The sequence below is a fragment of the Pseudomonas sp. ATCC 13867 genome, from assembly GCF_000349845.1.
In the GTDB taxonomy this organism is placed as follows: Bacteria; Pseudomonadota; Gammaproteobacteria; order Pseudomonadales; family Pseudomonadaceae; genus Pseudomonas.
In genome coordinates this window covers 2,002,581-2,060,251 of record NC_020829.1, presented here as the reverse complement: position 1 = coordinate 2,060,251, position 57,671 = coordinate 2,002,581, and the positions used below count along the sequence as shown (strand labels likewise).

Genomic DNA, 57,671 nt, shown 5'->3' with positions numbered 1-57,671 from the left:
CTCACTCTGCGCAATTTCTACATCAACACCGACAACCGCAACGGCCCCGCCTCGCCCAGCAAGCAGGAAGAATGGGGCCAGGGCTTCATGCTCAACTATGCCTCGGGCTTCACCGAAGGCACCGTGGGCTTCGGCGTCGACGCCCTGGGCCTGTTCGGCGTGCGCCTGGACGGCGGCGGCAAGGCCGGCAAGCCGGGCATCGACCGCCAGCCGGGCACCATCTTTCCGCTGGAGAGCGACGGAAGCGCGGTGGATGAGTTCAGCAGCCTGGGACTCACCGCCAAGGCGAAGATTTCCAAGACCGAGTTTCGCTACGGCACCCTGCAGCCCAAGCTGCCGGTGGTGGTCTACAACGACGCCCGCCTGTTGCCGATGACCTACGAGGGCGGTCAGGTCACCTCCAGCGACATCGACAACCTGACCCTGACCGGCGGCCAACTGACCCACACCAAGGGCCGCAACTCCACCGACTGGCGCAGCATGTCCATCGCCGGTGCCAACGGCAGCAGCGCCTCTTCGCGCGACAGCAACAAGTTCTACTTCGCCGGCGGCGACTACAAGGCCGCCAAGAACCTGACCCTGTCGTACTACTACGGCGAGCTGGACAACTTCTACAAGCAGAACTACTTCGGCCTGGTGCATAACTGGGGTATCGGCCCGGGCACCCTGAAGTCCGACATCCGCGTCTTCATCAGCGATTCCGACGGCAAGAACGGCAGCGCCTCCGGCCGCGCCGACGGCTACGTCAGCAGCGGCTACTACGGCGGCAACAGCACCAAGGGCGAAGTGGACAACAACGTCTACAGCGGCATGTTCACCTACGCCCTGAGCGGCCATAGCATCGGCGCCGGCTACCAGGTCATGACCGGCGACAGCGACTTCCCCTACCTCAACCGCGGCGACGGCGAAGGCACCAGCACCTACCTGATCTCCGACGCCCAGCTGCTGAAGTTCAACCACGCCGGCGAGCGCACCTGGATCGGTCGCTACGCCTACGACTTCGCCAACCTCGGCATGCCCGGCCTGACCTTCAGCGTGCTTTACCTGAACGCCGACAACATCGACACCAAGCAAGGCGACCAGGGCGAGTGGGAACGCGATATCGCGCTCGGCTACGTGGTGCCGGAAGGTACCTTCAAGGGCCTGGGCCTGGCCTGGAAGAACGCCACCATGCGCAGCGGCCTGCCCGCCGCCACGACCGCTGGCTCCGCCAGCCAGCGCAACCAGGACGAGAACCGCCTGATCGTCAGCTACACCATTCCGCTGCTGTAAGGCGTAACCTGAAAGAAAAAAGGGCGGCCTTCGTTGGCCGCCCTTGTTCTTTATCCCCTCTACCGAGCTTCCGGCCCCTGTAAGCGAGCTTGCTCGCGAAGCTGTTCCCGCCGCCCCGCCGCCGCCCCCACATCTGTTCGCGAGCAAGCTCGCTCCTACGAAGAGCAACGGCAGCGATCACTGCCAGACCCAGGGGGTGGCGTGGAACAAAGCGGCACCCATCACAGCGGATAACGCTATGCCTTGTTTCCTGCAACGGGCACGCCCCACAAAAAGCAGGAACATCGCGGACGAAGTCCGCTCATGCGGAAAGCCCACAGCCTCAGGCCAGCAGCGCCACCGACTTGATCTGCGCCCACACCGCCTGCCCGGCGCGCAGGCCAAGCTGGTCGTGGGAATAGCGGGTGATCCGCGCCAGCAGCGGCGTGCCGGCCACATCCAGCTTCACCAGCAAGTGCGCGGGATTGTCCGTCGGCACCATCTCCACCACCGTCGCCGGCAGTACGTTGAGAATACTGCTGTGCGCCGCTGGCTCGAGGCTCAGGCTGACGTCCCGCGCCTGCACCTTGATGCGCAGCGCCCTGCCCTTTTCCATCGGCGCATGGGCCAGGCGAATGCGCTGTTCGCAACGGGGCAGCTCAAGGGTCAGCAACCCGTAGCCGGCGTCGTGGGCCAGCACATGCCCGTCGATCACCACGCCGGCATCCTCCAGGTGCGAGATCGGCAGATCGGTGCGCGCCAGCGTCTCCATCACCGGCCCGCTGGCAATGGCCTTGCCCTGGTCGAGCAGCACCAGGTGATCGGCCAGCCGCGCGACTTCGTCCGGCGAATGGCTGACGTAGAGAATCGGGATATCCAGCTCGTCGTGCAGACGCTCCAGATACGGCAGGATTTCCGCCTTGCGCTTGAGGTCCAGCGCCGCCAGCGGCTCGTCCATCAGCAGCAGGCGCGGGCTGGTCAGCAGCGCGCGGGCCATGCCGACGCGCTGGCGCTCGCCGCCTGACAGGTGCCTCGGCATGCGCTCCAGCAGATGGCCGATGCCCAGCAGTTCGCTGGCCTGCTCCAGCTTCACGCGGTGCTGGTCGCGCGGCACACGCTTCATGCCGTAGGTGAGGTTGCGCCGTACCGACAGGTGCTCGAACAGGTTGGCGTCCTGGAACACATAGCCCAGGGCGCGCTGGTGCGGCGGCAGGAACACACCCGTGGCGCTGTCCTGCCAGAGCTCCCCATTCACCACCAGGCGGCCGAGCGGCGCGCGCGAAAGCCCCGCCACGCAGCGCAGGCAGGTGGTCTTGCCCGAGCCGGAATGGCCGAACAACGCGGTGACGCCGCGCCCCGGCAGTTGCAGGTCCACGTCCAGGCTGAAGCCCGGGTAGGCGATCTGGAAACGCGCCTCGATGGCCCGCATGTCGACGGCTTCGTTCATCCCCACCTCACGCCCAAGCCGAACGGCTGCGGCGGCTCGCGTAGAGCGCCAGCAGGACGATGAAGGAGAACACCAGCATGCCACCGGACAACCAGTGTGCCTGGGCGTACTCCATCGCCTCGACGTGATCGAATATCTGCACCGACACCACGCGGGTCTTGCCCGGAATGTTGCCGCCGATCATCAGCACTACGCCGAACTCACCGACGGTGTGGGCGAAGCCGAGGATGCTGGCGGTGATGAAGCCCGGCCGCGCCAGCGGCAGGACCACCGAGAAGAAGGTATCCAGAGGGCTCGCCCGCAGCGTCGCGGCGGCCTCCAGCGGTTTGTCGCCGATCGCCTCGAAGGCGTTCTGCAACGGCTGCACCACGAAGGGCAGCGAGTAGAACACCGAGCCCACCACCAGCCCGGCGAAGGTAAAGGGCAACCGCCCCAGGCCCAGGCTCTCGGTGAGTTGCCCGATGGCGCCATTGGGGCCCAGGGTGATCAGCAGGTAGAAGCCGATCACCGTCGGCGGCAGCACCAGCGGCAGCGCCACCACCGCCCCCAGCGGGCCTTTGAACCAGGAGCGGGTGCGCGCCAGCCACCAGGCGATGGGCGTACCGATCAACAGGAGAATCGCCGTGCTCAGGGCCGCCAGCTCGATGGTGAGCCAGATGGCCTGGAAATCCTCCTGCGTGAGGGGCATCGCCTGTTCCTTAGAGAGTCAGATTTCGTAGCCGTAGGATTTGATCACCGCGGCGGCTTTCGGGCCCTTCAGGTACTCGACGAGCGCCTTGGCGGCAGCACTGTCCTTGCCCTTGTTGAGGATCACCGCGTCCTGGCGGATCGGCTCATGCAGGTCGCCCGGCACGATCCACGCGGAACCACTCGTCACCTTGCCATCCTTGTAGATCTGCGACAACGCCACGAAGCCCAGTTCCGCGTTGCCGGTGGAAACGAACTGGAACGCCTGGGTGATGTTCTGGCCCTCGACGATCTTGCCGGCGACCTTGTCCGCAAGGCCCATCTTGTCCAGCACCTGGGTGGCGGCCAGCCCGTAGGGCGCGGTTTTCGGGTTGGCGATGGACAGGTGCTTGAATGCGTCCTTCTTCAGCACGTCGCCCTTGGCGTCGACGTAGCCGTCCTTCGCCGACCACAGCGCCAGGGTGCCGACGGCATAGGTGAAACGCGAGCCAGGGACGATTTCCTGCTCTTCCTCGAGCTTCTTCGGCGTGCTGTCGTCAGCGGCGAGGAAGACCTCGAACGGCGCGCCGTTCTTGATCTGGGTGTAGAACTGGCCGGTGGCGCCGTAGGCGGCGACCAGCTTGTGCCCGGTTTCCTTCTCGAAGTCTTTGGCGATCGCCTGGATCGGCGCGGTGAAATTGGCGGCGACGGCGACCTGCACCTCATCGGCCAGCGCCGAGTGCAGGGCGAAACAGGAAGCGACCAGCAGGGAAAGGCGGGCGAAGCGGTGTTTCATCGTGATGCTCCAGTGGGTCGTTGTTATCAAGGCTTCGAGATCGGACGGACATGCCGGCGACAATGGCAATCCATCGCTATAACTAAAATTACATAACGATAGCGGTGAAGCTGCAATACCCCTCATGGGATAAAAAGCGAAAGGGAGAAAGCAGCGCAGACCGGAATGGCCACCGGCCAAGGTCGGTGGCACCGCAGCATTCTGCATTTTCTGACCTAAAGGTCAAACCTTGCGAATGCGCGGCTGAACGTTCACTCGACCTTCGGTGCCTGCCGGCGCGGCCAGACCAGCGTGAAACAGGCCCCGCCCAGGCTCGCGCTGCGCGCGATCGAGGCCCGCCCGCCGTGCCAATGGACGATCCGCCGCACGATCGACAGCCCCAGCCCATGCCCGCCGGTGACCCGCGCGCGGCTGTCGTCGGCCCGGAAGAACGGCTCGAACAGGCGCGGCCATTGCGACTCCGGCACCCCCGGACCATCGTCCTCGACATCCACCTGGCAGCGGTCCACGCTGACCCGGAAGCTGATCCGTACGCGCCCCTCGGCGTAGCGCAGGGCATTGGTCAACAGGTTCTGCAGCGCGCGGTGCAGGTAGCGCGGTTCGGCCTCCACCCAACTGCCCTGGTCGAACGGCACCAGCGAGCCCGGCTCGATGGTGACGCTGATCTCCCGCCGCAGCGGCGCGATTTCCGAAACCACCTGCTGCACCAGAACCGCCAGCTCCAGGTGCTGGTAGGTCAGCGCTGGCGAACCCTGCTCCAGGCGCGCATAGGTGAGCATCTCGTCCACCAGTTGGTCGAGGTCCTGGATATCGCCGTCCATGCCGTCCATGTACTTGCGACGCGCCGCATCGGTTTCCGCCGACTCGATCATTTCCAGCCCGAAACGCAGGCGCGCCACCGGCGTACGCAACTCGTGGGACACCGCGCGCACCAGTTCGCGCTGCACCGTCAGCAACAGCTGCAATTGCTCCGCCATATGGTTGAACGCGCCCGACAGGCGCCCCACCGAGTCGGCGCCGCGCGCCTCCACGCGGGTATCCAGGCTGCCGCGGGCAATGCGCGTGGCGGCCGATTCCAGGCTGCGCAGGCGCTGCTCGAGGCCGCTGATCAGCAGATACAGGGTCAGGCCGATCAGGCTCAGAGCGACGACCACGATGATCGACAGCAACTGCGGCGGATACGGATTCATCTGATAGATCGGGCCTATTTCCAGCACCCAGGGCGTATCGAGGATGCCGGTCAGCACACGGATGGAGTCGCCGCCCTTGCCCAGCGCCATTACCGTGTCGCCCTCCTCCACCCGGCGGCTCTGGTCGTCGTCCAGGTCGACCTCCTTCAGCCGCAGCAGGTGCACATCGTAGCCAAAGCGCTTGTCGCGGACGATGCGCGCCAGGTGATAGGGCTGCTCGCTGGCGGGGTAGCGCTTGAGCTCATCCATCAGCAGGTAGATGGTGGCGCGCGCCAGTTGCTCGCTGACCTGCTCCACCTCGCCGGTGAGGATCAGCCCCTCCGCCGCGCTGACCTGGGTGAGCACCAGCACTCTGTGCGGCTCTACAGCCTGCACCAGCACCTGGTCATTCATCAGTCGCGCCCGGCTGCGCCCGTCCATGCCCAATCCATCCAGCTCGGTCAGCGCCAGCGGAATGCCCAGGAGGCGGCTCCACTGGGTCAGCGCGCGCTTGCGATCCACCTCGGTCATCGGTAGCAGCTCATCGGCCATCAGGCGGAACGTGCCGCGCGCCAACTCCTCGCGGTAACGCTCGCCGCGCACCTCGTTGACCAGGTGCAGGGTCAGCACGCCGAGGACGGCCACCAGTACCAGGGTCAGCAGCATGCCGCCGTAGATGCGCAGGAAGATGGATTTCATCGCGGGGCCCTAGCCTCAGAGCTCCCCGACGAACAGGTAACCCTTGCTGCGCACCGTCTTGATCAGGCGCGGGTGCATCGGGTCGTCGCCGATCTTCGGACGGATGCGGGAAATGCGCACGTCGATGGAACGGTCCTGGCCGTCGTACTCGATGCCGCGCAGCAGGTTGAAGATCTCCTCGCGGGAGAGGATGCGCCCGGCGTTCGACGCCAGCAGCCAGAGCAGATCGAACTCGGCGCTGGTCAGCTCGATGGTCTGCTCGTCCAGCCAGGCCTCGCGCATGGCATTGTCGATCACCAGCTTGCCGAAGGTCAGGCGCTTGCCGCCAACCGCTGGAGCGGCTTCGGCCGGCTCGCTGCGCCGCAGCAGAGCGCGGATGCGCGCCAGCAGCAGGCGCGGGCGCACCGGTTTGCACACATAGTCGTCGGCGCCCATCTCCAGGCCCTGGACCTGGTCCATGTCGTCGGTACGCGCGGTGAGCATCAGGATCGGGCCGTCGTAGTCCGGGCGCAGGCGCTTGCAGATCGACAGGCCGCCCTCGCCGGGCAGCATCAGGTCCAGCACCACCAGATCCGGGCGCTCGGCCAGCACCCGCGCCACCGCCGCCGCGCCGTTGGACTCGATGGAGACCGCCAGCCCATTGCTTTCCAGGTAATCCTGGGTCAGCTCGGCCAATCGCTGGTCGTCCTCGACGATGAGAATGCGCGCTTCTTGTTCCACCTTGCCTCCTGATGCAGAGCGGGCCCTCCTGATGACTGAAGCAGAAGCCCGCGAAAGCGGCCGGCATTGTAGCCAGATTGCTCCACCGGCCGCACGCCGCGGGCATAGGTAGACATTGCCCGAAAAGGTCAAGAGCCGAAGCGGCAAAAACACTACATATTGTGGTAGTGTTCGTTCCCCCGCGATGCCGCCCCGGCGAGTGAAAATTCTGTCACGAGCCACGACGAACGGTGAAAGGCGCTCAGCATGCGGGCTGGCGCGAGTTACCCCGCTTCACCCACATTTCACCCACATTTTATCCACAGCTTTTCCCAAGCCTCTCGCCTTGCAAACCCCCCATTAGCGCATTATCTTGTATCCCCGTTGCGGTACACCCCTACATATTGGGGTTACCACAGTGGACCGGACACTAGAAAAACATCGCAGTCGCGAGCCTGTTCCACGGCTCCTCCGGTTCAACCACAACGTATTCCAGCCGTACTGATGGGCCAGGCGGGCCGTCCCCGCAAGGAGCGATTCATGTCGATGGAAACGCGGTACGGGTGTTGCAACCATACGTTCAACACCACTAGGTATTGTGGTCCCGGCCCGTAAAGCCGGCACCCGACTTGAGCCAGGGAGGCGCTTCGGGTCTCTATCCCCCTGCTCCAGAAAAAATTTCAGCTCGCGGTCCTGCCGCGGGCCACTGCTCTTTTCGCTCTTTATTTTCGGGACGGCACCGCTGGTGCCAGTGACACACCAATTACGAGAACGTGGAGACAACCACCCATGCAAATCGACACCACTCGCGAGAACCCGCAGGCCGCAGCGCCCACGGCCGCCGAATCCGCTCAGGATCTGGCTGCCACCGCGCCCGGCCAGCTGCGCGTGATCAAGCGCAACGGCACCGTAGTTCCCTACACCGATGACAAGATCACCGTAGCCATCACCAAGGCGTTCCTCGCCGTGGAAGGCGGCACCGCCGCCGCCTCGTCGCGCATCCATGAGACCGTGCGCCGCCTGACCGAACAGGTCACCGCGACCTTCAAGCGCCGCATGCCCTCCGGTGGCACCATCCACATCGAAGAGATCCAGGACCAGGTCGAACTGTCCCTGATGCGCGCCGGCGAGCAGAAAGTCGCCCGCGACTACGTGATCTACCGCGAAGCCCGTGCCAACGAGCGCAAGAACGCCGGCACCGCCAGCGACATCGCCCAGCCGCACCCGAGCATCCGCATCACCAAGGCCGACGGCAGCACCCAGCCGCTGGACATGGGCCGCCTGCAGACCATCATCCGCGAAGCCTGCGAAGGCCTGGCCGAAGTCGATGGCGACCTGATCGAACGCGAAACCCTGAAGAACCTGTACGACGGCGTCGCCGAGAAGGACGTCAACACCGCCCTGGTGATGACCGCCCGTACCCTGGTCGAGCGCGAGCCGAACTACTCCTACGTCACCGCCCGCCTGCTGATGGACACCCTGCGCGCAGAAGCCCTGGGCTTCCTGGGCGTGGCCGAGAGCGCCACTCACCACGAGATGGCCGACCTCTACACCAAGGCCCTGGCCGCCTACGTCGAGAAAGGCGCCGAGTTCGAGCTGATCGACAGCAAGCTGAAAGAGTTCGACCTGGCCAAGCTGGGCGCCGCGCTGAACCACGAGCGCGACCAGCAGTTCACCTACCTCGGCCTGCAGACCCTGTACGACCGCTACTTCATCCACAAGGACGGCATCCGTTTCGAACTGCCGCAGGTCTTCTTCATGCGCGTGGCCATGGGCCTGGCCATCGAAGAGAAGGACCGTGAAGCTCGCGCCATCGAGTTCTACAACCTGCTCTCCTCGTTCGACTACATGTCGTCGACCCCGACCCTGTTCAACGCCGGCACCCTGCGTCCGCAGCTCTCCAGCTGCTACCTGACCACCGTTCCGGACGACCTGTCGGGCATCTACAACGCCATTCACGACAACGCCATGCTGTCCAAATTCGCAGGCGGCCTGGGCAACGACTGGACCCCGGTCCGTGCGCTGGGCTCCTACATCAAGGGCACCAACGGCAAGTCCCAGGGCGTGGTTCCGTTCCTCAAAGTGGTGAACGACACCGCCGTCGCCGTGAACCAGGGCGGCAAGCGCAAGGGCGCCGTCTGCGCCTACCTGGAAACCTGGCACCTGGACATCGAGGAATTCCTCGAGCTGCGCAAGAACACCGGTGACGACCGTCGCCGTACCCACGACATGAACACCGCGAACTGGATTCCGGACCTGTTCATGAAGCGCGTCTTCGACGACGGCAAGTGGACCCTGTTCTCCCCGTCCGAAGTACCGGACCTGCACGATCTGACCGGCAAGGCCTTCGAAGAGCGCTACGAGTATTACGAAGCCCTGACCGAGTACAACAAGATCAAGGTGTTCAAGGTCGTCCAGGCCAAAGACCTGTGGCGCAAGATGCTCTCCATGCTCTTCGAGACCGGCCACCCGTGGCTGACCTTCAAGGACCCGTGCAACCTGCGCAGCCCGCAGCAGCACGTGGGCGTGGTCCACAGCTCGAACCTGTGCACCGAGATCACCCTGAACACCAACAAGGACGAGATCGCGGTCTGCAACCTGGGCTCGATCAACCTGGTCAACCACATCGTCGACGGCAAGCTGGACACCGCCAAGCTCGAGAAGACCGTGAAGACCGCCGTTCGCATGCTCGATAACGTTATCGACATCAACTACTACTCGGTCCCGCAGGCTCGCAACTCGAACCTCAAGCACCGTCCGGTCGGCCTCGGCATCATGGGCTTCCAGGACGCGCTGTACCTGCAGCACATCGCCTACGGCTCCGACGCGGCCATCGAGTTCGCCGACAAGTCCATGGAAGCGGTGAGCTACTTCGCCATCCAGGCCTCCTGTGACCTGGCCGACGAGCGCGGCGCCTACGAGACCTTCGACGGCTCCCTGTGGTCCAAAGGCATCCTGCCGCTGGACTCCCAGCAGATCCTCATCGAAGCCCGTGGCCAGAAGTACATCGACGTCGACCTGACCGAGTCCCTGGACTGGGCTCCGGTACGTGCCCGCGTACAGAAAGGCATTCGTAACTCGAACATCATGGCCATCGCGCCGACCGCGACCATCGCCAACATCACCGGCGTATCGCAGTCCATCGAGCCGACCTACCAGAACCTCTACGTGAAGTCGAACCTCTCCGGCGAGTTCACCGTGATCAACCCCTACCTGGTTCGCGACCTGAAAGTGCGCGGCCTGTGGGACCCGGTCATGGTCAACGACCTGAAGTACTACGACGGCTCCGTGCAGCAGATCGAGCGCATCCCGCAAGACCTGAAGGACCTGTACGCCACCGCCTTCGAAGTCGAGACCAAGTGGATCGTCGACGCCGCCAGCCGCCGCCAGAAGTGGATCGATCAGGCCCAGTCCCTGAACCTGTACATCGCCGGCGCCTCGGGCAAGAAGCTGGACGTGACCTACCGCATGGCCTGGTTCCGTGGTCTGAAGACCACCTACTACCTCCGTGCCCTGGCCGCCACCAGCACCGAGAAGTCCACCATCAACACCGGCAAGCTCAACGCCGTGTCGGCCGGTGGCAACGAAGGCCTGCAAGCCGCTCCGGCCGCCGCGCCGCAGCCGGCTCCGGTGCCGAAGGCCTGCAGCATCGACAACCCCGACTGCGAAGCCTGCCAATAAGGTGAGCGCGCCGCCCCGGCGGCGCCAACACCGAAACGGCAGACCGCACGGACTGTCCCCTCTCCCTCTGGGAGAGGGCCAGGGTGAGGGGCTCTTGATAAGCCCCACTCCCAAACCCCGAACACTGCTCCTCCCGTCATCCCCGCGAACGCGAGGAACCAGAAACGGGAAAAGCCAACGCTTCAGCGTGCATCCACACACGCCACCAGACATCAGGCCGCCACAGAACGGCCATCCAGAACAGGAGAGGACCCATGCTGAGCTGGGACGAATTCGACAAAGAAGACGCCACCGAAGCCAAGGCCGCCCCGGCCGTCGCCCAGGCCGCCGCGCAGAACGCTGACAAACTCGACGCCGACGCCGCTGGCTCCGTCGAAGAAGCGCGCGCCGTATCCGCCGACGACTCCGACGCCGTCGCCCGCGCCAAGCAGGCCCTCGACGCCCTGGACATCCAGGAAGGTCTGGACGATCTCGAAGGCTCCGCCGCCCGCGTACAAGTTGGCGACAAGCAGATGATCAACGCCCGCGCCGACCTCAACCAGCTCGTACCCTTCAAGTACGACTGGGCCTGGCAGAAGTATCTGGATGGTTGCGCCAACCACTGGATGCCCCAGGAAGTGAACATGAACGCCGACATTGCCCTGTGGAAGAGCAAGGACGGCCTGTCCGAAGACGAGCGCCGCATCGTCATGCGCAACCTCGGCTTCTTCTCCACCGCCGACTCCCTGGTCGCCAACAACCTGGTGCTGGCCGTCTACCGCCTGATCACCAACCCCGAGTGCCGCCAGTACATCCTGCGCCAGGCCTTCGAGGAAGCGATCCACACCCACGCCTACCAGTACTGCATCGAGTCGCTGGGCATGGACGAGGGCGAAATCTTCAACATGTACCACGAGATCCCGAGCGTCGCGAAGAAAGCGTCCTGGGGCCTGAAGTACACCCGCTCGATCTCCGACCCGCAGTTCCAGACCGGCACCCCGGAGACCGACCGCCAGTTCCTGCGCAACCTGATCGCCTACTACTGCGTCCTGGAAGGCATCTTCTTCTACTGCGGCTTCACCCAGATCCTCTCCATGGGCCGCCGCAACAAGATGACCGGCACCGCCGAGCAGTTCCAGTACATCCTGCGCGACGAATCCATGCACCTGAACTTCGGCATCGACGTGATCAACCAGATCAAGATCGAAAACCCGCACCTGTGGGATGCCCAGATGAAGGACGAGGCCACCCAGATGATCCTCCAGGGCACCCAGCTGGAGATCGAATACGCTCGCGACACCATGCCGCGCGGCGTACTGGGCATGAACGCGGCGATGATGGAGGACTACCTCAAGTTCATCGCCAACCGCCGCCTGACCCAGATCGGCCTCAAAGAGGAATACCCGGGCACCAGCAACCCGTTCCCGTGGATGAGCGAAATCATGGACCTCAAGAAGGAGAAGAACTTCTTCGAGACCCGCGTAATCGAGTACCAGACCGGCGGCGCGCTGAGCTGGGACTGAATTAGGGGCAAGACCATAAAAGCCCACGGAAGGGCATTAGGAGTGTTCTTTAGAAATACGTAAGTAATATATGGCGCAGGGAAGCGCCAGCTGTCGAACGACAGTAAGCTTGCAGGACCTGAAAACAAGAAACCCCGGCATCCGCGCCAACGGATACCGGGGGTCTTGACCGTGTTCGTGAACTGAAGTCCGCCAACACGGGCCGCGACTGAAATTTGACATCAATCGCTTGGCATTTGGGCAAATGCGCCGGGTGATTATGGTCAAGGATCGGGCGGTGTCAACGACTTCTCGGATGAGAGGTATTCGCCATGAGCGGAACCCCCACCCCGCCGCCAGGCTTCAAGGCCGTGTTTTGCATGTCCTTCAAGCATTGGCGTAGCGGTAAAGAAGTACGCCGTAAAGACGGGCGCCCCTTCTGCTTCTTTGTGAAGCAGTAGGCAAGCCCACAGAGGCGACCCTCGTCGCCTCTGCTCCCCCATATCACCAAGAGGTAAAAATCATGTCTGGCAAAAATCAGCATGTAGTTCCACACGGCGACAACTGGGCAGTGCGTGGTGCAGGTAACGAGCGAGTCACGAAGCAGTTTGAGACTCAAAGGGAAGCCATCGACTATGCCCGTAACATTGCGGTGAATCAGCAAAGCGAGGTTCTGATTCACAACCAACAAGGGCAAATCCGTGAGCGCAACAGTTACGGAAATGACCCTTGCCCGCCAAAGGGGTAGTCACTTATCTCTAATCGACGCATAACCGCAACGCGGTTATGCGTCCTTTCAAGTCCGGGCCTCTATCTAATTTCAAGCTCCTACGCGGGGGCTGAGATTCATGTAGGGCGAATAACGCCCCGCGTTATCCGCCGCATTCCCAAGGTACCCTCAACACGGAGGGTCCTAATGCCAAACTATCGACGCGCGTGGGTGCAAGGTGGCACCTACTTCTTCACGGTTACGCTACGTGACCGCCGCTCAAACCTTTTGGTCCGAGAAATCGACCGGCTGCGCCGGGTAATCGCGCAGACCAAACTCAATCACCCCTTCCACATCGACGCCTGGGTCGTACTGCCCGAACACATGCATTGCCTGTGGACGCTGCCACCGGGAGACGCCGACTTCGCCACGCGCTGGAAGGTCATCAAATCCGGTTTCGCTCGGCGTATTCCTCAGGGAGAGTCTCGGAGCATCGAACAGCAGATACGGGGCCAACGCGGCATCTGGCAAGCTCGCTACTGGGAGCACCTGATCCGCGACAAAACGGATTACCAGCGGCACTTCGACTACATCCACATCAACCCGGTGAAACACGGCTGGGTTACGGCGGTGAAGGACTGGCCATATTCCACCTTTCACCGGGCGGTTGCAAAAGGCATTTACACCAACGATTGGGCGGGTGACCTCTTGCTGAATGTTCGCGCTGCGGAGCGACGGTGAGCCTGATGGTACGGTCATATGCGTACGCCGGAGCCAACGCTCTTGTAGGGCGAATAACGCGAAGCGTTATCCGCCGTTGTGCTTGAGCAGCGCGCCACAAACCTGAGCTACGGCGCTGCGGCAAGGAAATCGGCGGATAACTGCTTCGCAGTTATGCGCCCTACGGTTGACCGTACTCCGTGACGCCAATAGCTTTTCGGCCAGCGCCTAAGAAACGCTTCACGTAGCGGCAATACTGCTCCCGAAAGCAGCGGTGAACCCATTGAGGAAATGGATATGCCCTCCCCTCTTTGCCTTCACCCCAAAGGCGCTTCGCTGTGCCCGCCCTTTTCTCCCTCCTTCCCGGAGGTGCGCCATGTCTGAAGAGGTCCTGATCCCCACCGTTTTCACCCGCCACAAGCGCCAGCTGCGCGCCGTGCTGCTGGAAGACCAGTGCTGGTTCTGCGCCCACTACCTGGGTCGGCTGATCGGCTTTCCGCTGCTGGCCGAGCGCGTGGAGCGCAACCTGGACGACGACCAGTGCCGCCACGCCTGTATGCTCGACGGCAGCGGCGACTACCTGGATGAACTGCTGCTCAGCGAATCGGCGGTGTACGCTTCGCTGATCCATTACTTCAACCCGGAAAACCGCAGCATCCGCCAGTGGCTCTCGCTGCACGTCATCCCCGCCCTGCGCGACCAACACCCCATCAGCCTTGGCGAGCCGCGCCGGGAAATACTGCGGGGCCGACGAGCTTGTCGGTGTTGAAGTGGCAGGGGGTGGTCTGGGTGCCCTATCAGCAGTGGCCGGTATTGAGTCCTGGGCCGGAGGGCTCTTCGTAGGATGGTGTAGAGCGGAGCGAAACCCATCGTTCCGCGTAGTGGACGGGTCGCTGGCCCGGCCCACGATTTTGTTTGCTTCGGAGCGGGTGTGTATGTGCCGCTTCTGCATGTGCGTAATTGCATTCCACTTGACCAATCAATTGCATGGCATCTGACCATCGATTCTGAGACAGACCTCAGCCTGTAAAACAAATAGCCCGCCGGACGGCGGGCTATTTGCTGTTGCTCGGTAACTATTGCCAATTTGCGGCGATAACCACGTTCAACTGATCACGCTGTGTCTGCGTCAAGTTGAGCTCACCACCTGCTGGTGCACCGAAAGCAGCCATGGCATTGACCAGACTATCCACCTGATTCGCATACAGCGACGAACTACCTGCCTGGATCACGTCAAGCTGCTGGGCTGAGTTGGCATACCAGTCCTGGATGGTGATGCCGTCCTCTGAGCCCGTCACATCGATCACCAAGTCGTCACCATCACGCGACAGCCACAGCTCCTCGCGGACTATCCCTTCGATGCTCAGCACATCGGTGTCGATATCCGGGGTGCTGGACAGGTTGTTGATTACATCCTGACCGTCCCCGAGAGCAAACATGTAGGTGTCGCTCCCTGCTCCAGCGATTAGGTAATCGCTACCAGCGTTGCCACGCAGGGTATCGTTGCCTGCACCGCCGTCGATCATGTCGTCATCGGAGGAACCAAGGATGATCTGGTCACCGGCCTGTCCACTCAGCACGGTGCCGAAGGCACGTTCGTCAGGCAGGTTCTCGTAGACAGGCGAACCAACCGGATCAGGGTTGCTCAGGCCGAAGGCACCGAACAACTGGGCAGCCGTGAGTTGCCCTCCTGAGGCGAAGGTGATGGTGTTCACAACATAGTCGCCACCAAGGAACCAGTTGCGGATCGTCACTTTGTCGCTGCCACCGCTGACATTGAGCACCAGGTCATTACCGCTCTTCATCAGGCCGCTGGCGACCTGATTGAAGCTGATACCCTCGAAATGCAGCGTATCGGCACCACCACCACTGTTGTCGATCACATCCTGCCCACCACCAGCGGCGAAGATGTAGGTATCGACACCCCGGCCACCGACCAGCGTGTCGTTGCCCGCGCCGCCGTCCAGGATATCGTCACCGTTGCCGCCCTCCAGGCGGTCGTTTCCAGCATCCCCGAAGAGCACATCAGAACCGTTACCTCCCTGCAGCAGATCATTACCTGCTGTCCCGTCGAGCGTGGCATCATCGCCAGTTGACCCCTGGACGGTATCGTCGAAGGCCGCAATCGGGGTTGGCACAGGCAGGCCGAAAGCACCGAAAATCTGCGCCGATGTAAGTTGGCCACCGGTCTCGAAAGCGATGGTTTCGATCAGATTGTCATCGCCGAGGAAAAAGTCCTTCAACGTAACCTGATTGGCCGTACTGCCATTAACCCGCAAGACCAGGTCGTTGCCCGATTTCATCAGACCGGAGGCCACCTGACTGAAGGTGATGCCACCGGCGAACAAAAGGTTATCGGCGCCCCCCGTTTCCTCAATCACATCCTGGCCGGCGGTGTAGACATAGGTGTCGTCACCAACGCCACCCAGCAACCAGTCATTACCTGCGCCACCATTGAGGGTGTCCTGACCAGCACCACCAATCAGCACATCATTGGCTGCGGTTCCGGTGAGGACATCCTCACCACCAATCCCTGCAACTGGAGGCTGGCCGCCACCACCTGGATTGGTTCCGCCGTCACCTGGCTCACCGGTGCCGCCATCAGGCAGCGCAGTCAGCAGGCCGGCAATCTGAGCGGTGGTGATGTAACTACCACCATCGGGCTGAACGTAGTCGATGGCGAAATCTCCGCCAAGAAAGTGATCAGTAACTTTTACCTGCTGCTCAAGGTCGCCATCCACCAAAATCAGCAGATCGTCGCCTTCGCGATGGAAACTCAACCGAGTGCGCGCAATGCCTATAAAGAAGGCACCATCGAAACCGACGCCGGAGTTATCAATTACATCGACACCGCCGTTGGCACGGTAGTAGTACTTGTCATCACCTGCGCCGCCGGTTAGTTGATCATCGCCGTCCTCACCATCAAGCACGTCGTCGCCAATGCCACCGATCAGAATGTCATCACCCGAACCGCTCTGCGAGCCGTTGCCGCCGGACAGGTAATCATTGCCGTCACCGCCTTCAATCTGGTCATTACCGCCCATACCGAACACGGTGTCGTTACCAGCGAGGCCGCGCAACAAATCACGCGCTTGCCCGCCGGCCAGTTGCTCACCTGCAGCAGTACCTTCGACGAGAGCATCAAAACCAGCCGGCACATCCCCTGCAGCAACAATCTGAGCGATACGTGTAGCGGTAAGTGTCAGTCCACCATCGGGCTGCACATAGCTAATGGCTTTGTCACCACCGAGAAAGTGATCCAGCACCCGCACCGACTGCTCGGTATCCTCATCGACCAAGATCAGCAGGTCGTCGCCATCGCGGGTGAAGGTCAGGCGCGTTTCATCGATACCGCCGCTAAAGAACACCCCGTCATTCCCACCACCTGTGGTGTCGATGGTGTCGACCCCATCACCAGGCTTGTATACGTACTTGTCATCGCCAGTACCACCGAACAGTTGGTCATTGCCCGCACCGCCCATCAACTGGTCATTACCATCGCCACCATACAGCGTGTCATCACCAGCCTGGCCGTCGAGATAATCGCTATCTGCCTCCCCATACACGCGATCTTCACCGCTGCCAGCCCATACCTGATCATCGCCAGCGCCAACGTAGACCGTATCGTTCTGATCGCTACCATTGATGCTGTCGGCCGCGGCCGTACCACGGTACACAACGAGACTCTCAATCTCGCTCTGGCTCAGCTCGCTTCCATCGGCAAAATACAAACTGTTCAGTTTGAAGTGCTCGGTAGGCCCTCTAAACCAGTTTTGCACGAGTATCTGGTCACTACCGTTGGCGTGTGCGATAAGCAAATCAAAGCCTTGGCGAACGAAGCTCAGATCGGCCGCATCAATACCTTCGCCGAATAGCAATTCATCAAAGGAAGGAGCCACGTTGCCATAGGCTTGGTCTGGGCGGCGCTCAATTAACAGGTCGCTGCCATCGCCCAAGTTGAAGACGTAAGTGTCATTGCCGAACGAGCCATACAGCGTATCGTTGCCCGCACCGCCTTCCAAGACACTGGCCTGAGGATCCCAGGTATCGTCATACGCCACCAGCAGGTCATTGCCATCACCACCCTGCAGATCGCTACCACCAGTGCCAGTTATATGATCGTCGTCGTTACCGCCGATCAGAACACCACTACCCACGAGGGTATCGTGGCCATCCCCCCCATCAAGCAACCCCTCACCGTTTAACTTGTCGTTCCCCCCCAACCCCAAAAGTCTGTCGTATTGTGGGGCAAGGTCGAGAACATCGTCCTCTTCCGTACCGAACTGGGAGGAGGCCCGCATCAGGAGTTGCTCCTGAGACAAGACCGTACCATCCGAAAAGCGGACTGTCGGCAAAGAATCCAGATCATCCGAGCTATAGAGAACCAAGATGCTATCCAATGTCGTACGATGGGTAATCAGCAAACCTTCCCCATTTTTCTTAAACATCAGATCGTCGATAAACACCGTGCCATCGAACACAATGGCATCGTTAGCACTAATGGCCTCCGAGCCGAAGGCTCTATTGTCCAGCGTGTCATTGCCCCAGCCGAGCGAGAACAGGAATGTATCCGAGCCCGCGCCACCAACCAGATAATCGTTCCCCGCGCCGCCGATCAGTGTATCGCCCCCTCCCTGACCAGCCAGGTAGTCATTGCCAGCACCTGCGGATAGCACAGCACCGGCCTCATCCGCGATCAGTAGATCATCCATCTCTGTCGCGTCGCTAAACTCGACTCGCCCCACACCCGCCGCTAACGCATCACGATTCAGCAACGTGCCACTCGCAAGCCTGATTGAGTCGATCGTAGATTGGATCAACGAGCTGCTCTCGTTTTCATAAAATGCGGTAACCCTCAAGCTATCCGTGCTGTCCTGCAGACTGACCAGGATATCCGCCCCCTCACGGGTGAAACGCAAACGGCTGGCCTGAGTGCCTGCAGCGACCACAATGCTGGACAGGATGCTCTTGTCCTGCTCCCAGCCTGCAGCTGTTCGGGTGTGACTGGACATCACGGTGTCCTGGCCACTGCCCAGACCAAAGCCGAGAGTCAGAGACGAAGATCGCCCGGTCAAACGGATCAGATCATTACCGCTACCTCCCTCGACTCGAGCGGATGTCACACCATCCAACTCAATAAGATCCGCCCCGGACCCGCCGTCAATCTCCGCGTAGCCGCCAAAGGCGTAGATACGGTCGTCCCCATCTCCGCCGAAGAATCGATCTAATGTAGACGGGTACTCTAACCGGTTATACCGGTCGTACCGCAGGCTTACGCCATAAAGGATGTCATTGCCCGCACCGCCCTCGAGCAGGTTGCTCGAGTAGTTACCGTACAAGCTGTTGTCGCGATCGTCGCCAATCAGGTCAACCGAACCAAGCTTATCGCCGGCCTTGATGACTTCAATATTCGCCCACTGCTGCGCATGAAAAACCGTCGAGGTATCGCCTGCTCGCTCGCTCAGGTGCAACGTATCCGTGCCCTCGCCAGCTGCTTCGACCACAATGTCGTTCAAGCCAATCAGATACGTGTCGTCACCGCCCAATCCACTCAAACGGTTGACCGCACCGTTCTCGGCGCTGTTCAGGACATTGTCCAGCGCATTCCCTATGCCGTCGGTAGTGTCACCGCCGGTGAGCAGCAGGTTTTCCAGCATATCGCCCAACTGCCAGGACAACTGGGATTCGACGGTATCAATAGCATTGCCGCGCTCGATAATGACATCGCCCACATCGTCAACAACGTAGGTGTCCTCGATATTGCTGCCGAGCATGGTGTCAGCACCGGCACCGCCATCGATCCTGACTGAGCGAAGGATGCCAAACAAGTCAAAATCCGTGCCCGATAAGTCGATGCGATTGTTCAGGGCATTCCCTGTGTACTGAAAGCGAGCGTCGCCTGCAAAACCTCGGGACTCGATACTCTGCACATCAATCAGAGAGGTCACCCGCAGGTGTTCAACCTGCTCGGGCATATGCATGACAAAAGCATTGGTTTCGATACTGTCGACACCCTCACCGGCTCGCTCCTCAAGCGAAAAGGAAAGGCCAGCCATCAAGCTGAACAGATCCAGCCTCTGGTACTCACTATTATCGCGAATAACATAAGTATCATTGCCCGCACCGCCTGCATACGTGTTATATCCTTGCAGACCATCGAGACGATTATCGCCCGCATTACCACGCAGCACGTTGTCAGCGTTATTACCGGTGGCGTCAATTGACAAAATGCCAGTGAGCTGCAGGTTTTCTACATTGACCGGTAGCCGATAGCTGACCGAACTGAGAACTCCGTCGGTGCCGCCATTATCTAGTTCAACCACCTGATCTAGCGGGTTGTCGACCCGGAACTCATCATCGCCAGCACCACCTGTTTGCGTATCGGCCAAGCCCGTTACACTGCTTCCCGCCCGTAATCCCAGTTCGACATGACTCCAGACAGTGCCGTCGGCAAAGTGAACAGCAGTCTCTGCGTCACCCGGTTTGAAAAACTGCTCCAGCACCAAAAACTCACCCGAGCCGCGCAGCATCAACACCAAGGAGTCGTGCTCAAGCATTAGGTCAAATGGCGCACCGGTTCGCACCAGTTGAATATCGTCCGGGGTGAGACCCGATGCCAATTCAACCCGGTTGAGACCCTCCAGATCTGTTACGCGATCATTACCGGAGCCCAGGCCAAAGGTGTAGCGGTCGTTACCGGCGCCACCCAACAACCAATCATTGCCGGCCTCGCCATCCAACTGATCATCCAGCGCACCGCCTAATAGGCGATCGTTACCGGCGCCTCCGCGCAGCGTATTCGCAGCGTTGGCCAACCCATAGATCACCTCATCCCCCGCTCCGCCTGTGAGGGCCATGCGTAATAGATCCGCCGCCGACCACGTCACCCCAGGTTCGGCCTCGAATCGGACTAAGGCAATGGGGGCAGACGCCCCTTGGTCCCGCAGTTGATCCTCCAAGCGCACCACACTGTAAGCCCCGGTGTTACCGGGTCGGTACAGCAGTCGCAGAGTAGCGCTTTGCTGGTCGCGTACGACACGCACATCCTGCGCTCGCAGGCCGCCCCCTACAATCAGTTGGTTGCCACCGTCCGGGTCGACAATCCGAGTGATCGTTGCCCGCGAATCCGTTGCAAACACCTCATAAGTATCAACCCCCACACCCCCAGCCAAATAATCATTGCCCGTACCGCCAGCCAACCAGTCATCGCCAGCTTCACCTTCAAGGTGATCGTCACCGGCACCGCCTAGCAGTCGATCATTGCCATCGCCACCAAAGATCGAGTCATTGCCAGCCAGTGCATCAAACTGATCGTCGCCAGCACCTAGCATTAGCTGATCAGCCTGCTCGGTGGCCAACCCCTGCACGCCCTCATAAAGCGGCGGACTCAGACGGTCAAACACCTGCCCATCGGCGAACTCCAGAGTCTCCTTTCCTTGGTTGCTGAAGAAGCCGGTGATTTGCAGGCGATCACTCTGGTCAAACCACACCAGCAGATTATCGTCGTGACGGATAAACCGTGCATCGGCATGGGCCAGGCCCACGCCGAAAACAATACGATCCACCTCGCCAGCCAATGCACCCTGGTTATCAACTGTGTCGCGGCCAAAGCCGGCGTTGAATAGATAGGTATCGTCGCCTCGACCACCCTCCAGAGTTTCATTCCCAACCCCTGATTCGAGAAGATCATTACCCGCCAAGGCCTCGACCCTCCGGTCTTGTGCACTGCCGGCAATCAGGTCATGCGTCTGCGTGCCTCTTACCAATAAGTCGCTAACTTCAACATGAATACCGCTATCCAGTACCTGCTGCCAACTCACCTCCGCCCCATCGCTGAACACCACTCGATCGAAGGGCCGGGGCAACTCCGTCACCCCCGAAGCCTCGAAAAGGATGGCATCACCCCCGACACCAATCGACAGAACATAGGAATCGTTGCCAGTTTTACTCAGCCGCAAATCGCTCAGGGCAATACCTTCGCCCAGACGCAGGGTATTCTCTCCGGTGCGCCCTGGACTGTCGGCAGTCTCAGTAATCAATGTATCGCGCCCATCTCCAGCGGAAAACAGCAGGGCTCCACCCCCGCTTGCTAATAGGGCAAGATTGTCGTCGCCCTGTCCGCCAGAGATCGTTGCACCACCGCCAGCCCCTCTAACTGTCAAGGTATCGTCCGCAGCACCACCGTAAACAGCACCAGCACCGGTGGTATCAGTGCGAACCACGCGCGTTAGCAACGCCTCACCTAGCAAACGATCCAGGCTCACTTGGCCATCGCTGAATTGGAACTCCAGTGAGGCACCACTCAACCCCCTATCCACCTGCACCTGGTGTTCGGCACCGACCTGCAACACAAGATTGCCGCCACCACCATCGCGCACACCCAGGTTTTCGCGTGCGATATCGAGCAAGTGCACACGCGAGTGGCCGTCAGAGTCGTCAATGCGGCTCATCAGCCCCTCCGAAACCTGCATGTCACTCAGCGTCAGCAGGTAGAGGTCATCGCCAGCCCCACCGAGCAGCACATCGCGCCCGCCACCACCTTGCAAAGTGTCATTACCAGCACCTCCGAGCATCACGTCATCGCCCAGGCCGCCGTTCAGACTGTCATCGCCCTCGCCACCCTCCAGGCGATCATTCCCGTCACCGCCCAGCAAGGTGTCGTTATCATCTCCGCCAAAGAGAAAATCCGCATCGGCACCGCCATCCAGGTGGTCATTGCCGTTGCCACCCAACAACGAGTCATTGCCGGCGCCACCGAGCAGCGTGTCATTTCCGGTTACCTGCGATACGCCGTCAGAGGCATAATCATCATCGCCACTGAGCCAGTCGTTACCATTACCACCTAGCAGTACATCGTCGCCGCCATCACCATATAAGGTGTCGTCGCCCTCGCCGCCATCAAGATAGTCAGCACCGTGCGTGGTCGGTATTGACTTGTCGCCATTACTATCTCCGAACATTTTGTCGTTGTCCGCGCCACCGTGAAGCGTGTCGTCTCCACCCAGGCCGAACAGAACATCATCTTGCGCGCCACCATCGAGATAGTCGTTACCGTGATACTCACGCGGTGTCGAGCGATCATCACCAAACAGGTTGTCCTCTCCCTCTCCCCCAAAGAGGCGATCATGGCCACCATTGCCATACAGCAGATCGTTACCCTGGCCGCCAATCAGCAGGTCGTTGCCATGCTCGTCCCCCAGCACTCTGCGCAGGTAAGGCACGCCGGTCTCCACGTCGTAGCCGTCGCCCATCAAGGTGTCGTTATTCTCACCACCGATCAGAGTGTCGTTACCCACATCACCCATCAAATAATCATCACCGGCATTACCTTCGACGTAGTCATGCCCTCTGTCGCTGTACACCAGATCATTTCCCGCGCCGGCCATGATCACATCGTCGCCGCCATTATCATTGGTCAGCGGAGTCCATACCGATGCTGGTATCAGCGCGTAGCGATGAATGTCATCACCCACCGCACCCGCCCCAAACTGGAAAGAACGGCGGGCATCCACGCCCGAACTGATGCCATCGCTGTAGATAACATCATCGTCGTCGCCTGCGGAGATGGTGTCCGCACCAGAGCCGCCGAAAATCCCGTCCATCCCGCCCGAGCCGACGAGCAGGTCATTACCGGTTCCACCGTCCAGCCAGTCGCCGGTGATGCCGCCCTGTACCAGCGGAGTATTGGCCGGCCCTTGCGACTGCTCGGTAAAGGCATGGATGACATCATTACCGGCCCCACCAAATAGCGTGTCGCTGCCCGCGCCACCGATCAACGTATCGTGTCCCTCGAGTACAGAGGCTGGGTCATAGTTGATCCGATCAGCACCCTCAAGGCCTAGAATGCGGTCATCCCCGGTAGTGCCGTCCAGGCTATCCGAGTCGACGGTACCGGTAATCACAGAGGTGGCTGGTGGCAGTTGTGGCGGTGTGTAGTCCTCGAGCTCCAACCCAAGTGCGCTAGGTTGGTAGTCACGAATCAGAATGCTGTCGTTCTGCCCATACAACACCAGCAGGTCGCTGCCGGAGAACAGGAACTTGACCTTGCCGTCTTGGCTGTGCCAACTGTCGGTGCCAGGCGCCAAACGTTGCGCTAAGGTGTAGTGCACCTCGTCGATCCACAACTCGCCCAGCCCACCGGCATCGATCAGTATGTCGTGACCATCACCAGTAGCGAACTCGTATTGATCATTGCCGTTACCGCCGACCAGCGTGTCGTTATCCTTACCGCCAAACAGCCTATCGTCGCCGCTGCCGCCTTCGAGGTAGTCGTTGCCGGCTTCGCCTTTGAGAGTGTCGTTGCCAGCGCCTCCGTAGAGGCGATCACTCTCTCCAGCACCCTCAATTGAATCTGCCACTTGACTACCAAATACAACCTGATGGTCATGTAGCGTAATTCCATTACCGTCAATCGCTAAGGTTAAGGGAGCGCCTCCCGGCAAACGTCTAGAAAGATCGACAAAATCCCAGTTCCCCTCAACTTGGCTGGTATCCCAATTGTCGTTATACGGTTTAGGCCCGTCATGAGGAGCATCATCTTCGTCCTGAGCCCCTTGGTCGAATAGAATTTTCCAAGTCAGCATCGCTGCCCTGTCTTGAAGGTATGACTCCGTCATACTTCCTTTCCCCGTTTCCGGATCGTAAAGATCCAACGAACCGTCCAGATTATGTCGGTCATAAGCAATATCGGTAACAACAAATGGATTCAGCTCCCGCAGAGCAAATCGCCAGGCGATATCTTCCTTCGCATGCGCAACTATCTGTTCACGCGTGATACCGGCATTCAACGTTAAACGTTCGCCGTTCAAATCCTCAGGCAAGGGAGTGAAGATTGTGGACGTCGCTCCAAACAGCAAATTGCTGAGCTTGTCCATAAGATCCGACTTGCCGTTGTCATCGCGATCATGCAGGAGCTGATAAAACTCTATTGCACCTTCGCCGCCAAATATCCCACCAATCAGCGCAGCCCCAAACAACGCGGCGGCGGCCACAGGAGCTGAAACAGTAGCCCCAACTCCGGCCATGATGCCCAATACGATACCGGCAACCGCTGTAGCGATCGCTGCCCCCAACTCAGCGCCAGCAGCATCGATAGCCCAAAGTTTCATAATTTCTTTGGCGCCTTCCGAATCACCCGCGGCTTCCGCTTCAGAGGCCTGCACGGCTGCTAAGGTGAATCCCAGCAAAGCTCCCGCGACAGGAAGTTTATTAAAGATACGGGAGCCAATATTGAGCTTGAGCTCTGGTGAGCTCCAAGCCTTTGCACCCAATTCAAAAGAGGCGCGCTGTTCAGGAGTAAGGTTTTGAAGATGCTCCGTCCAAGCTGTAAATTTGTTCGGATCCTTAAGCTGCTCCGCAAGAGACTCAGGCGTTAACTTTAGATATTCCGACACACCTCCAGATGTAAGGCCACTAAAATACACTTGCTGCAGGGAGTTGGCAGATATGAAGTGTTTGACACGATCCAACCCCACCCTATCCCGCATTTCCACCAGTTCGATTCTGGGAATGCCATCAATTTCTGAGACATTAGGGTTATCCAACAGTGCCGGAAGTTCATTAGTGACAAAGACACTAATATCAGAAATATTCGTCGGCGCGACAATGCGGAAACTGCCTACAGCTTCAGTGACATAGCTTTTTGATGCTATATCCCAAAAAGAATCAGAGCTTACACGAGGTCCGTTTGCATCCACACCATCCTTACCATATAAAACAAACTGAAATTTTTTATTCAGCGCATCGACTTGATCTTGCGTGACCGGACTCGCATAGGGATCACCCAGCACCTCAAATTTAATAGCCTTCCTTAAGGCCCCCATGAATTCTTCACTGTTAAGCAATTTCCCAACGTCGCTTTCAGTGACATCAAGACATCCAGCCAACTTAAGCGTCCTTGCAACCTCTGATGCATACGTGCCGTCAGGCATTTGACCTGAATACAGAAGATAGGTACTTTGATTATTCGCGCCACTTACACTACCGGTAACCGATCTCACGAGATCAAAGAGATCAGCAGTAGTATGACCACCTGAAGTAAGTGCGGCTTTTGCTTGTTCGAGAGAAACCATCACGATCAAGCCCCCTCTTTAAAGATAGGGGAAATAGCAAACTCAGGATTGCCGAACTGATTCAATGGGCCGCTACCGCTTTCACCATAAACAGCGAAAGCTGCTGTGACCGCCCCCTTAAATCCTGATGGTAGGCTGCTAAGTGAAATTGAAGAATCATTAAAGCGCACTTCCCCCCCAAACCAACCGACCAAATAAAATTTGTAAAGCTCCCCTTTGAAATAAAAATAATATGTGCGATTTTCTCCATCCTCACGCATTACACGAGGCGCCCTCAATAAATAGCAGTCTTTCTCTTTATCGACTGCCCAGGCATCCGCGAATAGTTGATGATTCTTCGCATAGACTAGAGTGTCGTAATCCAGAGAAGCGCGCTCAGCGTCATTAATCACTCGGACCTGTTCAACAGAAGTAATCCTTTCCAACACAAAGCTCATATTGCTCTCCTCGAGAAATAGAAAAACGGCGTCAAACCCACCCTAAAAAACAAGCCAAAGCAAATAAATTTGCATGCATTCAAAAGCCCCGGCGAGGCATAAAATTACTGTTCTAATCAATGGCGAGTAGCTCGATCATACTTAAAGCCATCCCCCCCTGTATCTAATGCTGGTATAGACTCCAACTCCGCGCCTTCTATAATTCTGTAATTTCTATATCAGTCATTTCTCTAGTCGAAATCTTTAAAGTATGTGCACTGATCAAAATGCCTGTTTTATTACATGGCTTCGGCTTCGCTCTGGGCATATTTGACAGGCTCCTTTTTTCCGGCCATTGTCCTGATATAGCGCTGATTGCCTTGCTTAATGGCATACTCCTGCGCCTTGCTCCACGCGCCATGCCTTAATTGATGAAACTTCCGTGGCTGTTCCAGTACATTTAACAATCGCTCGCTTAGTCCTCTGACATCGAAGAAGTCCACCAACAACCCGTTCTCACCATCCCGAATGACTTCCCGCACCGGCGCCGTATCAGAAGCAATCACCTGGCAGCCGCAAGCCATCGCTTCCAGCAGCGACCAGGACAATACGAAGGGATAGGTCAGGTAGATATGCGCGGCGGACACCTGCAAGGCCGTGCGATAGGTGACGTAGTCAACCTTGCCGAGAAAATGCACCCGATTCGGATCGACCGGGTTCTCTCGTAACAGCTTGGTACGCCAGTTGGGGGCATCATGGGGTTTGCTGCCGTAGCTCACGTCATCGCCACCGATGACCACCACCTGGCAGGAGGGATGAGCCGCCAACACACCAGGCAAGGCCCGCATGAACTGGTGAAAGCCACGATACGGCTCCAGATTGCGTGCCACGTAGGTCACCACCGGGTCGCCAGCCTTCAGTTGCTGACCATTGGGCAACCTGAGCACGGCATTGGGATCAGGACCGAGATTGGCGGTATCGATACCCTCATGAATGACCTTGATCTTGTCCTGGTAAGCGGCGGGATGCAGGCTGTGTTGCCAGTGGGTCGGGGTAATAGCTGCGTCGCAGTTCTCCAGATTGAGCAGGTGCAGTGCGTTGCGGCTGTGGATGCTCGCGGCGCCATTCAGGGTCAGCGGAAACTCGGGATCGAAGCCTGCATCCGCTCCATCGGTGCGGTAGTAGTACTCGCAGAAATGGATCAGCTTGCTATCTGGAAAGGCTTGCTTGGCATAGAGGGTTTCACCCCAGCCGGGGTGAGCGACGATCACATCCGGGCGGTAGCCTTTGGCCTTGAGGTCGAGCAGCAGGCGAAGCACCTGCTGACCATGCAACACGCCCTCCTCGAAGGTGCGCGCGTAGGGATGGGTGTCCTTGCTGGCCGGGCGGTGTGGGCGGTAACGATACAGGCGTATCCCCGCCAGGCCCGGCGCGTGTTCACGACCGATAGCACATACATTGACGTCAGGTTGCCGGGCCAAGTGTGCAGCAATATGGCGAAACTGGCCAGGAAAGTTCTGGTGGATAAAAAGCACATTCATGTGCAACCCTCCTTGGGCTCCTGTGGACGGACTGTCAGCGCTCTGCCAGGCTTTCGTCCACGTATTGCTGCAACGGGCTGAGGAAGTAATCGATCACCTTGCGCTTGTCGGTCTTCACCTCTGCCCTGATCGACATCCCGGGCGACAATGCTACCTGTTGGCTACCCACCACAATGCTGTTCTCCTTGAGCTGAATGCGCGTGCTGTACACCAGCCCCAGACGCTCATCCTCGATGGCGTCGTCGGAGATGCTCACGACCGTACCGTGCACCACGCCGTACTTGGTGAAGGTGAAGGTATCGACCTTGACCTCCACCTCCTGACCTGGGCGCACGAAGCCGATGTCCTTGTTCTCCAGCATGGCCTCGACTTCCACCGGCTGATTGCTGGGCACGATGACCATCAGTGGCTGGGCTTCGGTCACCACGCCGCCCGCGGTGTGGATCGCCAGCTGTTGGACGGTGCCGTCCACCGGCGCGGTGAGGTGCATCAGGCGGTTGCGTTGTTCGGCCTTGCTCAGTTCCTGTTGCAGGCCAGCGGCACGCTGTTCGGATTCATGCAGGAGGTCGAGCATCGCCCGGCGGGTCTGTGCCAGTACGCTCTGGCGGCGGCTTTCGGCCTGTTGCTTGGCCGCCTGCAGCTCCAGTACGCGCGCCTGTTGTACGGCCAGCTCGCGCTCCTGATCCAGGCGCTGCTGTTCCTTCTCCATATAGGCGTGCTTGGCGACATAGGCCTTGTCGAGCAGACGCTTGTAGTCTGCTGCCAGCTGTCGGGCGATGGGCAAGGATTCCTGCAGCTTGGCCACCCAGGCGCGGGCGGCCTGAATCTCCGCCGTGCGCTGAGCGATCTCGGCATCGCTTTGCTGCAGGGTGCTCTGCAGTTCCAGGTACTGGCCCCGCAACCAGATCTGTGCCGAGCGCTGTTGGGCTTCGCTGGCTTGCGCGATGCGGCTGGCCAAGGAGGCGGGTTCTCGGCCTTCCTCGATGGCATCAAGCAGGGCACCGGCCCGGGCGCTGTCGACCTGGGCCGCCAGCAGGTCGCTCTTCAAGCGCTGGACGTCAGCACCGGTGATCTGGGTGTCCAGTTCGACCAGCAGCTCTCCAGCTTTCACGCGCTGCCCGTCGTAAACATGGATGGCCTTGACCACCGCCACTTCACTGGGCTGGATGACCTTGCTCTTGCCGCTGGGCACGATCTTGCCGGTGGCGGTGGCGACCACGTCGATCTCACCGATGCAGGCCCAGAGCAGCGCAATCACGGCGAATGCGATGATCGTCCACTGAATGATCCGTGGTGCGGGGTGGACGGGAGCCTCCTGCAGCGCCAGGGCGGCGGGCAGGAAGTGCACTTCGTGGTTCAGCCGCAGCGGTGCATCCATCGTCCGGCGGTTACGCCAGGAGTGGCGCCAGGCCTGGCGGTAGCGGTTGATCAGCTCGCGCTTGGCACTCATGCGGCACCGCCTTGCTGCAGGCGATGCAGACGGGAATAGTGGCCGGCCTGATGGGTGAGCAGTTCGGCATGGCTGCCCTGCTCGACGATCTGCCCGCGATCCATCACCAGGATGCGGTTGGCGTCGCGCACCGCACTCAGGCGGTGAGCGATGATGATCACCGTGCGGCCCTTGCAGATGGCCTGCATGTTCTGCTGGATGATGCGTTCGGACTCGTAGTCCAGCGCGCTGGTGGCCTCGTCGAAAATGAGGATGCGCGGGTTGCCAATCAGAGCGCGGGCGATGGCGATGCGTTGCCGTTGGCCGCCGGAGAGCGAAGCACCGTGCTCACCAACCACGGTGTCGTAGCCTTCTGGCAGTTCCAGGATGAATTCATGAGCACCGGCCATCTTGGCCGCTTGCATCACCTGTTCGATGGGTGCGCCCGGATCGGTCAGCGCGATGTTCTCGCGGATGCTGCGGGCGAACAGCATGTTGTCCTGCAGCACTACGCCGATCTGCCGACGCAGGGAGGAGACGTCGGCCAGGGCCAGGTCCATACCGTCGACCAGCACCCGGCCACGCTCAGGCGTATAAAGACGCTGCAGCAGTCGAGTGAGGGTGCTCTTGCCAGAGCCGGAGCGGCCGACCACACCGATCACTTCGCCAGCCTGAATGTGCAAGCTGATGCCACGCAGAATCTCCGAGCCATCCGGGCGGTAGCGGAAGTGCACCTGATCGAACTCGATCTGCCCTTTCAGGGGCGGCAGCGCGCTACGGGTGGCCTGGGACAGTTCGGTGCGGGTATTGAGGATGTCGCCCAGGCGCTGCACCGAGACGCCGGTCTGCTGGAAGTTGGTCCACAGCTGGGCCAGGCGCATGATCGGCTGTGAGACCCGCCCGGCCAGCATGTTGAAAGCGATCAACTGGCCGACCGTCAGGTCACCCTCGATCACCAGGCGCGCGCCCAGCCAGAGCGTGGCCACGGTGACCAGCTTGCCGATGAAACCAACACTTTCATTGGCCAGCATGGAAAGGTTCTGCGTCTTGAAACTCGCAGCCACATAACCGGCCAGTTGGTTGTCCCACTTGCGGTTGATCTGCGGTTCCACCGCCATGGCCTTGAGGGTATCGATGCCGTTGACCGTCTCCACCAGAAAGGCCTGGTTTTCCGCGCCCCGGGAGAAGCTCTCGTTGAGGCGCGCGCGCAAGACCGGGGTGATCAGCAGAGACACCAGGAAATACAGCGGCAGCGACAGAATCACCACCAGGGTCAGCCAGCCGCTGTAGTAGAACATCACCGCGATGAACACCACGGAGAACAGCACGTCGAGGATCAGCGTGATGGCATTGCCGGTGAGAAAGCTGCGGATGTTCTCCAGTTCACGTACCCGCGCCACCGAGTCCCCCACCCGACGGGCCTGGAAATACGCCAGCGGCAGGGTCACCAGATGGCGGAACAGCTTCGACCCCAGCTCCACGTCGATGCGGCTCGCGGTATGGGCGAACACATAGCTGCGCAAGCCCGACAGCAGGGTCTCGAAGATCATGATGCCGAGCAGGCCGATGGCGATCACATCCAGGGTCGACAGGCCACGGTGCACCAGCACCTTGTCCATCACCACCTGAAAGAACAGCGGCGTGAGCAGCGCGAAGATCTGCAGCACGAACGACACCAGCAGCACTTCGCCCAGCAGCTTGCGGTACTTGACGATGGCCGGAATGAACCAGGTGAAGTCGAAACGTGACAGCTCGCCAGACAGGGAGGCCTCGGAGCGGATCAGAATCAGTTCACCGGTCCAACGCGCCTCCAGTGCCTCAAGGCTCAGAACCTCGGGACGCTGAGCCTGCGGGTCATGGATGAGGGCTTTGCCATCATCGAGGCGAGCGATGATGAAGTAATGGCCTTCATGATCGGCAGCAATGGCAGGGAGTGGAGTGGTATCCAGGCGGCGCAGCGAGCTGTGCACAGACTTGGCCTTGAGGCCCAGCTTCTTGGCAGAAAGAAGAAGTTCGGCACGACCGAAACGCTGGTCATCCTCGGCAAACTCATGAGCGAGTTGCTCAGGGGAGGCTGCCACATTATGAAAGCGCGCCAGCATGACCAAGGTCGCGAGACCTGTATCGATCACTGGCGCGGCGTCAGCCCGCGAAGAGCGCTCATCAGCCATCGGTTCATCCCTGAAACGCATTGAGAGTACGCAAGGCCGACATCCAACGGCTTGCAGGCAAAGACTTGCAACGACGCCAGAAAAGACGTCCTCTCCAACACGGTCAAATCACCGGTATAGAGCGTGTGATATGAATCTCAAAAGCTTTCTCAGCCACTTACTACAAAATATGTCGGCGCGATGAATGAACAAGCCCCTTTGATTACCCCTGCTGGTGCCGAATCCTCGCTGACGATCACCGTAGGACTTGGTAACGTTCTTACGCAGCTAGCTTAGCTCCCCCTGAATGCCAACACCCTTGGGGGCTCAGCCATAGTCAGTTCAATGGCGTGCTTGAGATCAAGCAAGCACAACATCGAGCCAACACCGTAGAACCCACACAAGAGCGCCGAAGCCTGATCTACGCTCAGTGCTGTGCGACGCACAGGAGCGATGCGATGAGCACCGATGACAAGCTGAACCTCGACGAACTCACCCTGATCCCCCTGGAGCCCGCAGAGGCGGCGCCGGCTACGCCTGCCAAGCCGAAGGTCCAGGTCGATACCCGTCACGGGAAGGAGCGGCGCAGCGGCACCGACCGGCGCCAGAGCATCCGTTTCGAGGAGGACCGACGCAAGGGTGACCGGCGCGCGGGGTCGGGAGATCCCTGGTCGAAGTTCACCACCCACTGATCATGGCCCGTCAGGGATGATTGCCGGGTTGCGGGCGAGCTGTTAAAAACGGAATCGACATTCAGAAAGCCGATACCGCCATGAGCGAAAGTGAAAAATCGAATACCCGCCTGTTCGACCTAGACCTGCTCCGGGCCATCGTCACGGTGGCCGACTGCGGCAGCTTCACCACGGCCGCCACGCGCCTGCACTCCACCCAGTCCACCATCAGCCAGAAGATCCGCCGCCTGGAAGAGATGGCCGGCCATCGCCTGCTGGAGCGCGGCAACCGCGATGTGCTGCCCACCGACGCCGGGGAAACGCTGCTGGGTTATGCGCGGCGCCTGCTGGCGCTGAACGACGAGATGGTCGAGGCGCTGTCCGGCGCCACGGTGGCGCTGACGGTGCGCATCGGCGTGCCGGATGACTTCGCCAGCGGCCGCACCACCGAGCAGCTGGCGGCCTTCAACCGGCGCTATCCACAGGTGAAGCTGGAGGTCACCAGCGGCCTGAGCCGTGACATCTCCGCCAGCTACGACCGGGGTGAGCTGGACCTGGTGCTGCTCAAGCAACGGCAGAATGCCCGCGAGGCGGTGGCCTGCTGGCCGGAGAAGACGCGCTGGGTGGACAGCGCCCGCAATCCCTGCATCGAGCTGGACCCGCTGCCCATCGTCACCTTCCCGCCGCGCGGGGTGTACCGCGACGAGATGATCGCCGCGCTGGAGGCCGTGGGTCGGCGCTGGCATATCAGTTTCACCAGTTCGAGCCTCTCCGGCATCCAGTCGGCCATCGCCGACGGCATGGGCATCGGCCTGCTGCCGCAGCGGGCGGTGACGGCGGAGCACGCGGTGTTGCCGAAGAACACCGGCCTGCCCTCGGTGGATGTATTCGAGGTGGCGCTGCTGCACCGCCCGGCGGCGGACCCGAAGGTGAAGGAGCTCGCCCGCGTGCTGTCGCGGGTTCTGGCCCAGGACACGCAGGGCTGAGCGGTGCGACTCTAACATTTAAAAAATGAATATAGCGGATTCCAACATTTAATTTGTGCATGAACCCGCCGCTGGATATCGTGGTTTCCAGCGACGGACAGCGCCCCGGTGGCGCACCGCTCCGCACGAATTGTTCGACTCGGCGCCAGGCGCCGGGCAGCAAGACAACAATGAGGAATCGTCCTATGGCCAAAACCAGCTATTACGCGCCGCACGGCGGGCACCCGGCACAGACCGAGCTGCTCACCGACCGCGCGATGTTCACCGAAGCCTATGCCGTGATCCCCAAGGGCGTGATGCGTGACATCGTCACCAGCCACCTGCCCTTCTGGGACAACATGCGCATGTGGGTCATCGCCCGCCCGCTGTCCGGCTTTGCCGAGACCTTCTCCCAGTACATCGTCGAGCTGGCCCCCAACGGCGGCAGCGACAAGCCGGAGCAGGACGTCAACGCCGAGGCCGTGCTGTTCGTGGTCGAAGGTGAGCTGACCCTGACCCTGCAGGGCCAGGTGCACAACCTGCAGCCGGGCGGCTATGCCTTCATTCCGCCGGGCGCCGACTGGAAACTCCGCAACACCTCCGACCAGCACTCGCGCTTCCACTGGATCCGCAAGCACTACCAGAAGGTCGACGGCGTACCGCTGCCGGAAGCCTTCGTCACCAACGAGCAGGACATCGAGCCGAAGGTGATGCCGGATACCGAAGGCCGCTGGAGCACCACTCGCTTCGTGGACATGAGCGACATGCGTCATGACATGCACGTCAACATCGTCAACTTCGAGCCGGGCGGCGTGATTCCGTTCGCCGAAACCCACGTCATGGAACACGGCCTGTACGTGCTGGAAGGCAAGGCGGTCTACCGTCTGAACCAGGACTGGGTCGAGGTGGAAGCCGGCGACTTCATGTGGCTGCGCGCCTTCTGCCCGCAGGCTTGCTACTCCGGTGGCCCGGGTCGCTTCCGCTACCTGCTGTACAAGGATGTGAACCGTCATATGCGCCTGACCCTGAACCAAGCGCACTAAGCGTATGGTTCGGGCGGGAAGTCTCTTCGACTACCGCAGCGACAAACGAAAAACCGGCGCCCAGGCGCCGGTTTTTCTTTGAGCGGCATTCGGGGATGGAGCGACCTGGGCTTTCGACAGCACCGCAGGATGGCGTGGAGCGATGTCCATCGAAGGTGGGCGGCGACGCTGATGAGTATTGCAAAACCCCCATCCTATGAGGGCCTGATGCACGGAGCTGGCTGGCTCTCGTAGGAGCGGAGCTTCTCCGCGATGGCCGGCAGGCCGGCCGCCTTTCGGCGGGTTCGCGAGCAAGCTCGCTCCTACAGGGGGAGCGGGTCGGTCTGAATGCTTACTGTGCTCCGAACATCGCCGTCCAGTAGATGCCGGCGTCGCTCTTCGGGTCGGCGGCGTAGGCAGCGCCCAGTTCGCGGAACTGCGGGTTCATCAGGTTGGCGCAATGGCCGGGGCTGGATAGCCAGCTGTCCACGACCTTGCGGGCGTTGCCCTGCCCGGCGGCGATGTTCTCGCCGATCTGCTGGAAGCTGTAGCCGCCCAGTTCGGCGCGATCGCCCGGGGTGCTGCCGTCGCGGCCCTTGTGGTCGAAGTAGTTGTTGTTGGCCATGTCGCGACTATGGCCTTCGGCGATGGTGCCGAGGGTGGCGTTCCAGCTCAGCGCGGGGGCGTTGCCGAAGTTCTGTCCGCCGCATTGGCGGGCCTGGCCACGGGCGGCGTTGATGGCCTGCAGCAGTTGCTGGCCTTCGGCCTCCCAGGTGCCGAGCTTGCCTTGCAGCAGCGGGCGGCCAAGCAGGATGCGCCAGTCGTCGCCTTCGTGGCTCACGCCGACGTCGACGAACTGCGGGTCGAGCAGTACCTGGCAGAAACTTTCCTGCAAGGCTTTCATCGCCGCGTTTGCATCGCGCGGGCCGGTGAGGCTGAGCATGCGCACGCTGCTCATGGGGTAGCCGGTCTGGTTCAGCGCGGTCTTCCAGTCGCCGGCGCCGGCGGGAATCGCCAGGCGCTGCTCCACCGCCAGCGGCGGGAGGATCTGCGAGGCGCTGCCGGCGCAGGACTGTACCTCGCCGCGATAGGTGTTGATGGCGGCGACCAGTTGCTCCTGCTCGGCGGCGACAGCGAAGGTGGCGGACAGCAGCCCCAGCGACACCAGCAGGCTACGCGGAATGAAAGACGTGGCACCCATGCGGGACTCCCTTGGCGAAATGGCGTACATGATGCGTGATTCTCTGGCGTTTGGCTGCGCTGGCAAGCGATCCGGGGCGCGTCAGGCCCTTTGCGGCCCAAACGACGGGTATTTCCCAGGGCGGCCTGATCTATGGCAAGGGTTTGATTGACTTCAATTGCACGCCCTCCGGAGCATCGGACAATGGAAGAAACCGAACGTTTTCCGAACAGGCTCCGAACGAGGCGCGAGGTGCTGCTGTGTTCTACCCGCGACGGATTTTCTTCATTACCTTCCTGCTGGCGGTGGCTGCGTCGCTGCTGGCCGGCTGGCACATGCTGCAGATGAGGCAGGATGCGCTGGCCTATGCCCATGCCAGCGGCAAGAACACCCTGATACTGGTGGAGCGGGATCTTCACCGCGACCTGGATGTGCACAAGCAGACACTGCAGACCCTCGCCAACGTCATCGCCGGCTCGGCCACCCCCGAACTGTCCCGCCAGGTGCTGCAGGAACTGGTGCAGGGGCACGTCGCCAGCTCCATGATGGCGGGCACGCTGGTGGTGACCGATGCGAACGGCCACTTGCTGGTGGACCTCAACCACGTCAGCGAAACGCACAAGGACCTGTCCCGGCGCGAGTACTTCAGAGTCCCGCGCGCCAACCCTTCGCGCCTGTTCCTGAGCCACCCCTTCATGCCCCCCTATCCGGATCCTTCGCCCAGCATCGCGCTCAGCCGCGCCGTGCAGGACAAGGACGGCAAAGTCCTCGGCGTGGTCGCGGCGATCAAGGAACTGCGGCATCTGGAGACCTTCGTTCGCGAACTGGACCTGGGCAAGCGCGGAGTGGTGTCGATCCGGCTGCTCGATGGCACGGTCCTGGCCCGGTGGCCGTCGGCGCCAACGTACGAGCGCGAGGATGAGGGCAGGATGTTCCGCAACTTCGTCGCCAGCGGCGAGAAAGAGTCCTTCCGCCAGCACCCCAAGGGCTCGGGCGCCTACTGGCGTGGCTATCGGCGCGTCGGCGACTACCCAGTGACGGTGTCGGTCGAGTTGTACCGGGAGGAAATCTTCCAGACCTGGGCCGAGCGCACCTGGATCACCAGCGGCCTGTTGCTGGCGATCAACGGCGCGACCCTGTTCTTCGCCTACCGCCTGAGCCGTCACTTGCGCCGCCGCGACACCAAGGAAAACCGCCTGCGCACCGAAGCCAGCACCGACCCGCTGACCGGCCTGCACAACCGGCGCTGGTTCGACGAGAAGGCAAAACTCGAATGGCAGCGCCGTCGCGGCGGCGACGGGCACCTGGCGGTGCTGATGCTGGATATCGACCAGTTCAAGGCCTACAACGACCACTATGGCCACCCGCGCGGCGACCTGGCGCTGATCAACGTGGCACACCTGGTCGGCCAGGGCTGCCGCCGCGCGGACGACGGCGCGGCACGCTACGGCGGCGAGGAGTTCGTAGTGATCCTCCCCGGTTGCAACACCGCCGACGCCGAGCGCGTGGCCGAATCGATCCGCAGCGCCCTGGAGGACACCGCCCTGCCCCACGCGAAAGGCGAGCGCGGCGTGGTGACCGTCAGTGTCGGCGTGGCGAGCACGTCGGACACCCCGGCGGACAGCGTCGAAGCGCTGATCGCTGCGGCGGACGCGAACCTCTACAAGGCCAAGGCGACGGGACGCAACCGGGTGGTGGCGTGAGCGCGGCTCAGGGCGCCAACGGCGCCATCACCTCGACGTCCTGGATGTCGAAATCGCGGCGCAGGTAATCCATGCGCCGCTCGTGGAACTCGCGCATGTGTGGCAGCGCGATGTGCACGGCCAGGTGCTCGCGGCTCTGCCAGACCTCGAAGAAGGTGAACAGGGTCGGATCATGGGCGTCGCGCAGCATGTGGTACTGGAGGCAGCCGCTCTCGGCGCGGCTCGGTGCGAGGTAGGCGCGGAACAGGTTCTCGAAGGCTTCGGCTTTCTCTGGACGGGTATGGGCTTGGAGGATGAAGGCGTACATGCAACTGGGCTCCGGGTAGGCGGAAAGAATTGCCTTATCCTGACGCAAATCAATTCCCACAATTCGTGAGTTTCACGCACGTATCCTTTGCCCCGGAATGGGTTTTTCCCCTGCTGCCCGGTCGCTATCCTGCCGCCATCCAGAATGTGCCACTTCGAGAGTCCCTTTCATGAAAAAGATCCTGCTGATCAATGGCGGCAAGCAATTCGCCCATTCCGACGGCCGCTACAACGCGACCCTGCACGAAGCGGCGCTGGCCTACCTCGACCATGCCGGCTGCGACGTGAAGGAAACCTTCGTCGATGGCGGCTACGACATTGCCGAGGAAGTCCAGAAGATCCTCTGGGCCGACGTGGTGATCTACCAGATGCCCGGCTGGTGGATGGGCGCGCCCTGGACGGTGAAGCAGTACATCGACGAGGTGTTCACCGCCGGCCACGGCAGCCTCTACGCCAACGACGGCCGCACCCGTTCCGACGCCTCGCAGAAATACGGCAGCGGCGGCCTGCTGCAGGGCAAGCAGTACATGATCTCGGCCACCTGGAACGCGCCGCAGCAGGCCTTCGACGACCCGACCGATTTCTTCGAGGGCAAGGGCGTGGACGCGGTGTACTTCCCCTTCCACAAGGCCAACCAGTTCCTCGGCATGAGCCCGCTGCCGACCTTCCTCTGCGTGGACGTGATGAAGCGCCCGGACATCGAGGGCGATGTGAAGCGTTACCAGCAGCACCTGGCCAAGGTGTTCGGCACCCGGGACTGAGAAACCGCGCCCTGTAGGGGCGAGCCTGCTGGCGAACGGATTTACCGGCGGCTCCGGTGCCGGGCTGGTCGCGGGCGGAGCCCGCTCCTACGAGAGCAGGTTCGCCTCGCGCCAACTCGCCAGGATGTACGCCCTCGGAGAGGCTTCGCCGCGCCAACGGGCATTGGGTTCCAGCCGCGAATCAGCTAGGCTTCGCCCTTTCCTACCGCCTGTTCAGGAGTTACCTCATGGCTCGTGCATCCGCCCGTCACATCCTGGTTTCCAGCGAAGCCAAGTGCAATGAACTCAAAGCTGCCATCGAAGGCGGCGCCGATTTCGCCCAGGTGGCCCGCGACAACTCCACCTGCCCGTCCGGCCGCAGCGGCGGTGACCTGGGCACTTTCCGTCCTGGCCAGATGGTTCGCGAGTTCGACCAGGTCGTATTCAGCGCGCCGCTGAACGTCGTGCAGGGTCCGGTGAAGACCCAGTTCGGCTACCACCTGGTGGAAGTGACCAGCCGCGAAGACTGATCCGCTTCGTCCGCGCCGCGCCCGTCGATGGGCCCGGCGCCTCCCCTCATGCCGGCTCGCCCCGGCACTTGCATCACCTATATCGAGCCGCACACCGGCGGCACCAGGCGCTTGCCACGCCGGTCACCGGGGTACGCCGAACATGTCGGCGGCAGAGCAACATCCTCGGGTTGAGCGGCAACGTGATCAATACTGCCGGCCAGTTCCCCCATCCACCCTCCGGCTGGCATCCTCAGTTGCCCCTCCTGCGGTGCGTCAAGGCGCGGTGCTCGAACCTTTCCTACGCTCGCGTCCCACAACCACATCCCGGCTAGGCTGAATACAGACGCGCCCCCTCGCAGGGACTCACCGCCGCACGAAGGATTTCCCATGAGCGATGCCCGCACCACCGACCTGCCCGACGTCTTCGCCTACCTGAGCCAACTGCCGCAACACGCCGGCTCCGACATGTTCTTCAGCGTCGGCGCGCCGCCGCACATCAAGGTCGAGGGACACAGCCGGCCGGTCGGCGAGCGCGTGCTGGCCAATGGCGAAGTGAAGACCCTGGCCTGGCAACTGATGACGCCTGAACAGGCGACGGAGTTCGAGCGCGACCTGGAGATGAACCTGGCGATCGGCGTGCCGGAGCTCGGCCGCTTCCGCGCCAACATCTATTACCAGCGCGGCGAAGTGGCGATGGTGGTGCGGCTGATCAAGCAGGTGATCCCGGATGTGACCACCCTCGGCCTGCCGCCGATCCTCGACAAGCTGGCGATGCAGGATCGCGGGCTGATCCTGGTGGTTGGCGCGGCGGGCTCAGGCAAGTCCACCACGCTGGCGAGCATGCTGGACTTCCGCAACCGCCACCGCTCGGGCCATATCGTCTGCATCGAAGACCCGATCGAATTTCTCCACTCCCACCAGAAGTCGATCATCGACCAGCGCGAGGTCGGCCTGGACACCCACAGCTACGCAGATGCCCTGCGCAACGTGCTGCGCGAGGCGCCGGACGTGATCATGCTCGGCGAGATCCGCGACGCGCCGACCATGCAGAACGCCCTGCACTACGCCGAAACCGGCCACCTGTGCGTGGCCACACTGCACGGCACCAGTTGCCGTCACGCCATCGAGCGCATCACCCGCTTCTTCCCCGACGAAGCCCGTCCACAGGTGCTCGCCGACCTGTCGCAAAACCTGCTGGCGCTGGTCGGCCAGCGCCTGGTCCCCGGCACGCGCCAGCGCCGCGCGGTAGCAGTGGAGCTGATGCTGGGCACGCCGCATATCCGCGGCATCATCCAGCGCGACGAGCTGCCGGAACTCAAGGGCGCGGTGGAACGCGCCCTGGAAAGCGGCATGCAGAGCTTCGACCAGAGCCTCTACAAGCTGCTGGAGGAAGGCCGCATCAGCCTCGCCGACGCGCTCAAGTTCGCCGATTCGCGCACGGACCTGGCGCTGAGGATAAAGCTGGAGCGCGGGATGGACGACGACAGCATGGGCTCGGTGTTCGGGGCCTGAGCAGGCTCGCAAGAGCGACATACCACCGCGAACGGCTGTACGCCCAGCCGGGACGGCTTGTCGTAGGACCTTGTCCGCGATTCGCCGGCAGGGCCGGCGTTGAGTGGGTTCGCGAGCAAGCTCGCTGCTACGAAAGCAGATCCCTCGCAGGTTCTCGCCGCTATCTGCCGACCAGGAGCCGTGACCTGATCGGTTACCTCATCGACCGCCTGCCGAAGTTACCCGTTTTCGAAGCCATGTGAGGGGGTAGCGACTATGCTGTTGGCCATCACAGGGAACCGGCGCACACAGACCGGTCGAACCCTGCCATTGGCTTCCGGAGGACTTGCATGGGCCAACCTCAACCGCCTTGCCTGCCGACCATTCTGGGCCTGTCGTTGCTGCTGGCCGGCTGCTCCAGCTCCGCCACCGCCCCCTGCGACGCCCCCGTGAACAGCCAGCGCTGCCACGTCGAACGCCTGCTCTACCGGAACGACATGCTGCAGGCGAAGATGCTGATCGCCTCCGGCGACCTGGGCAACTACGAACTGGCCGCAGCCCTGCTCGATCGCGCCCGGGCCAACGATGTGCGCGGCGAGGCGAGCTTCTACAGGGCGCTGTTGAAGATCAAGGAAGGCCCGCAGGTGGACGAGGTGCTGCCGCTGCTGGAACAGGCCGCTGGTGCGGGTCAGCCCTATGCCGTGGCGCTGCTGTACAAGATCTGGTCCGAGCCCTATCTGGTGGACAACGCCGATCCGAACAAGGCCCGGCGCTACCAGCACGCCTACGCCAGCCTGGACGTCGCCCGGAGTGGCTACCCGTCCTTCGAACAGGCCCTGACGCTGGTCGACGGCCTGCTGGCCGCCCCATCCGCCGTCGCCAGCCGGCAGGCGCAGCCCTAGCGCCCGTCGGGCACCGAAGCGGCCTGCTCGAAGGTCCGCTCGCCGGGACTCTTGCCGTGGGGCAGGTGGTGCTCGATCACCGCATTGAGCTCCGCACCCAGCAGCAGTACCGCCGAAGAAAGATAGAAATACAGCAGCAGGACGATGATCGCGCCGACGCTGCCGTACATGGCGTTGTAGTCGGCGAAGTTCTTCACGTAGAAGCCGAACCCCAGGGACGCGGAAATCCACAGCACGACCGCCAGCACCGAACCGGGGGTGATGAAGCGGAACTTCTGCTTCACGTTGGGCGTGACGTAGTAGATCACCGCCACCGCCATCATCATCAGCAGGACGATGACCGGCCAGCGCAGCACGCTCCAGAGGATCACCACGTAGTCCTCCAGCCCCACCCGCCCGGCGATCCAGCCCATGACCTGCGGGCCGAGGATCATCAGCGCGGCGATGGCCAGCAGCATGCCGACGATACCGAAGGTGTAGAGCACCGACAGCGGGATGCGCTTCCATGCCGGGCGCGCCTCGCGCACGTCGTAGGCCGCGTTCAGCGCGGTCATCAGCGAGCGCACCGCCGCCGAGGACGACCACAGCGCGACGATGATACCGATCGACAGCAGGCCGCCCTGGCGCTGCTGGAGCTGGTCGATGACCGGATTGACCTGCTCCAGCGCCTGTGCCGGCAGGACGTAGTCGGCCTGCCCGCGCAACCAGTCGAAGAACTCCGGCAGGTGCAGGAAGCCCAGCAGGGCGATGAGGAACAGCAGGAAGGGAAACAGCGAAAACAGTCCCTGGTAGGCCAGCGCGGCGGCATAGGTGGGCATCTCGTCGTCGATAAACGCCTTCACCGTCAGCCTGGTCAAGGTCCAGGGCCCCAACCTGAGCCCGCGCATGTCCATGAATCGCATCCCGGATGTCCTTCGTGATGGCCGCCCCGGTGACGGCCCGCCGCTGGGTACGCCCACGCCAGGCGAGCGCTGTTGCATCGGATTCGCGCAGCCAGGCGTGGCGCGCTCCAGGTCCAACCATAACCGCAGGCGGGCGGCCGATGCCAGGCGCAACGGCGCGTCATGGCCTATAAACTCCCTGGCGCGCCCGCGCCTTTACCTACGACTGCCGTACAGGACAACCGCATGCCGATCCGCCTGATCCCCCGCCTCGCCCTGCCCTTCCTGCTGCTCACCAGCCATGCCGTACAGGCCGACGAGACCGCCGATGAAGCCACGTTCCTCAAGGAGTCGGTGGACTACTTCGACCAGGTCACCCGCACCAACCTGCCGCGCCAGGTGGACAAGGTCACCACCCTCAACAGCGTGCAGCTCGACCCGGCGAAGAAGATGCTGTATTACCGCTACGCGATTTCCAGCCTGCGCCTGGAGCAGATGGATCTGGGCGCCCGCGCCAAGTTCGAGAACGGTCTGAAATCGCAGCTGGAAAGCACCACCTGCCAGCAGACCGACCTGCTGCAGCGCTTTCGCGAACACCACCTGAGCGTCACCCACGCCTACACCGGCAGCGACGGCAAGCCGCTGGCCAGCATCACCATCGATCCGCTGACGCTGAACTGCACCAAGAGCTGAATCCGCGCCCCATGAGCCGTGCCGACTACCATCGGGAACACGCCCAGCGCGCCGAGGCCGAAGCCCGGCGCTTGCTGGCCGAACGCGAAACCCTCGGCGCGCGCTGGCTGCCCTGGGTGGCCAGCGAGCTGTACCGCCTGAGCCCGCCCCATTTCGCCGCGATGGTGCGCCGCGAACTGGAACGTCTCGCCGCCGGCTGAACGGCCGCGCGGCGCGCCGCCCGAGGGCTATGCTGAAGCTGTCAGCTCTCGGATCGAGGGCGTCCCGTCGGAGGACAAGCTCATGAAAGGTCTCGACGCGAAGAAGCAAAGCAAGAAGAAGCCGCTGAAAACCGCGCACGAAAAGCGCATGGCCAAGCGGCAGAAGAAAACCGGCAAGACGCTGCTGGGCACCCCGCAGCAACCCTCCTGAGGGCTCGCCCCTCGTCACGCGGATAGCCTTGGGAGAGGCTATCCGCCTACCGATTCAGCCCCAACACGACGCGCCCCACCTGTGGAGCGAGCTTGCTCGCGAACGGCTTTTCCGGCGGCACAGGCAGGTATCAGGTGGGTTCGCGAGCAAGCTCGCTCCTACGAAGGACGGCCCACGCTCAGTCATCCGCCCTCGGATCGAGCCCCGGAAACAGCACGTCGGTAAAGCCGAACTTGCTGAAGTCGGTGATCCGCGACGGATACAGCCGGCCGATCAGGTGATCGCACTCGTGCTGCACCACACGGGCATGGAACCCCTCGACGCTGCGGTCGATCGGCTGCCCCTGCGGGTCGACGCCCTGGTAGCGGATGCGCCGGTAGCGGTCCACCGAGCCGCGCAGGCCGGGCACCGACAGACAACCTTCCCAGCCCTCCTCCATCACCTCATCGAGCGGTGTGATCAGCGGGTTGAGCAGAATGGTCGGCGGCACCGCCGGGGCATCCGGGTAACGCTCGCTGCGCTCGAAACCGAAGATCACCAGTTGCAGGTCCACCCCGACCTGCGGAGCGGCCAGCCCGACGCCGCCGACGTGGTGCATGGTTTCGAACATGTCGTCGATCAGCGCCCGCAGCTCGGCACTGCCAAACATCGACGCGGGCACCGGCGGCGCTACGCGCAGCAGGCGCTCGTCACCCATCTTGAGAATCTCGCGGATCATATCGGTCCTGCTCCTGGCCTCGCCGGAAAGCGGCAATCCTCGATCATGCGCCAACCGCGCGCAAGCCACGCGACCACTGGGCCCCCGCGCCACGGAAGCCATTTCGCCGGTGCTAGACTCAGACTGACGAAGTTCAGCAAATGGCGGCGATCCGCCGAAATTCCCGGCAGATCGGTGTCAAACCCAGGGGGTACGACCGGGGGAGCGGAGGTTCGTCATGAACAGGCATTACTACATCAGCGACAATCTGGACGACCTGGACGAGGTCGAACACGAATTGCAGGAAAGCGGCATCAGCATGGAGCAAATGCACGTGCTGAGCGACCAGGATGCCGAGCTGAACGAGCATCGGCTGCATGAAGTGCCCTCGGTGATGAAAAAGGACGTGGTGCACTGGGGCAAGGTCGGCCTGCTGATCGGCGCCTCGCTGGCAGTGCTGGTGTTGCTGGCGGGCTACCTGAGCGGCTGGACGCAGACCGCCGCGGGCTGGATTCCGGTCCTGTTCCTCGCCGCGGTGCTGATGGGCTTCAGCCTGTGGGAAGGCAGCTTCGTCGGCCTGCAGCGCCCCAGCAATGACGTGCGCCGCTTCGAACCCAGCCTGCATGCCGGCCGGCATGTGTTCTTCGTCGACGTGAAACCCGAGCAGGAACCCCTGCTGGACATGGTGGTGCGCCACCATCCGCGCCTGGAAATCGCCGGTTTCGGCTCGGCCACGCCGAGCTGGCTGCTGTCCGTCGAGCAGGCCTGGAACCGCTTCCGTCACATGATGTGACGCGTCGGCGCCTCTCTCTCCGCGCCACCCCCACGCCGCGGACAGGCACCCTGCGGCTGGGAGCAACCTGCCCGGCGCCCCCTTGATGCATGTCAGCCAGGTGGCAACCCGCGAACTCGACACTAGGATTACATCGAGCCTCCCGACAGGCCACGCGTTCCATGACGGCCTGCGCCCCATCGCTCGTCAGGAGAAGCGCATGACCACACCCGCCCAGGTCACCCTCCACTCCAGCCAGGGCATCGACCGACAGCAGTACATCATCCGCCTGAGCTATCAGGTGGAGAACCCGGCCAGCCGCGATGCGCTGGTGAGATTCCAGCTGGACGGCGAGATCGACGGCCAGCCGTTCAACGATGGCTTCGACCTGCCCGGCGACATCGCCTTCAACTTCGCCAGCAGCGCCGCCCGCCTGCTGCGCCGTCACGGCCTGCGCCTGTGCCCGGGGCCGGTGGTGCGCTTTCGCAAGGAGCACGACCAGGTCTTCGACGACCTGCGCCGCCAGCTCCGGGCCGAACCCGGCAAGCCCGTGGACCTGCAGCGCATGGCGTCGCTGGCGCCGGCGCAACCGCGCTGTGCGGTGGCCCAGTCACTGATAGGCAAGCGGGACTGAGCAATTGCCATCGACTGCGACGGCTGCGACACTCGCCTGCCTCATTCCAATAACAGCGATAACGACGGGAAACACGGATGGCTTTCATCTCCTACGCGCAGAACTTCGAAGATCTCACCCTCTGGCGTTCACTACAGCTGTTCGGGCCCGGCTACTACATCGACGTCGGCGCCAACCATCCCACCCACGACTCCGTCACCCGCGCCCTGTACGAGCGGGGCTGGCGCGGCATCAACATCGAGCCGGTCGCAGCCTACTACCAGGCGCTGGCCGCCGAGCGCATTGACGACATCAACCTGTGCATGGCGGTGGGCGCCCGGGAAGAGCTGCTGACCCTGCACGAAATCGCCGACACCGGCCTTTCGACCCTCGATACCGCCGTTGCCGAGCAGAACCGCCGCGCCGGCATGCAGGTCACCCCCTACCAGGTTCCGGTGCGGCGCCTGGCCGATATCTGTGCCGAGCACCTGGCGGAGGATCGCCCGCTGCACTTCCTCAAGATCGATGTGGAAGGCTTCGAGATGCAGGTACTGGAAGGGATGGACTTCCAGCGCTGGCGTCCCTGGATCGTGCTGCTGGAATCGCCCTTCAACCGGATTCCCGAGTGGGAGCCGTTGCTGCTCGACGCCGGCTACCAGTTCGTCCAGTTCGACGCGATCAACCGCTTCTATGTCGCCCGGGAACATGCCGGACTGGCCGTGCCGCTGAGCATGCCGCCGAACATCCTCGATGGCTTCCAGGTCACCCGAAGCCATTTCCTGATGCGCGACCAGCCGGACAACGATGCCCTGTTACGACAGCTGGAAGACGCCCGTCAGCGGGCCGAACGGGCCGAGCGCGAACTGGCCCTGCTGCGCGGCAGCCGCCGCTGGAAGCTGGCCGGCACCCTCGCCAGGTTCGCCGGGCGCTGATCAGCCGAGTTCGATGCGATCGTCATGGATGACGATCAAGCCCTGCTTGTACAACCCGCCGATAGCCTTCTTGAAGTTGCCCTTGCTGACCCCGAACTGGCGGGCAATCAGGTCCGGCGGGCTCTTGTCGCTCACGGGCAGGCTGCCGCCGGCCTCGCGCAAGGCGGCGAGGATCTGCTCGCCCAGCGCGTCGGCCACGCCGGCGCCCACCGGCTGCAGGCTCAGGCTGATCTTGCCGTCGGCGCGCAGTTCCTTGATATAGCCGGTCTCGCGCAGGCCGTTGCGCAGGAACTTGAAGATCTCGTTCTTGTGAATCAGGCCCCAGTGCTTGCCGTCGATGATCGCCTTGTAGCCGAGGTCCGTACGCTCCACCACCAGCAGGTCGACCGCCTGGCCGACGCGGTAACCGGCCGGGGTGCGGTCCAGGTAGCGATCCAGGCGCGCGGTGGCGGTGATGCGGCGGGTGCGTTCGTCGAGGTAGACGTGCACCACCACGTAGTCACCGACCTGCAGCGGACGTTTCTCCTCCGAGTGCGGCAGCAGCAGGTCCTTGGGCAGACCCCAGTCGAGGAACAGGCCGACGCGGTTGACCTCCACCACCTTCAGGCTGGCGAAACCGCCGACCTGCACCTTGGGCTTGAGGGTGGTGGCGATGATGCGGTCTTCGCTGTCGAAGTAGAGGAAGACGTTGAGCCAGTCACCCACCTCGGTGGGTTCGTTCTTCGGCACGTAGCGCTTGGGCAGCAGGATCTCGCCACGGTCGCCACCATCCAGGTAGAGACCGAACTCGGTGTGTTTGGCCACCTGCAACGAATTGAACCGACCTATGACTGCCATGACGCTTACCTCGTGAACGGGGCGGGCATTCTACGCGCATTGAATGCGGATTGCCGGACAAGTGTGGGAGCGAGCTTGCTCGCGAACCGTGCTTCCCGGTAGCTCCGCAGTCAAGCAGTTCGCGAGCAAGCTCGCTCCTACAGGCTCTCCGCCTGCCCGAACTGTAGCTCGGCCAGGCGCGCATACAGCGGGCTGCTGTTCACCAGTTCGGTATGCCGCCCCAGCGCCACCAGCCGGCCGTGGTCGATCACCGCGATACGGTCGGCGTTGAGCACCGTGGCCAGCCGGTGCGCGATCACCAGCGTGGTCCGGCCGCTCATCAGCCCCGGCAACGCCTGCTGGATCAGGTGTTCGCTCTCCGCATCGAGCGCGCTGGTGGCCTCGTCCAGCAGCAGGATCGGTGCGTCCACCAGCAGCGCGCGGGCGATCGCCAGGCGCTGGCGCTGCCCGCCGGAAAGTCCCTGGCCGCTCTCGCCCAGATGCGTGCGATAGCCCTGCGGCAGACGCAGAATAAATTCATGCGCGTGGGCGGCGCGGGCGGCGGCCTCGACCTCGGCATCGGAGGCATCGGGCCGGCCATAGCGGATGTTCTCCTCCACGCTGCCGAAGAACAGCGCCGGGTTCTGCGACACCAGGGCATAGCTGCGACGCAGGTCGGCGGGATCGAGCTGGGCGATCGGTTGCCCGTCGATGCGGATGCGCCCTTCCTGCGGGTCGTAGAAGCGCAGCAGCAGGTCGAACAGCGTGGACTTGCCGGCGCCGGAGGGCCCGACCAGCGCCAGGGTTTCCCCCGCCTCCACGCGCAGCTCGATGCCGTCGATGGCCCACTGTTCCGGGCGCGAGGGATAGGCGAAGCGCACCCCTTCCAGCGAGAGGCTGCCGCTGACTCGCTGCGGCAGTTGCAGCAGGCCGCTGGCCGGCGGCTGGATGTCGCTGCGTGCCCGCAGCAGTTCCGCGATGCGCTCGGCCGCACCGGCGGCGCGCTGCAGTTCGCCGATGACCTCGCTCAAGGTGCCGAAGGCCATGCCGACGATCAGGCTGTAGAACACGAAGGCCGCCAGTTCGCCGGCGCTGATCCGGCCGGCGATCACATCCATGCCGCCGACCCAGAGCATCACGCCCACCGCGCCCAGCACCAGCAGGATCACCACGCTGACCAACCAGGAGCGCTGCAGGATGCGTCGGCGCGCGGTATCGAAGGCCTGCTCGACGGTGGCGCCGAAGTGCTGGCGATCCTGGGCCTGGTGGTTGTAGGCCTGCACCGTCTTGATCTGCCCGAGGGTTTCGCCGACGTAGCTGCCGACATCGGCGACGCGGTCCTGGCTCAGCCGCGACAGGCTGCGCACGCGGCGGCCGAACAGCAGGATCGGCGCGATGACCAGCGGCAGCGAGGCGACCACGATGCTGGTCAGCTTGGCATTGGTGATGAACATCAGAATCACGCCGCCGATCAGCATCAGCGTGTTGCGCAGCGCCATCGACAGCGATGAGCCGATTACCGTCTGCAGCAGGGTGGTGTCGGCGGTCAGGCGCGACTGGATTTCCGAGGCGCGGTTGTTCTCGTAGAAGCCCGGGTGCAGCTCGATCAGGTGATCGAAGACCCGCCGGCGAATGTCGGCGACGAAGCGCTCGCCAATCCACGACACCAGGTAGAAACGCACGAAGGTGCCCACCGCAAGCCCGGCCACCAGGACAAAGAAGACCCCGATGGCGCGGTTGAGCAACGGTTCGGACTGGGTGACGAAGCCCTGGTCCACCAGCATGCGGATACCCTGGCCCAGCGACAGGGTGATCGCGGCGGTGAACAGCAGGGCGACCAGCGCACCCAGGGCGTGCCAGCGATACGGCGCGAGGAACGCGCGGGCCAGGCGCAGGGCGTTGCGCTGGCGGGACGACAACAAGGGCATGGGCGACTCGATGCGCGCATCAGGGCCTCCGAGCGTAGCACCGCCAGGCGATTGCAGGCGACGGCCGGCACGGCGCGAAACCGCTCATGCGATTACCTGCCCCGAAGGATGCTCATTTCGTGTACAATGGGCGGCCAATTTGCGAAGACAGGTATGGCAGACATGACCTCCAAGCCCTCCACCCGCCAGAAAGCCGCCCCCAAGGCACCCGCCGCGACCGCGACCAGCGAAGCCCTGGAAGCCCAGGTTGCCGCCTTCCTGAAGTCCGGCGGCGAGATCCAGCAGATCGCCAAGGGCGTCACCGGTCAGAACTACGGCGCACCGAGCCGCCACATCAGCCTCGGCAAGAAATAATTCTTCCGGCAGCCTGCCGCCCCCCGGCAGGCTGCCCGTTTTGTACTTCCGCCCCCTCGCGTCATTCCAAACATCTTTTATTGCCTCCGCGCCTTGCACTCGGGCAGAGTCCGCCAATAGTTAGGACTGGGCCGCACCGGCCCCCGCCGCAAGGAGCTCTCGATGTTACCCCCGCCCCCGGAAAAGCTGCTGTCCCGCAACCTGCTGGATGTGCTCATCCGCGCCGGCCTGATTCTGTTGCTGGCCCTCTTCTGCTTCAGGATCTTCCACCCCTTCCTCGACCTGATGCTGTGGTCGGTGATCCTCGGGATCACGCTCTACCCCCTGCACCAACTGCTCAGCCGCGTTCTGGGTGAACGCCCGAACAGCGCCGCGACCCTGATCGTGCTGATCGGCCTGGTGCTCCTGCTGGTGCCGGTGGTGGTACTCGGCCTGTCCATCGCCGACTCGGTGCGCGATGTGGTGCAGGGCATCCAGAACCGCACCCTGCGGATCCCCCTGCCGCCGGATTCGGTGGCGACCTGGCCGGTGGTCGGGCAATACATCCATGCGTTCTGGAGCCGCGTCGCCACCGACTTCATGGGGGTAGTGCACCAGGTGGCGCCGCACCTGCAAGGCTTCGCCAAGGGCCTGCTGGCCCAGGCGGCCGGCGTCGGCATGTCGCTGATGCAGTTCCTCGCCGCCTTCGTCATCGCCGGCGTCATCATGGCCTATGGCAGGCAAGGCACCACCACGGCCCAGGACATCGCCATCCGCATCTCCGGTCCGGAGCGGGGCCCGGGGCTGGCGCAGCTGTGCACCGCCACCATCCGCACCGTCGCGCAGGGCGTGGTGGGCGTCGCCTTCATCCAGATGCTGATTCTGGGCATCGGCTTCATCGTCATGGGCATCCCCGGCGCCGGCCTGCTGGCCCTGGGCGTACTGCTGCTGGGCATCACCCAGTTGCCGGTGGTGCTGATCACCATCCCGGCGATCGTCTACGTCTTCGCCACCAACGACTCGCTGCCGGTGTCCATCCTGTTCACTGTCTGGACCGTGGCCGGCGGCCTCTCCGACAACGTGCTCAAACCACTGATGTTCGGTCGCGGGGTGAAGGTGCCGATGCCGGTGATCCTCATCGGCGCCCTGGGCGGCATGCTCAGCAACGGCATCATCGGCCTGTTCGTCGGTCCGGTGGTCCTGGCCCTGGGCTACGAGCTGTTCATGTCCTGGGTACGCGAGCGCGAAACCCTGGCCGAGCCACCCGTCACACCCTCTTCCTGATGTGATCTTCGCCCGTGGCCTGCGCCACGGGCGTTCCTCCATGAGCCTGCGCGGGCCCAGGTATCAGAGCAGCGCCACCATCTCCTTCAGCGTCACCGCCCAGGTGCCCTTCGGGTTGAGATAGCGGTAGCCGAACCGCGAGCCGTTGGCGCGGGCCGTCAACACTGCGTTCCAGGCCAGTCCACGCTGCAGGTCATGGGCCGGATCGAGCAGGAAAAAGGCGTCGTCGCTCATGCCGACCGCCAACCCCCAGTGACGGATGTCGCTGTCCTTGCGGCCATGGAAGCCCAGCACCACCGGAATGTTCGCATCCAGGTGACGGCGCGTCAGTTCGACCATGCGCCGGCCGTTGCCGCGCTCGACGCGGAACTCCTTGTCGCTGATGACTCGCAGCAGCTCCAGCAGATCATCGCCGGTGGTGCCGACGCGGATCAGCGTCTCATGTTGCTCCAGCGCCTGCATCAGGCGGCCGTAGCGCGTGCGCGAATCCACCGGCGCCAGCCCCTTGGCCTGCCGGCGCCCCAGCTGGTTGCGCGCCAGCATCGCCATCACCAGGCAATAGGGACCGCAGGCGCCGTCCATGTCGCCCTGCCGCAGGTGTACCTTGTCGCCGCGCGCGTTGCACAGGCCGCCACTGCCGTCCACCTCGACATCCCAGTGCAGGCCGTCGATCAGGGTAATCCGCATCGTCGTCGCTCCCCATTCGTTAGTAGGTCTGACCGGCGGAGGTACGGATCATTCCGGCGGCTTGCGGTTACAATGGTGCCCCTTTTCCTGCCCCGGTCTTCCGTCATGTCCGAACCCATCCGCCTGTCCAAGCGCCTCGCCGAGCTGCTGCCCTGCTCGCGCCGCGAAGCCGAGCTGTACATCGAAGGCGGCTGGGTGACGGTGGATGGCGCAGTGGTGGAAGAGCCGCAGTTCAAGGTCGATACCCAGCGCATCGAACTGCTGCCCGGCGCCGTGCCCGAGCCCCTGCCGCCGGTCACCCTGCTGCTGCACAAGCCCGCCGGCTACAGCGTCGAGGATGCGGTGGCGCTGCTGCGGGCGGAACAGCGCTGGAGCGACGATCCCTCGCCGCAACGCCTGTTGCGCAAGCATTTCCGCCAGCAGCGCCCGACCACTCCGCTGGAAGACGGCGCCAGCGGCCTGCTGGTGTTCACCCAGAATTACGGCGTCACCCGCAAGCTGCTCGACGACGCCGCGCGGGTCGAGCACGAGTACGTGATCGAGGTCAGCGGCGAGCTGGATGCCCACGGCCTGAAGCAGATGACCCAGGGCCTGCCGCTGAAGGCCAGTTGGCAGAGCGAGCAGCGGCTGCGCATCGCCGGCAAACAGGTGCGTCCGGGACTGATCGGCAAGCTGTGCCGGGAGGCCGGACTGCGCGTCGAGTCGATCCGCCGCATCCGTCTGGGCGGCGTGGCGATGGCCAAGCTACCGGCTGGCCACTGGCGCTACCTGCAGCCGGGCGAGCGCTTCTAAAGCGCCATTCGACCAAGGTCCAAGGCGCCCCGTGCAACGCGGGGCGCCGCTCTGGCGCGCCACCTCGCGCGGCTATCGATGGCATCGATAGTGAACAGCAGGCTCTTTCAGTTCTCTTGGCCGCTCCTGCGCGGCATCTTCGACCCATCAGCTCGCAGGCATCCGATTCGCCGGCCCCTCTTCCAGGCCGCAGGGGCGAACCCACAACCCGCGACATTCGCCCACGGCTCGAAAGAGGATTGAATCATGCAAATCGTACTGGACTTCCTGCTGCTGATTGGCTCCCTGGTGGAGCTGCTGCTCTATGTCGCCCTGGCCAGCGTGGTCCTGGCCACCGTCGCGCTGCTCGGCGCGGTGGCGGTGCTGACCCTGCGCTCGCCGGGCCAGCCGATCAGCATTCCCGAACGCCGCCGCCCGGTCGTCCGCAAGCCGCGCGCCGTGGCCGCCGAACGCAAGCCGGCGCTGGCGGAAGCCGCCTGAGCCAGCCCCCGACGCCGGGCCGGAAGCGCTCCAGTTCCTCGTCCGGCTACGCGCGGTTGCTCCAGCCGTTGCGCTGCGCCAACGATGCGCGGAATGAGCGGTCAGTGGTGACCGATGCCCTGGTCTTCCAGATGGTCCGCCTCGAACAGCGTCTCCAGTTCCTTGCGCGCCTCGCGGGCGGTCTGGATCACCGCCTTCTCGTCGTCGTAGACATGGTACTGGGCCATCAGCACAGCCTCGTCGTGACGCTTGAAGCGGCGGATGCGCGCCGCCACCTGCTCCTCGTTCAGCCCGAGGCCGGTGAGCAGCAGGCGGCTCATTTCCAGGCTGGAGTGGAAGGTCTCGCGCACCGGGCTGGCGTCGGCGTCGAGCAGGTGATAGACGTGCTGGCGGTTGCGCGCCCGGCCGATGATCTTCATGTGCGGGTAGAGCTTGCGCACCAGACGAGCGGTTTCGATGTTGGTCTGTGGATCGTCGGTGGCGACCACGAAGAACTCAGCCTTTTCCACCTGCGCGGCGCGAAGGATTTCCGGGCGCAACGGGTCACCGTAGAAGATCGGGATATTGCCGTAGCTGCGGGTCAGCTCGATGGTATCCACCGAGGTATCCAGCGCCACGAACGGTACGCCCTGGGCGCGCATGATACGCGCGACCACCTGGCCCATCCGGCCCATGCCGGCGATCACCACGCGGGGCGCGTCGTCGGGCAGTTGGCGATATTCCGGCGGCGGCTCGCGCAGCACCGCCGGCTTGGGTTTGATGGTGCGCGCCAGGGCCAGCACCAGCAGCGGCGTCATCGCCATCGACAGGGTGATGCCCAGTACCAGTAGCGCATGCAGGTCGGCGTCCATCAGCCCCTGTGCCCGCGCCAGCTTGAACACCACGAAGGCAAATTCCCCGCCGGCGCCCAGCAGCACGCCCAGGCGCAGCGCGGAAACCTTGTCCAGGCCGCCGGCAAGACGCCCGATGACGAACAGCAGCGGCAGCTTGATGCCTACCAGCAGCAGGGTCAGGCCAATCACCTGCAACGGCTCGCTCTGCAGCAGGCCGAGATCGGCGCTCATGCCGACGCTGATGAAGAACAACCCCAGCAGCAGCCCCTTGAACGGCTCGATCTGCGCTTCCAGCTCATGGCGGTACTCGGAATCCGCCAGCAGCAGGCCGGCCAGGAAGGCCCCCAGCCCCATCGACACTCCGGCCCATTCCATCAGCCAGGCCGTGCCGACCACCACCAGCAGCGCGGTGGCGGTCGAAAGGTCAGCCTGGCCGGTACGCGCCACCGAGCGGAACACCGGGCGCAGCAGGAAGCGCCCACCGATCACCACCACGGCGATGCTGCCGACCACTTCCATGACGTGGGCCAGGTCGCCGCCGGCCGCCGTCGAATCGGCACGAGCGCCCATCAGCGGGATCATGGCGATCAGCGGGATGGCCGCGATGTCCTGGAACAGCAGGATGGCGAACGCCAGGCGGCCATAGGCGCTGTTCAGCTCCTTGCGCTCGGCGAGGATCTGCAGGCCGAAGGCGGTGGATGACAGCGCCAGGCCGCCACCGATCACCACGGCGGTATTCACCGGCAGATCGAAGGCCAGCACGCCCAGGCTGCCGAGCGCCAGCGCGGTGAGCAGCACCTGGGCCAGGCCCACGCCGAACACCTGCTTGCGCATCACCCACAAGCGTTTGGGCGAGAGCTCCAGGCCGATGATGAACAGCAGCAACACCACGCCCAGCTCGGACAGGCTGGCGACGCTTTCCGGGTTGTCGATCAGGCCCAGCAGCGAGGGGCCGATGAACACGCCGGCCAGCAGGTAACCGAGCACGGCCCCCAGTTGCATGCGCTTGGCCAGCGGCACCATGAACACTGCAGCGAGCAGGAAGACCACTGCCGACTGCAGGTAATTCGTCCCATGTTCCATGTATCAAGACTCCTTGGAAGGATTGGGGCGAAGCGAAGATCCACCCATGTCGTTCAAATCAGGCCGTTTTCAGCTCAAGCATCCAGGGCCACGCCTTCGGCCAGCAGGTGCCGCTGGAACTGCCCGGCCAGCGCCTCCACCTGCTCCCACGGCTGTGTGTGACGCTCATCCAGCGCCACGTGGCTGGCGGTGCGGCAGCGCGCGTCGAGTCCGCAGTGCTGGTAGAAGGCGTTCACCACCTCGACCATCGGCTCACGCTGGTTTTCCATCAGGATCGCGCCGTGGGCCAGCACCACGTAACGGCCATCGCTGGGCCGGCGGCGCCAGCGCTGGGCGGTGCCGACCAGTTTTCGTCCGGCCAGGTTGACGTTATAGCGGCCGTCGCAGAAGGCGCCATCCACCTCGCCCAGCCCCGGATCGAGGCCCTGGGCGGCCAGCCAGTCGCAGAGCGGCTGGCACAGGCGTCGGTAGGCGGTTTCGATGCGGGTCTGTTCGTTGTCCGCGGGTGGAATCGCATAGACCAGGGCGACGTTGAGCACGGCGGGCGATTGCGGCACCGGCTCGCCGCCGGTATCGCGCAGGGCGATCGGCCAGCCGAGCCCGGCGCAGGCCTGCTCCGCCGCACCGAACCCCTCCAGCCGGCTGAGCCGGCGCGGCATCACCAGCGCCTGCTGGAGCGGGCGCCAGAACAGCAGCCCACTGTCCCTGTCGCCACGGAAGGCATCGTCCAGCAGGGCTCGCTCGGCATCCAGGCCGTCTTCCACCGGCAAGCGTTGCACTGTGTTCATGAACGATTCCTTCAGCATTCAGGGGGCGGACTATGCCCGCAGGAGGCGAATCCGACAATCATCAAAGACAGATAGTTGCAGGCAATAGCGATTTCTCGAAGGTAGCTTCAGACAGCTCATCAGAACAACCCAGGCACATCTTTTCAGCCCGCCACGACAGTGCCATCACAGCTGTCTATTCTCCAACTGCCCGGCCTTGCTCTGGAGGGGCAGAAATCGTGTCCAGGACTTGGCTCCAGCGCCTGCAACACTCCATCGCGGTCAACGACGCGCTGGCGCTGGCGGTTGCCCGGGAAAACCTGCGGCGGCTGTACTTCGCCGCCGCCTTCGCCGTCGCGTTCGATCTGATCCACATCCTGGTGTTCTGGCTCAACCTGCAGGGCTCCACCCCGGAATACGACGACTGGCGCCTGGACATCATCACCATCCACGCCACGGTCGCCGTGCTGTTCAGCGGCCTGGGCCTGCCCGCCTGGCTCGCCTCACGCTCCCAGCACACCACGCCGCTGTGGTTCATGAACCTGCTGAGCATCCTGGCCAGCGCCATCCTGCTCGGCTTCGGCATCGCCATCACCGGCGCCGACCAGCAGGTCACCAGCAGCATCACCCCCTTCCTCATGGCCTCGGTGGGCGCCGCGCTGATCATCCTGACGCGCCCGCGCCATGCCATCACGCTCTACATCCTCGCCCTCGGCGCCTTCGAGGTGACGATGACGCTGACCCAGACGACACCGGAGCTGCGCCTGTCCAACCAGATGGGCGGACTGACCATCTGCGGCATCGGCCTGATACTGTCGCTGATCCTCTGGCACGGCCACGTGCGCAACCTGCGCCAGCGCGAGTTCCTCCGCCAGCAGCGGCTGGAACTGGAAGAAAAGAACCGCCAGCTGGAATACCTCGCCGGCCATGATCCGTTGACCGGACTGTTCAACCGCCGCCAGTTCGACCAGTTGGTGGGCATGGAGCTGTCACGGGTGTCCCGGCAGCCGGCGCCGGTCAGCCTGCTCATGGTGGACCTCGATCATTTCAAGTTCATCAACGACCGCTACGGCCACCCCCTGGGCGACGAAGTGATCCGCCATGCCGCCAGCCTGCTGAGGAACTACACCCGCAGCGGCGACAGCGTGGCGCGGTTGGGTGGGGAAGAGTTCCTGCTGCTGTTGCCCGACGCCGGCCACGCGCAGGCGCACAGCATCGCCGAGAAGATTCGCAAGCTGCTGGAGGAAACGCCGCTGCCGATGAAGGATGGGCTGCTCTACCTGACCGCCAGCTTCGGCATTGCCACTCTGGAGGCAGGAATACCCAGCACCTACGAACTGCTCTACGCGGCGGCGGACAAGGCGCTGTACCGGGCCAAGGCGAGCGGGCGCAACCGGGTTGAGGTGATCGAGGTGGGGGCGCAGATGGGGACGTTCGATTGAGGGGCTTTTCGCTTTTCGCTTTTCGCTTTTCGCTTTTCGCTTTTCGCTTTTCGCTTTTCGCTTTTCGTAGGAGCGAGCTTGCTCGCGAACCGCCCAGCACCGATACGGCCTGGGAACTCTGTTCGCGAGCAAGCTCGCTCCTACGAAGAGCAGCCCGGCGCCCCCGTCAGGAGGCCGAGGGAGGTATTGCGCGAGAGGCATGAAGGACCAGGACCGGCCCTTGTACGCCAATCCTCGGAGCAATACCGGAAGGACGGAGTCCCGGCGAAGCCGGGGCCGGATGTCGGGACGAGCCTTCCTGGTTACCTCTTTGGGGACGACCTTAAGGCGCGCTGTACTTGCGCGTCAGCCCCGGCGGCACGCCGGTGCTGTCGGTTTCGGTCCAGGGTCCCTGAGGAGCGACGCTCCAGTACCAGCCATTGTCCCAGTGGTAGTAAGTCCGCTGGCGATAGTAGACATCGCGCTGCCCCTGGATCACATAGACGCCCAGGCTGGCATCCCAGCGGCCGTTGCCGCCGGGCGGCGGGGCGAACTGGGGAGGACGCCTGGAGGTGGACTGCGGCTTGCTCGGCTGCGGAGTGATAGGCGAGGACGACGACTTGACCGGCGGCTTGGTGATCGTGCCCGGCGGCGTCGGAGACGGCGTCTGCACAGGCGGCTGTTCCGGCTGCGGCGGTTGCACCACGCAGCCACCCAATACCAGCAAGGCGCTCAACGCCAGCAATCGACCCTTCATCACCCTACCCTCTCCTATCCGTTTCAGCGCTGATCCGGGCTGTCGATAGTGACAGCCTGTTCGCCGGCCCCGGTAGTAGACAACGCTTCGCTGCGTCCGATCCATTCCCCGGCGGTCGCATTGCCGGCGCGGGAAATCCGTGCCACCAGTTGCACCTGCGGGAAGGCCGAGAGCTTGAGCTGCGGCATCATCGCATCGGCATCGCTGAGCGCCACTTCGCTGGGCAGGTCGGATACCTTCAGGCGCTTCACCGCCAGCGGCATCGGCGGGCCGCTCACGGCGCGGGCGAAGACGAACACGCTGTCGTCCGGCTTGACCTGGCCCTTCACGGCGGCGGTCAGGTCGACCTTCACCTTCAGGGTCACGCCGGCAGTGGCAGCGGCAGCTGGCGCTTCGGGCGGCGTCTGGCCCTTCTCGATCATGCGCTGGCGGGCGCGCTCGATGCCACCGGCAATGGCCTCGCGGGACGGATCGTCCTGCGGCAGCACGGCGACCAGGCGTTCCCAGTAGTCGACGGCATCGGCGTACTTCTCGTCCTCGAAGGCGGCGATACCGAGCAGACCGAGGGTGGTGACTTCCTGCGGGTCCTTCTTCAGCGCTTCGTCGGCCAGGGCGCGAACCTCTGGGCTCAGTGCCTTGTCACCGGCGAAGTACAGCGCCTGGGCCCACTGGCCGAGCACTTCCGGCTGGCGGTCGGAGAGGCGCGCGGCCTCCTCGAAGGCCTTGGCGGCGTCGGCGGCGCGGTTCTGGGTCATGTAGGTGCGGCCGAGGAAATACCAGCCCTCGGCGGAATCCGGCTGCGCCTTCAGCGCGCGCTCCAGGCGGGAGGTCATTTCCTCCATGGACTTGGGCGCGGTGGCGAATTCGCGGGCCAGCTCGACCTTGTCGCTGGCGCCCCAATGCAGGTACAGGCCAAGCCCGAGGAACGGCAGGATCAGCGCGGCAGCCAGCGGCGCGGCGCGACCGAGACGGGAGCGGCGGTCGTCGCTGCTGCCTTCGGTGTCGGAGAGCAGCTCGCGAGCCGCTTCCGCGCGGCCGGCTTCGAACTGCGCGGCATCCAGGGTACCAGCGTCA

The 57,671-nt window shown here is 62.9% G+C and carries 46 protein-coding genes (2 of these 46 cut by a window edge); 25 read left to right on the top strand and 21 right to left on the bottom strand.

Going from position 1 to position 57,671, the window contains the following annotated elements; translation table 11 throughout:
* A protein-coding gene (locus tag H681_RS09390) for an OprD family porin (protein WP_015476622.1) crosses the window boundary here: on the top strand, positions 1-1,272 show its 3' portion. It extends 102 nt beyond the left edge of the window; 1,272 of the gene's 1,374 nt are visible here — the last part of the coding sequence; its start codon lies off the left edge, out of view; the stop codon is at positions 1,270-1,272.
* A 322-nt stretch (positions 1,273-1,594) separates the two neighbouring features.
* Here the strand turns inward: H681_RS09390 and modC are convergent, their stop codons facing one another.
* The 5 genes from modC to H681_RS09365 form a co-directional block, all read right to left on the bottom strand.
* Complete coding sequence (gene modC / locus H681_RS09385; RefSeq protein ID WP_015476621.1) at positions 1,595-2,680, bottom strand: molybdenum ABC transporter ATP-binding protein; 1,086 nt, start codon at positions 2,678-2,680, stop codon at positions 1,595-1,597.
* A 25-nt stretch (positions 2,681-2,705) separates the two neighbouring features.
* Positions 2,706-3,386: a molybdate ABC transporter permease subunit gene (gene modB, locus H681_RS09380; RefSeq protein WP_015476620.1), complete on the bottom strand. Its 681-nt coding sequence runs from the start codon at positions 3,384-3,386 to the stop codon at positions 2,706-2,708.
* An 18-nt stretch (positions 3,387-3,404) separates the two neighbouring features.
* Entirely contained in the window at positions 3,405-4,160 is a 756-nt protein-coding gene (gene modA / locus H681_RS09375) for a molybdate ABC transporter substrate-binding protein (protein WP_015476619.1), read from the bottom strand.
* Between the two features lie 251 nt (positions 4,161-4,411).
* Positions 4,412-6,028, bottom strand: coding sequence for an ATP-binding protein (locus tag H681_RS09370; RefSeq protein WP_015476618.1), 1,617 nt, complete (start codon positions 6,026-6,028; stop codon positions 4,412-4,414).
* Positions 6,029-6,043: 15 nt separating this feature from the next.
* The gene (locus tag H681_RS09365; protein WP_015476617.1) at positions 6,044-6,748 is read right to left on the bottom strand and encodes a response regulator; all 705 of its coding nucleotides are present in this window, start codon (positions 6,746-6,748) and stop codon (positions 6,044-6,046) included.
* Positions 6,749-7,516: 768 nt separating this feature from the next.
* Here H681_RS09365 and H681_RS09360 point away from each other — a divergent pair.
* The 5 genes from H681_RS09360 (at position 7,517) to H681_RS09345 (ending at position 14,087) form a co-directional block, all read left to right on the top strand.
* Entirely contained in the window at positions 7,517-10,408 is a 2,892-nt protein-coding gene (locus H681_RS09360) for a ribonucleoside-diphosphate reductase subunit alpha (RefSeq protein WP_015476616.1), read from the top strand.
* A gap of 254 nt (positions 10,409-10,662) precedes the next feature.
* On the top strand, positions 10,663-11,910 hold the full coding sequence (locus tag H681_RS09355) for a ribonucleotide-diphosphate reductase subunit beta (RefSeq protein ID WP_015476615.1): 1,248 nt from the start codon (positions 10,663-10,665) through the stop codon (positions 11,908-11,910).
* A gap of 502 nt (positions 11,911-12,412) precedes the next feature.
* Positions 12,413-12,637, top strand: coding sequence for a DUF2188 domain-containing protein (locus H681_RS25715; RefSeq protein WP_015476614.1), 225 nt, complete (start codon positions 12,413-12,415; stop codon positions 12,635-12,637).
* 168 nt (positions 12,638-12,805) lie between these two features.
* The gene (locus H681_RS09350) at positions 12,806-13,339 is read left to right on the top strand and encodes an REP-associated tyrosine transposase (RefSeq protein ID WP_015476613.1); all 534 of its coding nucleotides are present in this window, start codon (positions 12,806-12,808) and stop codon (positions 13,337-13,339) included.
* 355 nt (positions 13,340-13,694) lie between these two features.
* Positions 13,695-14,087: a hypothetical protein gene (locus tag H681_RS09345; protein WP_015476612.1), complete on the top strand. Its 393-nt coding sequence runs from the start codon at positions 13,695-13,697 to the stop codon at positions 14,085-14,087.
* Between the two features lie 307 nt (positions 14,088-14,394).
* Here the strand turns inward: H681_RS09345 and H681_RS26735 are convergent, their stop codons facing one another.
* The 5 genes from H681_RS26735 to H681_RS09325 all read right to left on the bottom strand — a co-directional run bounded on the left by H681_RS26735 (position 14,395) and on the right by H681_RS09325 (position 30,946).
* Complete coding sequence (locus tag H681_RS26735; protein ID WP_236620536.1) at positions 14,395-25,389, bottom strand: calcium-binding protein; 10,995 nt, start codon at positions 25,387-25,389, stop codon at positions 14,395-14,397.
* 5 nt (positions 25,390-25,394) lie between these two features.
* A complete protein-coding gene (locus tag H681_RS26350; RefSeq protein WP_157883311.1) occupies positions 25,395-25,826 on the bottom strand; it encodes a hypothetical protein in 432 nt (143 codons plus the stop codon).
* A gap of 278 nt (positions 25,827-26,104) precedes the next feature.
* Positions 26,105-27,346 carry a glycosyltransferase family 4 protein gene (locus H681_RS09335; RefSeq protein ID WP_015476610.1) on the bottom strand — a complete coding sequence of 414 codons (1,242 nt, stop codon included), beginning with the start codon at positions 27,344-27,346 and terminating at the stop codon, positions 26,105-26,107.
* A gap of 34 nt (positions 27,347-27,380) precedes the next feature.
* Positions 27,381-28,796 (bottom strand): HlyD family type I secretion periplasmic adaptor subunit, encoded by a 1,416-nt coding sequence (locus H681_RS09330; protein WP_015476609.1) that lies wholly within the window; start codon positions 28,794-28,796, stop codon positions 27,381-27,383.
* Positions 28,793-30,946, bottom strand: coding sequence for a type I secretion system permease/ATPase (locus H681_RS09325; protein WP_041711849.1), 2,154 nt, complete (start codon positions 30,944-30,946; stop codon positions 28,793-28,795). Before H681_RS09325 ends, H681_RS09330 begins: the two co-directional genes overlap by 4 nt.
* A gap of 437 nt (positions 30,947-31,383) precedes the next feature.
* Here H681_RS09325 and H681_RS09320 point away from each other — a divergent pair, with 437 nt between their 5' ends.
* The 3 genes from H681_RS09320 to H681_RS09310 all read left to right on the top strand — a co-directional run bounded on the left by H681_RS09320 (position 31,384) and on the right by H681_RS09310 (position 33,604).
* Positions 31,384-31,617 (top strand): hypothetical protein, encoded by a 234-nt coding sequence (locus H681_RS09320; RefSeq protein ID WP_015476606.1) that lies wholly within the window; start codon positions 31,384-31,386, stop codon positions 31,615-31,617.
* A gap of 80 nt (positions 31,618-31,697) precedes the next feature.
* Entirely contained in the window at positions 31,698-32,582 is an 885-nt protein-coding gene (locus H681_RS09315) for a LysR family transcriptional regulator (protein ID WP_015476605.1), read from the top strand.
* Between the two features lie 185 nt (positions 32,583-32,767).
* Positions 32,768-33,604, top strand: a complete 837-nt coding sequence (locus H681_RS09310) for a bifunctional allantoicase/(S)-ureidoglycine aminohydrolase (protein ID WP_015476604.1) — start codon at positions 32,768-32,770, stop codon at positions 33,602-33,604.
* Between the two features lie 331 nt (positions 33,605-33,935).
* On the opposite strand, the gene H681_RS09305 is transcribed toward H681_RS09310, so the two are convergent.
* Positions 33,936-34,784, bottom strand: a complete 849-nt coding sequence (locus tag H681_RS09305) for a CAP domain-containing protein (RefSeq protein WP_015476603.1) — start codon at positions 34,782-34,784, stop codon at positions 33,936-33,938.
* 239 nt (positions 34,785-35,023) lie between these two features.
* Here H681_RS09305 and H681_RS09300 point away from each other — a divergent pair, with 239 nt between their 5' ends.
* Entirely contained in the window at positions 35,024-36,466 is a 1,443-nt protein-coding gene (locus tag H681_RS09300) for a sensor domain-containing diguanylate cyclase (RefSeq protein ID WP_015476602.1), read from the top strand.
* 7 nt (positions 36,467-36,473) lie between these two features.
* Here H681_RS09300 and H681_RS09295 read toward each other — a convergent pair whose 3' ends face one another.
* Positions 36,474-36,773, bottom strand: a complete 300-nt coding sequence (locus H681_RS09295) for a putative quinol monooxygenase (RefSeq protein ID WP_015476601.1) — start codon at positions 36,771-36,773, stop codon at positions 36,474-36,476.
* A gap of 169 nt (positions 36,774-36,942) precedes the next feature.
* On the opposite strand from H681_RS09295, the gene H681_RS09290 reads away from it, so the two are divergent.
* The 4 genes from H681_RS09290 to H681_RS09275 all read left to right on the top strand — a co-directional run bounded on the left by H681_RS09290 (position 36,943) and on the right by H681_RS09275 (position 40,417).
* The gene (locus tag H681_RS09290; RefSeq protein ID WP_015476600.1) at positions 36,943-37,533 is read left to right on the top strand and encodes an NAD(P)H-dependent oxidoreductase; all 591 of its coding nucleotides are present in this window, start codon (positions 36,943-36,945) and stop codon (positions 37,531-37,533) included.
* A gap of 227 nt (positions 37,534-37,760) precedes the next feature.
* Positions 37,761-38,042: a peptidylprolyl isomerase gene (locus H681_RS09285; protein WP_015476599.1), complete on the top strand. Its 282-nt coding sequence runs from the start codon at positions 37,761-37,763 to the stop codon at positions 38,040-38,042.
* A gap of 369 nt (positions 38,043-38,411) precedes the next feature.
* Positions 38,412-39,536: a PilT/PilU family type 4a pilus ATPase gene (locus H681_RS09280; protein ID WP_015476598.1), complete on the top strand. Its 1,125-nt coding sequence runs from the start codon at positions 38,412-38,414 to the stop codon at positions 39,534-39,536.
* A 329-nt stretch (positions 39,537-39,865) separates the two neighbouring features.
* Positions 39,866-40,417 (top strand): hypothetical protein, encoded by a 552-nt coding sequence (locus tag H681_RS09275; RefSeq protein ID WP_015476597.1) that lies wholly within the window; start codon positions 39,866-39,868, stop codon positions 40,415-40,417.
* Here H681_RS09275 and H681_RS09270 read toward each other — a convergent pair.
* Positions 40,414-41,319 (bottom strand): YihY/virulence factor BrkB family protein, encoded by a 906-nt coding sequence (locus H681_RS09270; protein ID WP_015476596.1) that lies wholly within the window; start codon positions 41,317-41,319, stop codon positions 40,414-40,416. The genes H681_RS09275 and H681_RS09270 overlap by 4 nt on opposite strands.
* A 225-nt stretch (positions 41,320-41,544) precedes the next feature.
* Here H681_RS09270 and H681_RS09265 point away from each other — a divergent pair, with 225 nt between their 5' ends.
* The 3 genes from H681_RS09265 to H681_RS27050 all read left to right on the top strand — a co-directional run bounded on the left by H681_RS09265 (position 41,545) and on the right by H681_RS27050 (position 42,402).
* The gene (locus tag H681_RS09265; protein WP_015476595.1) at positions 41,545-41,991 is read left to right on the top strand and encodes a hypothetical protein; all 447 of its coding nucleotides are present in this window, start codon (positions 41,545-41,547) and stop codon (positions 41,989-41,991) included.
* Between the two features lie 11 nt (positions 41,992-42,002).
* Positions 42,003-42,191: a hypothetical protein gene (locus tag H681_RS09260; protein ID WP_015476594.1), complete on the top strand. Its 189-nt coding sequence runs from the start codon at positions 42,003-42,005 to the stop codon at positions 42,189-42,191.
* 82 nt (positions 42,192-42,273) lie between these two features.
* On the top strand, positions 42,274-42,402 hold the full coding sequence (locus H681_RS27050) for a hypothetical protein (RefSeq protein ID WP_269078306.1): 129 nt from the start codon (positions 42,274-42,276) through the stop codon (positions 42,400-42,402).
* Positions 42,403-42,580: 178 nt separating this feature from the next.
* Here H681_RS27050 and def read toward each other — a convergent pair whose 3' ends face one another.
* On the bottom strand, positions 42,581-43,120 hold the full coding sequence (def, locus tag H681_RS09255) for a peptide deformylase (RefSeq protein WP_015476593.1): 540 nt from the start codon (positions 43,118-43,120) through the stop codon (positions 42,581-42,583).
* Between the two features lie 217 nt (positions 43,121-43,337).
* Between def and H681_RS09250 the strand changes: the two genes are divergently transcribed.
* The 3 genes from H681_RS09250 (at position 43,338) to H681_RS09240 (ending at position 45,416) form a co-directional block, all read left to right on the top strand.
* Positions 43,338-43,892, top strand: coding sequence for a hypothetical protein (locus H681_RS09250; protein ID WP_015476592.1), 555 nt, complete (start codon positions 43,338-43,340; stop codon positions 43,890-43,892).
* 199 nt (positions 43,893-44,091) lie between these two features.
* On the top strand, positions 44,092-44,505 hold the full coding sequence (locus tag H681_RS09245; RefSeq protein WP_015476591.1) for a DUF5064 family protein: 414 nt from the start codon (positions 44,092-44,094) through the stop codon (positions 44,503-44,505).
* 77 nt (positions 44,506-44,582) lie between these two features.
* On the top strand, positions 44,583-45,416 hold the full coding sequence (locus H681_RS09240) for an FkbM family methyltransferase (RefSeq protein ID WP_015476590.1): 834 nt from the start codon (positions 44,583-44,585) through the stop codon (positions 45,414-45,416).
* Here H681_RS09240 and H681_RS09235 read toward each other — a convergent pair whose 3' ends face one another.
* Entirely contained in the window at positions 45,417-46,253 is an 837-nt protein-coding gene (locus H681_RS09235) for a CvfB family protein (protein ID WP_015476589.1), read from the bottom strand.
* Between the two features lie 137 nt (positions 46,254-46,390).
* Complete coding sequence (locus H681_RS09230) at positions 46,391-48,160, bottom strand: ABC transporter transmembrane domain-containing protein (RefSeq protein WP_015476588.1); 1,770 nt, start codon at positions 48,158-48,160, stop codon at positions 46,391-46,393.
* Positions 48,161-48,313: 153 nt separating this feature from the next.
* Between H681_RS09230 and H681_RS09225 the strand changes: the two genes are divergently transcribed.
* The gene (locus H681_RS09225; RefSeq protein WP_041711847.1) at positions 48,314-48,514 is read left to right on the top strand and encodes a hypothetical protein; all 201 of its coding nucleotides are present in this window, start codon (positions 48,314-48,316) and stop codon (positions 48,512-48,514) included.
* A gap of 162 nt (positions 48,515-48,676) precedes the next feature.
* Positions 48,677-49,777 carry an AI-2E family transporter gene (locus H681_RS09220; RefSeq protein WP_015476586.1) on the top strand — a complete coding sequence of 367 codons (1,101 nt, stop codon included), beginning with the start codon at positions 48,677-48,679 and terminating at the stop codon, positions 49,775-49,777.
* Positions 49,778-49,840: 63 nt separating this feature from the next.
* Here H681_RS09220 and H681_RS09215 read toward each other — a convergent pair whose 3' ends face one another.
* Complete coding sequence (locus tag H681_RS09215; RefSeq protein ID WP_015476585.1) at positions 49,841-50,464, bottom strand: hypothetical protein; 624 nt, start codon at positions 50,462-50,464, stop codon at positions 49,841-49,843.
* Between the two features lie 105 nt (positions 50,465-50,569).
* Here H681_RS09215 and H681_RS09210 point away from each other — a divergent pair, with 105 nt between their 5' ends.
* Both H681_RS09210 and H681_RS09205 read left to right on the top strand, forming a co-directional pair.
* Positions 50,570-51,256, top strand: a complete 687-nt coding sequence (locus tag H681_RS09210; RefSeq protein ID WP_015476584.1) for an RNA pseudouridine synthase — start codon at positions 50,570-50,572, stop codon at positions 51,254-51,256.
* Between the two features lie 246 nt (positions 51,257-51,502).
* Positions 51,503-51,736 carry a hypothetical protein gene (locus tag H681_RS09205; protein ID WP_015476583.1) on the top strand — a complete coding sequence of 78 codons (234 nt, stop codon included), beginning with the start codon at positions 51,503-51,505 and terminating at the stop codon, positions 51,734-51,736.
* Positions 51,737-51,837: 101 nt separating this feature from the next.
* Here the strand turns inward: H681_RS09205 and H681_RS09200 are convergent, their stop codons facing one another.
* The gene (locus tag H681_RS09200) at positions 51,838-53,652 is read right to left on the bottom strand and encodes a monovalent cation:proton antiporter-2 (CPA2) family protein (protein ID WP_015476582.1); all 1,815 of its coding nucleotides are present in this window, start codon (positions 53,650-53,652) and stop codon (positions 51,838-51,840) included.
* A gap of 74 nt (positions 53,653-53,726) precedes the next feature.
* Positions 53,727-54,440: a lipoate--protein ligase family protein gene (locus H681_RS09195; RefSeq protein ID WP_015476581.1), complete on the bottom strand. Its 714-nt coding sequence runs from the start codon at positions 54,438-54,440 to the stop codon at positions 53,727-53,729.
* A gap of 218 nt (positions 54,441-54,658) precedes the next feature.
* Between H681_RS09195 and H681_RS09190 the strand changes: the two genes are divergently transcribed.
* Positions 54,659-55,861 (top strand): GGDEF domain-containing protein, encoded by a 1,203-nt coding sequence (locus H681_RS09190; protein WP_015476580.1) that lies wholly within the window; start codon positions 54,659-54,661, stop codon positions 55,859-55,861.
* A 322-nt stretch (positions 55,862-56,183) separates the two neighbouring features.
* Here the strand turns inward: H681_RS09190 and H681_RS09185 are convergent, their stop codons facing one another.
* Positions 56,184-56,597 (bottom strand): hypothetical protein, encoded by a 414-nt coding sequence (locus H681_RS09185; protein WP_015476579.1) that lies wholly within the window; start codon positions 56,595-56,597, stop codon positions 56,184-56,186.
* A 23-nt stretch (positions 56,598-56,620) separates the two neighbouring features.
* A protein-coding gene (ccmI, locus tag H681_RS09180; RefSeq protein WP_015476578.1) for a c-type cytochrome biogenesis protein CcmI crosses the window boundary here: on the bottom strand, positions 56,621-57,671 show its 3' portion. Its footprint extends 161 nt past the window's final position; the window shows 1,051 of its 1,212 coding nt (coding positions 162-1,212); its start codon lies off the right edge, out of view; its stop codon occupies positions 56,621-56,623.

Excerpts from the sequence above, each read along its gene's own strand:
- H681_RS09250 (WP_015476592.1), top strand. The coding sequence starts at position 43,338 with ATGAACAGGCATTACTACATCAGCGACAATCTGGACGACCTGGACGAG.
- H681_RS09370 (WP_015476618.1), bottom strand. The coding sequence starts at position 6,028 with ATGAAATCCATCTTCCTGCGCATCTACGGCGGCATGCTGCTGACCCTG.
- def (WP_015476593.1), bottom strand. The coding sequence starts at position 43,120 with ATGATCCGCGAGATTCTCAAGATGGGTGACGAGCGCCTGCTGCGCGTA.
- H681_RS09215 (WP_015476585.1), bottom strand. The coding sequence starts at position 50,464 with ATGCGGATTACCCTGATCGACGGCCTGCACTGGGATGTCGAGGTGGAC.
- H681_RS09310 (WP_015476604.1), top strand. The coding sequence starts at position 32,768 with ATGGCCAAAACCAGCTATTACGCGCCGCACGGCGGGCACCCGGCACAG.
- H681_RS09330 (WP_015476609.1), bottom strand. The coding sequence starts at position 28,796 with ATGAGTGCCAAGCGCGAGCTGATCAACCGCTACCGCCAGGCCTGGCGC.
- H681_RS09260 (WP_015476594.1), top strand. The coding sequence starts at position 42,003 with ATGAGCCGTGCCGACTACCATCGGGAACACGCCCAGCGCGCCGAGGCC.
- H681_RS09355 (WP_015476615.1), top strand. The coding sequence starts at position 10,663 with ATGCTGAGCTGGGACGAATTCGACAAAGAAGACGCCACCGAAGCCAAG.
- H681_RS09220 (WP_015476586.1), top strand. The coding sequence starts at position 48,677 with ATGTTACCCCCGCCCCCGGAAAAGCTGCTGTCCCGCAACCTGCTGGAT.
- H681_RS09265 (WP_015476595.1), top strand. The coding sequence starts at position 41,545 with ATGCCGATCCGCCTGATCCCCCGCCTCGCCCTGCCCTTCCTGCTGCTC.
- H681_RS09360 (WP_015476616.1), top strand. The coding sequence starts at position 7,517 with ATGCAAATCGACACCACTCGCGAGAACCCGCAGGCCGCAGCGCCCACG.
- H681_RS09350 (WP_015476613.1), top strand. The coding sequence starts at position 12,806 with ATGCCAAACTATCGACGCGCGTGGGTGCAAGGTGGCACCTACTTCTTC.
- H681_RS09210 (WP_015476584.1), top strand. The coding sequence starts at position 50,570 with ATGTCCGAACCCATCCGCCTGTCCAAGCGCCTCGCCGAGCTGCTGCCC.
- H681_RS09345 (WP_015476612.1), top strand. The coding sequence starts at position 13,695 with ATGTCTGAAGAGGTCCTGATCCCCACCGTTTTCACCCGCCACAAGCGC.
- H681_RS09290 (WP_015476600.1), top strand. The coding sequence starts at position 36,943 with ATGAAAAAGATCCTGCTGATCAATGGCGGCAAGCAATTCGCCCATTCC.
- H681_RS09335 (WP_015476610.1), bottom strand. The coding sequence starts at position 27,346 with ATGAATGTGCTTTTTATCCACCAGAACTTTCCTGGCCAGTTTCGCCAT.
- H681_RS27050 (WP_269078306.1), top strand. The coding sequence starts at position 42,274 with ATGAAAGGTCTCGACGCGAAGAAGCAAAGCAAGAAGAAGCCGCTGAAA.
- H681_RS09275 (WP_015476597.1), top strand. The coding sequence starts at position 39,866 with ATGGGCCAACCTCAACCGCCTTGCCTGCCGACCATTCTGGGCCTGTCG.
- H681_RS26735 (WP_236620536.1), bottom strand. The coding sequence starts at position 25,389 with ATGGTTTCTCTCGAACAAGCAAAAGCCGCACTTACTTCAGGTGGTCAT.
- modA (WP_015476619.1), bottom strand. The coding sequence starts at position 4,160 with ATGAAACACCGCTTCGCCCGCCTTTCCCTGCTGGTCGCTTCCTGTTTC.
- H681_RS09315 (WP_015476605.1), top strand. The coding sequence starts at position 31,698 with ATGAGCGAAAGTGAAAAATCGAATACCCGCCTGTTCGACCTAGACCTG.
- H681_RS09325 (WP_041711849.1), bottom strand. The coding sequence starts at position 30,946 with ATGGCTGATGAGCGCTCTTCGCGGGCTGACGCCGCGCCAGTGATCGAT.
- H681_RS09195 (WP_015476581.1), bottom strand. The coding sequence starts at position 54,440 with ATGAACACAGTGCAACGCTTGCCGGTGGAAGACGGCCTGGATGCCGAG.
- H681_RS09305 (WP_015476603.1), bottom strand. The coding sequence starts at position 34,784 with ATGGGTGCCACGTCTTTCATTCCGCGTAGCCTGCTGGTGTCGCTGGGG.
- H681_RS25715 (WP_015476614.1), top strand. The coding sequence starts at position 12,413 with ATGTCTGGCAAAAATCAGCATGTAGTTCCACACGGCGACAACTGGGCA.
- H681_RS09240 (WP_015476590.1), top strand. The coding sequence starts at position 44,583 with ATGGCTTTCATCTCCTACGCGCAGAACTTCGAAGATCTCACCCTCTGG.
- H681_RS09205 (WP_015476583.1), top strand. The coding sequence starts at position 51,503 with ATGCAAATCGTACTGGACTTCCTGCTGCTGATTGGCTCCCTGGTGGAG.
- H681_RS09285 (WP_015476599.1), top strand. The coding sequence starts at position 37,761 with ATGGCTCGTGCATCCGCCCGTCACATCCTGGTTTCCAGCGAAGCCAAG.
- H681_RS09270 (WP_015476596.1), bottom strand. The coding sequence starts at position 41,319 with ATGCGATTCATGGACATGCGCGGGCTCAGGTTGGGGCCCTGGACCTTG.
- H681_RS09295 (WP_015476601.1), bottom strand. The coding sequence starts at position 36,773 with ATGTACGCCTTCATCCTCCAAGCCCATACCCGTCCAGAGAAAGCCGAA.
- H681_RS09225 (WP_041711847.1), top strand. The coding sequence starts at position 48,314 with ATGGCAGACATGACCTCCAAGCCCTCCACCCGCCAGAAAGCCGCCCCC.
- modB (WP_015476620.1), bottom strand. The coding sequence starts at position 3,386 with ATGCCCCTCACGCAGGAGGATTTCCAGGCCATCTGGCTCACCATCGAG.
- H681_RS09235 (WP_015476589.1), bottom strand. The coding sequence starts at position 46,253 with ATGGCAGTCATAGGTCGGTTCAATTCGTTGCAGGTGGCCAAACACACC.
- H681_RS09245 (WP_015476591.1), top strand. The coding sequence starts at position 44,092 with ATGACCACACCCGCCCAGGTCACCCTCCACTCCAGCCAGGGCATCGAC.
- H681_RS09320 (WP_015476606.1), top strand. The coding sequence starts at position 31,384 with ATGAGCACCGATGACAAGCTGAACCTCGACGAACTCACCCTGATCCCC.
- H681_RS26350 (WP_157883311.1), bottom strand. The coding sequence starts at position 25,826 with ATGAGCTTTGTGTTGGAAAGGATTACTTCTGTTGAACAGGTCCGAGTG.
- H681_RS09185 (WP_015476579.1), bottom strand. The coding sequence starts at position 56,597 with ATGAAGGGTCGATTGCTGGCGTTGAGCGCCTTGCTGGTATTGGGTGGC.
- modC (WP_015476621.1), bottom strand. The coding sequence starts at position 2,680 with ATGCGGGCCATCGAGGCGCGTTTCCAGATCGCCTACCCGGGCTTCAGC.
- H681_RS09280 (WP_015476598.1), top strand. The coding sequence starts at position 38,412 with ATGAGCGATGCCCGCACCACCGACCTGCCCGACGTCTTCGCCTACCTG.
- H681_RS09200 (WP_015476582.1), bottom strand. The coding sequence starts at position 53,652 with ATGGAACATGGGACGAATTACCTGCAGTCGGCAGTGGTCTTCCTGCTC.
- H681_RS09230 (WP_015476588.1), bottom strand. The coding sequence starts at position 48,160 with ATGCCCTTGTTGTCGTCCCGCCAGCGCAACGCCCTGCGCCTGGCCCGC.